General features: G+C 46.9%; 54 protein-coding genes and 2 other annotated features (2 of these 56 cut by a window edge). Of the genes, 13 read left to right on the top strand and 41 right to left on the bottom strand.

The window, feature by feature from the left end:
- Positions 1–640, bottom strand: the 5' portion of a protein-coding gene (trpD, locus tag GT1_RS06105; protein WP_188397994.1) for an anthranilate phosphoribosyltransferase. 398 nt of this gene lie to the left of the window's left edge; 640 of the gene's 1,038 nt are visible here — the first part of the coding sequence; the start codon lies at positions 638–640; the stop codon falls past the left edge of the window.
- 43 nt (positions 641–683) lie between these two features.
- Positions 684–1,019, bottom strand: a binding site (T-box leader).
- 115 nt (positions 1,020–1,134) lie between these two features.
- Entirely contained in the window at positions 1,135–1,866 is a 732-nt protein-coding gene (locus tag GT1_RS06100; protein WP_188397993.1) for an HAD family hydrolase, read from the bottom strand.
- A 174-nt stretch (positions 1,867–2,040) separates the two neighbouring features.
- Between GT1_RS06100 and GT1_RS06095 the strand changes: the two genes are divergently transcribed.
- On the top strand, positions 2,041–2,946 hold the full coding sequence (locus tag GT1_RS06095; RefSeq protein ID WP_188397992.1) for a DMT family transporter: 906 nt from the start codon (positions 2,041–2,043) through the stop codon (positions 2,944–2,946).
- Between the two features lie 86 nt (positions 2,947–3,032).
- Here the strand turns inward: GT1_RS06095 and GT1_RS06090 are convergent, their stop codons facing one another.
- From GT1_RS06090 to GT1_RS06080, 3 genes are all read right to left on the bottom strand, one after another.
- Complete coding sequence (locus GT1_RS06090; RefSeq protein ID WP_188397991.1) at positions 3,033–4,232, bottom strand: electron transfer flavoprotein subunit alpha; 1,200 nt, start codon at positions 4,230–4,232, stop codon at positions 3,033–3,035.
- A gap of 17 nt (positions 4,233–4,249) precedes the next feature.
- On the bottom strand, positions 4,250–5,035 hold the full coding sequence (locus GT1_RS06085; RefSeq protein WP_188397990.1) for an electron transfer flavoprotein subunit beta/FixA family protein: 786 nt from the start codon (positions 5,033–5,035) through the stop codon (positions 4,250–4,252).
- A 120-nt stretch (positions 5,036–5,155) separates the two neighbouring features.
- Positions 5,156–8,587, bottom strand: coding sequence for a DNA polymerase III subunit alpha (locus GT1_RS06080; protein WP_188397989.1), 3,432 nt, complete (start codon positions 8,585–8,587; stop codon positions 5,156–5,158).
- A gap of 202 nt (positions 8,588–8,789) precedes the next feature.
- Between GT1_RS06080 and GT1_RS06075 the strand changes: the two genes are divergently transcribed.
- From GT1_RS06075 to GT1_RS06050, 6 genes are all read left to right on the top strand, one after another.
- The gene (locus tag GT1_RS06075) at positions 8,790–9,659 is read left to right on the top strand and encodes an ABC transporter substrate-binding protein (RefSeq protein WP_188397988.1); all 870 of its coding nucleotides are present in this window, start codon (positions 8,790–8,792) and stop codon (positions 9,657–9,659) included.
- 22 nt (positions 9,660–9,681) lie between these two features.
- The gene (locus tag GT1_RS06070) at positions 9,682–11,637 is read left to right on the top strand and encodes a peptidase U32 family protein (RefSeq protein ID WP_188397987.1); all 1,956 of its coding nucleotides are present in this window, start codon (positions 9,682–9,684) and stop codon (positions 11,635–11,637) included.
- A gap of 43 nt (positions 11,638–11,680) precedes the next feature.
- Positions 11,681–12,985: an aspartate aminotransferase family protein gene (locus tag GT1_RS06065; protein ID WP_188397986.1), complete on the top strand. Its 1,305-nt coding sequence runs from the start codon at positions 11,681–11,683 to the stop codon at positions 12,983–12,985.
- Positions 12,986–13,161: 176 nt separating this feature from the next.
- Entirely contained in the window at positions 13,162–13,950 is a 789-nt protein-coding gene (locus GT1_RS06060) for an electron transfer flavoprotein subunit beta/FixA family protein (protein ID WP_188397985.1), read from the top strand.
- A gap of 11 nt (positions 13,951–13,961) precedes the next feature.
- Positions 13,962–15,152: an electron transfer flavoprotein subunit alpha/FixB family protein gene (locus GT1_RS06055; RefSeq protein ID WP_188397984.1), complete on the top strand. Its 1,191-nt coding sequence runs from the start codon at positions 13,962–13,964 to the stop codon at positions 15,150–15,152.
- A gap of 25 nt (positions 15,153–15,177) precedes the next feature.
- Complete coding sequence (locus tag GT1_RS06050; protein ID WP_188397983.1) at positions 15,178–16,569, top strand: FAD-binding oxidoreductase; 1,392 nt, start codon at positions 15,178–15,180, stop codon at positions 16,567–16,569.
- A 7-nt stretch (positions 16,570–16,576) separates the two neighbouring features.
- Here the strand turns inward: GT1_RS06050 and GT1_RS06045 are convergent, their stop codons facing one another.
- The 10 genes from GT1_RS06045 to GT1_RS06000 form a co-directional block, all read right to left on the bottom strand.
- Positions 16,577–16,867: a hypothetical protein gene (locus tag GT1_RS06045; RefSeq protein ID WP_188397982.1), complete on the bottom strand. Its 291-nt coding sequence runs from the start codon at positions 16,865–16,867 to the stop codon at positions 16,577–16,579.
- Between the two features lie 146 nt (positions 16,868–17,013).
- Positions 17,014–17,457, bottom strand: coding sequence for a cell division protein SepF (locus GT1_RS06040; protein WP_188397981.1), 444 nt, complete (start codon positions 17,455–17,457; stop codon positions 17,014–17,016).
- A gap of 234 nt (positions 17,458–17,691) precedes the next feature.
- Positions 17,692–19,410: an adenosylcobalamin-dependent ribonucleoside-diphosphate reductase gene (locus GT1_RS06035; protein ID WP_223226083.1), complete on the bottom strand. Its 1,719-nt coding sequence runs from the start codon at positions 19,408–19,410 to the stop codon at positions 17,692–17,694.
- A gap of 48 nt (positions 19,411–19,458) precedes the next feature.
- Positions 19,459–21,270, bottom strand: a complete 1,812-nt coding sequence (gene typA / locus GT1_RS06030) for a translational GTPase TypA (protein ID WP_075755786.1) — start codon at positions 21,268–21,270, stop codon at positions 19,459–19,461.
- Between the two features lie 119 nt (positions 21,271–21,389).
- Positions 21,390–23,003 carry an MBL fold metallo-hydrolase RNA specificity domain-containing protein gene (locus GT1_RS06025; protein WP_188397980.1) on the bottom strand — a complete coding sequence of 538 codons (1,614 nt, stop codon included), beginning with the start codon at positions 23,001–23,003 and terminating at the stop codon, positions 21,390–21,392.
- A gap of 135 nt (positions 23,004–23,138) precedes the next feature.
- Positions 23,139–24,059, bottom strand: a complete 921-nt coding sequence (gene murB, locus GT1_RS06020; RefSeq protein WP_075756065.1) for a UDP-N-acetylmuramate dehydrogenase — start codon at positions 24,057–24,059, stop codon at positions 23,139–23,141.
- A gap of 4 nt (positions 24,060–24,063) precedes the next feature.
- Positions 24,064–24,414, bottom strand: a complete 351-nt coding sequence (locus tag GT1_RS06015) for a YlbF family regulator (RefSeq protein WP_075755788.1) — start codon at positions 24,412–24,414, stop codon at positions 24,064–24,066.
- Positions 24,415–24,461: 47 nt separating this feature from the next.
- Positions 24,462–25,331 carry a TIM barrel protein gene (locus GT1_RS06010; RefSeq protein WP_188397979.1) on the bottom strand — a complete coding sequence of 290 codons (870 nt, stop codon included), beginning with the start codon at positions 25,329–25,331 and terminating at the stop codon, positions 24,462–24,464.
- A gap of 38 nt (positions 25,332–25,369) precedes the next feature.
- Positions 25,370–25,828, bottom strand: coding sequence for a tRNA (uridine(34)/cytosine(34)/5-carboxymethylaminomethyluridine(34)-2'-O)-methyltransferase TrmL (gene trmL, locus GT1_RS06005; protein ID WP_075755790.1), 459 nt, complete (start codon positions 25,826–25,828; stop codon positions 25,370–25,372).
- Between the two features lie 14 nt (positions 25,829–25,842).
- Positions 25,843–26,754: a DMT family transporter gene (locus tag GT1_RS06000; RefSeq protein WP_075755791.1), complete on the bottom strand. Its 912-nt coding sequence runs from the start codon at positions 26,752–26,754 to the stop codon at positions 25,843–25,845.
- Positions 26,755–26,934: 180 nt separating this feature from the next.
- Here GT1_RS06000 and GT1_RS05995 point away from each other — a divergent pair, with 180 nt between their 5' ends.
- Positions 26,935–28,029 (top strand): PRK06851 family protein, encoded by a 1,095-nt coding sequence (locus tag GT1_RS05995; protein WP_075755792.1) that lies wholly within the window; start codon positions 26,935–26,937, stop codon positions 28,027–28,029.
- A gap of 168 nt (positions 28,030–28,197) precedes the next feature.
- Positions 28,198–29,598, top strand: coding sequence for a GDSL-type esterase/lipase family protein (locus GT1_RS05990; protein ID WP_223226082.1), 1,401 nt, complete (start codon positions 28,198–28,200; stop codon positions 29,596–29,598).
- Here GT1_RS05990 and GT1_RS05985 read toward each other — a convergent pair.
- The 13 genes from GT1_RS05985 to mobB form a co-directional block, all read right to left on the bottom strand.
- On the bottom strand, positions 29,567–30,475 hold the full coding sequence (locus GT1_RS05985) for a prephenate dehydrogenase/arogenate dehydrogenase family protein (RefSeq protein ID WP_188397978.1): 909 nt from the start codon (positions 30,473–30,475) through the stop codon (positions 29,567–29,569). The two genes, GT1_RS05990 and GT1_RS05985, sit on opposite strands and share 32 nt — an antisense overlap.
- Positions 30,472–31,488: a 3-deoxy-7-phosphoheptulonate synthase gene (gene aroF / locus GT1_RS05980; RefSeq protein ID WP_075755795.1), complete on the bottom strand. Its 1,017-nt coding sequence runs from the start codon at positions 31,486–31,488 to the stop codon at positions 30,472–30,474. The genes GT1_RS05985 and aroF (GT1_RS05980) overlap by 4 nt, the downstream gene beginning before the upstream one ends.
- Positions 31,489–31,529: 41 nt before the next feature.
- Positions 31,530–31,776: a binding site (T-box leader), on the bottom strand.
- Positions 31,777–31,837: 61 nt separating this feature from the next.
- Positions 31,838–32,152 (bottom strand): hypothetical protein, encoded by a 315-nt coding sequence (locus GT1_RS05975; RefSeq protein WP_075755796.1) that lies wholly within the window; start codon positions 32,150–32,152, stop codon positions 31,838–31,840.
- 79 nt (positions 32,153–32,231) lie between these two features.
- A complete protein-coding gene (locus GT1_RS05970) occupies positions 32,232–32,477 on the bottom strand; it encodes a TIGR03905 family TSCPD domain-containing protein (RefSeq protein WP_075755797.1) in 246 nt (81 codons plus the stop codon).
- Positions 32,478–32,500: 23 nt separating this feature from the next.
- Positions 32,501–34,141, bottom strand: coding sequence for a putative manganese-dependent inorganic diphosphatase (locus GT1_RS05965; RefSeq protein WP_376742000.1), 1,641 nt, complete (start codon positions 34,139–34,141; stop codon positions 32,501–32,503).
- A gap of 11 nt (positions 34,142–34,152) precedes the next feature.
- Entirely contained in the window at positions 34,153–34,824 is a 672-nt protein-coding gene (phoU, locus tag GT1_RS05960; protein ID WP_075755799.1) for a phosphate signaling complex protein PhoU, read from the bottom strand.
- Between the two features lie 50 nt (positions 34,825–34,874).
- Positions 34,875–35,363: a molybdenum cofactor biosynthesis protein B gene (locus GT1_RS05955; RefSeq protein ID WP_075755800.1), complete on the bottom strand. Its 489-nt coding sequence runs from the start codon at positions 35,361–35,363 to the stop codon at positions 34,875–34,877.
- Positions 35,356–35,796: an MOSC domain-containing protein gene (locus GT1_RS05950; RefSeq protein WP_075755801.1), complete on the bottom strand. Its 441-nt coding sequence runs from the start codon at positions 35,794–35,796 to the stop codon at positions 35,356–35,358. Before GT1_RS05950 ends, GT1_RS05955 begins: the two co-directional genes overlap by 8 nt.
- 1 nt (position 35,797) lies before the next feature.
- Positions 35,798–36,277, bottom strand: a complete 480-nt coding sequence (moaC, locus tag GT1_RS05945; RefSeq protein ID WP_075755802.1) for a cyclic pyranopterin monophosphate synthase MoaC — start codon at positions 36,275–36,277, stop codon at positions 35,798–35,800.
- 313 nt (positions 36,278–36,590) lie between these two features.
- The gene (locus tag GT1_RS05940; protein ID WP_075755803.1) at positions 36,591–37,751 is read right to left on the bottom strand and encodes an iron-containing alcohol dehydrogenase; all 1,161 of its coding nucleotides are present in this window, start codon (positions 37,749–37,751) and stop codon (positions 36,591–36,593) included.
- A 565-nt stretch (positions 37,752–38,316) separates the two neighbouring features.
- Complete coding sequence (locus GT1_RS05935; RefSeq protein ID WP_188397976.1) at positions 38,317–38,682, bottom strand: hypothetical protein; 366 nt, start codon at positions 38,680–38,682, stop codon at positions 38,317–38,319.
- A gap of 180 nt (positions 38,683–38,862) precedes the next feature.
- On the bottom strand, positions 38,863–39,843 hold the full coding sequence (moaA, locus tag GT1_RS05930; RefSeq protein ID WP_188397975.1) for a GTP 3',8-cyclase MoaA: 981 nt from the start codon (positions 39,841–39,843) through the stop codon (positions 38,863–38,865).
- Positions 39,844–39,859: 16 nt separating this feature from the next.
- Positions 39,860–40,354, bottom strand: a complete 495-nt coding sequence (gene mobB / locus GT1_RS05925; RefSeq protein ID WP_075755806.1) for a molybdopterin-guanine dinucleotide biosynthesis protein B — start codon at positions 40,352–40,354, stop codon at positions 39,860–39,862.
- Between the two features lie 191 nt (positions 40,355–40,545).
- Between mobB and GT1_RS05920 the strand changes: the two genes are divergently transcribed.
- Positions 40,546–41,211 (top strand): metal-dependent hydrolase, encoded by a 666-nt coding sequence (locus GT1_RS05920; protein ID WP_188397974.1) that lies wholly within the window; start codon positions 40,546–40,548, stop codon positions 41,209–41,211.
- A 57-nt stretch (positions 41,212–41,268) separates the two neighbouring features.
- Here GT1_RS05920 and GT1_RS05915 read toward each other — a convergent pair whose 3' ends face one another.
- On the bottom strand, positions 41,269–41,721 hold the full coding sequence (locus GT1_RS05915; protein ID WP_188397973.1) for an N-acetyltransferase: 453 nt from the start codon (positions 41,719–41,721) through the stop codon (positions 41,269–41,271).
- A gap of 59 nt (positions 41,722–41,780) precedes the next feature.
- Positions 41,781–42,416: an endonuclease III gene (gene nth, locus GT1_RS05910; RefSeq protein ID WP_188397972.1), complete on the bottom strand. Its 636-nt coding sequence runs from the start codon at positions 42,414–42,416 to the stop codon at positions 41,781–41,783.
- A gap of 510 nt (positions 42,417–42,926) precedes the next feature.
- On the opposite strand from nth, the gene aroF (GT1_RS05905) reads away from it, so the two are divergent.
- A complete protein-coding gene (aroF, locus tag GT1_RS05905; protein ID WP_188397971.1) occupies positions 42,927–43,940 on the top strand; it encodes a 3-deoxy-7-phosphoheptulonate synthase in 1,014 nt (337 codons plus the stop codon).
- Between the two features lie 41 nt (positions 43,941–43,981).
- Here the strand turns inward: aroF (GT1_RS05905) and GT1_RS05900 are convergent, their stop codons facing one another.
- From GT1_RS05900 to GT1_RS05870, 7 genes are all read right to left on the bottom strand, one after another.
- Positions 43,982–44,179 carry a YwbE family protein gene (locus tag GT1_RS05900; RefSeq protein WP_075755811.1) on the bottom strand — a complete coding sequence of 66 codons (198 nt, stop codon included), beginning with the start codon at positions 44,177–44,179 and terminating at the stop codon, positions 43,982–43,984.
- A 17-nt stretch (positions 44,180–44,196) separates the two neighbouring features.
- The gene (locus GT1_RS05895) at positions 44,197–44,448 is read right to left on the bottom strand and encodes a GIY-YIG nuclease family protein (RefSeq protein WP_188397970.1); all 252 of its coding nucleotides are present in this window, start codon (positions 44,446–44,448) and stop codon (positions 44,197–44,199) included.
- Positions 44,449–44,469: 21 nt separating this feature from the next.
- Entirely contained in the window at positions 44,470–45,012 is a 543-nt protein-coding gene (locus GT1_RS05890) for a GDYXXLXY domain-containing protein (protein WP_188397969.1), read from the bottom strand.
- On the bottom strand, positions 45,002–46,312 hold the full coding sequence (locus tag GT1_RS05885) for a DUF2157 domain-containing protein (RefSeq protein ID WP_188397968.1): 1,311 nt from the start codon (positions 46,310–46,312) through the stop codon (positions 45,002–45,004). The genes GT1_RS05890 and GT1_RS05885 overlap by 11 nt, the downstream gene beginning before the upstream one ends.
- 23 nt (positions 46,313–46,335) lie before the next feature.
- Positions 46,336–48,495, bottom strand: coding sequence for a DNA helicase RecQ (gene recQ / locus GT1_RS05880; protein WP_188397967.1), 2,160 nt, complete (start codon positions 48,493–48,495; stop codon positions 46,336–46,338).
- Between the two features lie 23 nt (positions 48,496–48,518).
- Entirely contained in the window at positions 48,519–49,007 is a 489-nt protein-coding gene (locus GT1_RS05875) for a prolyl-tRNA synthetase associated domain-containing protein (RefSeq protein WP_188397966.1), read from the bottom strand.
- 288 nt (positions 49,008–49,295) lie between these two features.
- Positions 49,296–50,375 (bottom strand): hypothetical protein, encoded by a 1,080-nt coding sequence (locus tag GT1_RS05870; RefSeq protein ID WP_188397965.1) that lies wholly within the window; start codon positions 50,373–50,375, stop codon positions 49,296–49,298.
- A 409-nt stretch (positions 50,376–50,784) separates the two neighbouring features.
- On the opposite strand from GT1_RS05870, the gene GT1_RS05865 reads away from it, so the two are divergent.
- Complete coding sequence (locus GT1_RS05865) at positions 50,785–52,398, top strand: thiamine pyrophosphate-binding protein (RefSeq protein ID WP_188397964.1); 1,614 nt, start codon at positions 50,785–50,787, stop codon at positions 52,396–52,398.
- A gap of 117 nt (positions 52,399–52,515) precedes the next feature.
- Here the strand turns inward: GT1_RS05865 and GT1_RS05860 are convergent, their stop codons facing one another.
- Complete coding sequence (locus GT1_RS05860; protein ID WP_188397963.1) at positions 52,516–53,133, bottom strand: LysE/ArgO family amino acid transporter; 618 nt, start codon at positions 53,131–53,133, stop codon at positions 52,516–52,518.
- A gap of 131 nt (positions 53,134–53,264) precedes the next feature.
- Here GT1_RS05860 and GT1_RS05855 point away from each other — a divergent pair, with 131 nt between their 5' ends.
- Complete coding sequence (locus GT1_RS05855; RefSeq protein ID WP_188397962.1) at positions 53,265–54,722, top strand: PLP-dependent aminotransferase family protein; 1,458 nt, start codon at positions 53,265–53,267, stop codon at positions 54,720–54,722.
- A 213-nt stretch (positions 54,723–54,935) separates the two neighbouring features.
- Here the strand turns inward: GT1_RS05855 and GT1_RS05850 are convergent, their stop codons facing one another.
- The 3 genes from GT1_RS05850 to GT1_RS05840 all read right to left on the bottom strand — a co-directional run.
- A complete protein-coding gene (locus GT1_RS05850; RefSeq protein WP_188397961.1) occupies positions 54,936–55,838 on the bottom strand; it encodes an LPP20 family lipoprotein in 903 nt (300 codons plus the stop codon).
- A gap of 148 nt (positions 55,839–55,986) precedes the next feature.
- Complete coding sequence (locus GT1_RS05845) at positions 55,987–56,892, bottom strand: CsgG/HfaB family protein (RefSeq protein WP_188397960.1); 906 nt, start codon at positions 56,890–56,892, stop codon at positions 55,987–55,989.
- Between the two features lie 51 nt (positions 56,893–56,943).
- Positions 56,944–57,671: the 3' portion of a hypothetical protein gene (locus GT1_RS05840; protein WP_188397959.1), read on the bottom strand. 355 nt of this gene lie beyond the right edge of the window; only the last 728 of its 1,083 coding nucleotides appear in the window; its start codon lies beyond the right edge, outside the window; its stop codon occupies positions 56,944–56,946.

The following is a 57,671-nucleotide window of genomic DNA, read 5'->3' as shown; positions in this document are numbered from 1 at the left end:
GTGTTATTCCCAGTTCGGCAAGTGCCTGTGCGGTTTTAGTCGTTAATGCCGGATCATACACTCCGATCAGCTGACAATGAGCGCCTGCCGGATTAGTCAGCGGGCCAAGCAAATTGAACACCGTTCTAAACCCCAGCTCCTGCCGCGAATTGACGGCATATTTCATTGCCTGGTGAAAGCGAGGGGCAAAGATAAAGCCGACGCCAATGGTATCAATAGCCTCTGCCACTCCCTGCGGCGGCAGCTCCAGTTCTATTCCCAGAGCTTTTAGCACATCGGCACTGCCGCAAGGGCTGGACACACCGCGATTGCCGTGTTTAGCCACATTCAGCCCGGCTCCTGCCAATACAAAGGCAACCGCTGTCGATATATTAAAAGTTCCGCGTTGATCGCCCCCGGTGCCGCAGGTATCAATTATTCTGGGAGATTTGCATTCTACCCTGAGTGCCTGACTGCGCATGGTCTCAGCAAAACCGGCCACCTCCATACTTGTTTCACCCTTCATGCGCATAGCTGTCAGAAAGGCGGCAATTTGGGCTTCGCTGCTCTTGCCTGACATGATTACCTGCATGGCATTTTTTGCTTCCTCGCGGGAAAAATGCCGACCGGCTATTACCTGAGAGAGATAGTCCTTTAACATAATGTCCAGCCTCCTTTGCTAAAAAAAAACAGACCATTTCACCGAAAGGGGCGAAATGGTCCGCGGTACCACCCTATTTTGGCAAGTACAGTCAATTGGGTAAATAAAAAGACCATTTCACCCCAGGGGCGAAATGGTCGCGATACCACCCTATTTGAAAAGTCTGCACTTTCCCTTATTCAGGTACGGGACAAAAAATCCGATACCCTAGCCTGTTAACGGCGGCATCCGGCCCAGCCTACTTGCAATTGCTTTCGGTGGACAGCTCACAGGTCCATTCCATATGTTCTCCAGGCCGGTCATCACACCTCCGGAAATCCGGTCACCGGCTCGCTGAACTGAAGTGTACAAATGTACTCGTCCTGCTCACAGCTTTTTACACAAATTAACTTTAGCGTTATTCTATCCCATGTTTTTTGTTTTGTCAAGATTATTTTTTCCGGCAATAACGCAAGTTATACCGGAAAATTCGGCGTAAACTACCGCCAGGTACATTAGCTGACGCCACCATTCTCTGCTTTGATGATGTCTGCAATACTGTCAGCCAATTCCTGCAATGTTCCTTGGTAATCGGTTGTAAAATCCAGTTTTTTAGAATTTAACAGGCAATCTGTTACCAAATAAGTCTTCATGCCAATGTTAGCTGCCGCTAAATCTTCTTCAACATCATTTCCCACCATCAGGCACTCTTGTGGCTGCCGGTCAATCCGGTCGATGATTTCCCGATAATAATCGGGATTGGGCTTGCAAAAATGACAGTGTTCATAACTGGTAACATGTTTAAAGCTTATATCCCCTAAGCCAGCCCAGTCAATACGCTGCCTGACAGCATGCAGCGGGAATATCGGGTTAGTAGCCACAATTACCTCCAAGCCAAGTTCAAGTACCGCCATAACGGCCTGCCGGGCAGCCTTACTGGCTCTGGTTGTTGGCTTTACCAGGACAAAATCCGTCTCATAGAAAGTATCCATAACCGGCACAAGCACATTCTCGGCGATACCAACATTAGCTAAAAAATCCTCCCAAAACACCTGCTGATTAGTTTTGGTTTTATCCTTGCTGTTAATCATAGTCCCGGTCGAGGCTAACAGCTGGTTAATGAACTGTTTGGGTTCGGCGATGCTGGCTGCCCGCCGCCCCATATGCTTTAAGTATTCACGGAAAAACGCATCCTGATCAAGGGGCAATAAGGTTCCATCAAGGTCAAAAAGTACACTCTTTATCATGTAGGCAAAAACTCCCTCAACGTAATCTGTTTGCTGCTATACCATAAGTTTACTAAAAAAACTCCTTACAGCCAAGCACGGAATTAAATCTTCGCTTTTTGCCTGCACAGCAAGCAGGAATCCAGTGATTTTCATGGTATATGTATAGGATACATTTACTTAGAGGTGTTAACAATGCAGGTACATCTCGTCCTGGCGCTTGTCGCCTTACTCTGGGGATTGAACCCGCCGGTAATGAAAATCGGCCTGCTCCATATACCGCCTATGCCTTATAACGCAGTCCGCCTCTTCGCGGCACTAGCCGTTGCCTGGCTGATTTTACGCCGTTTGTGTATCTGGATACCTTTACGGCAGGAAGATAAAAAATCTGTCCTTATTTCCAGCCTGGGGTTCTTCTTTTTTCAGCTTTTTTTCACTTTCGGCCTGCAGCTCACCACTGCCGGCAACTCATCGCTAATTCTGGGCTGTCTGCCTGTCAGTGTAGCTTTAATCAGTCACTTTCACCGGTTGGAAGCTATCAAGCCGGATATCATCAAAGGCATTGCCATCTCCCTGTTTGGAGTAGTTTTGATGGTAGCAGGAACAGGCAGGGAAGTCAGTCTTGCCGGTAATCATATCCAGGGAGCGCTGTTGCTTTTGGCCGCACAAATGTGTTATGGCTATTATACCGTTTTCTCCCGCCCATTGTCGGCAACCTATTCGGTTTATCAGATTACAACCTATATCCTGCTCATTTCCAGCGGCCTCTTCGCCCTGGTATCCCTGCCCTCCATGCTTGCTGTTGATTGGCAGGCAGTCCCGTGGCCGGGCTGGGCCAGCTTGTTATATTCCGGCATATTCCCGCTCTGCCTGGCCAATTGTCTCTGGATTTGGGGAACAGCCAAGGCAGGCAGTGCCACCGCATCGCTGTATAATAATGTGGCTCCGGTTTTTGCGGTTGGCGCCGGGTATCTGTTTCTGGGTGAAACCTTCGGCTGGCTGCAATTCTTTGGCGCTATGATAATTTTAACCGGTTTGTATGTTGCTAAAAGACAGAGCGCAAAATCGACACCGGCGAGTGGCACTGATCTGCGTAAGTGAAAATAAAGGAAAGGTATACTTTCTATCAGGATAAAATAAGTCCCGCATTCCCTAGTCTGGAGTGCGGGACTTATTATGTATACTAATCAGCAAGCCTGCTTAAGCTTTTTAATCTCCTCAATCAGCACAGGCAGCACGTCCAAAGCATCACCCACAATGCCAAAATCAGCAAATTTAAAAATAGGCGCATCGGCATCTTTGTTAATAGCGATAATGATGTCCGAGGTCGACATACCGGCTAAGTGCTGGATGGCACCACTGATGCCGCAGGCAATATAGACTTTGGGAGCTACGGTTTTGCCGGTTTGTCCGACTTGATGGATAGCCGGCTTCCAGCCGGCGTCAACAGCCGCGCGGGAAGCACCGACAGCGCCGCCGAGTACATTGGCCAATTCTTCAATAAGCGCAAAGTTTTCGGGTTTACCCATTCCCCTGCCGCCGGAGACAATGAACTGAGCTTCGTCAAGGTTACAGGAGGCAGTTTCGCTGAGTGTCAGCAATTCAATAAATTTTGTCCGGATATCTTCGGCCTTGACTTTGCTTGCTACCCGCACCAGTTCGCCGCTGCGAGAGGTATCAGGCACAGGACGTTTGAATACATTGGGCCTGACAGTGCCCATCTGCGGCCGATGATTAGGACACAGAATGGTAGCCATAATATTGCCGCCAAAGGCCGGCCGCGTCCAGGCAACAAGCCCGGTTTCCTCATCAATGCCTAAGCTGGTGCAATCAGCCGTCAGACCTGTACCTACCCGACAGGCCACCCGCGGGCCAAGGTCGCGCCCGTCATTGGTCGCCCCCATCAGAATAACAGAAGGTTTATAGGCAGTGATTAAATCGGTTAAAGCAATGGTATAAGCATCGGTGCTGTAGTGCTTATATTCTGCGCCTTCCAGCAAATACACTTTGTCGGCACCGCTGGCAAACAGCTCCCGGGCTAAGGGTTCCACCCCTTCACCGATAACTACGGCAGCCAGTTCCTGTCCCATCGCATCCGCAAGCTTACGGCCTTCCCCCAGCAGTTCCAGTCCGACATTACGAGCCTTGCCCTGGAATTGTTCAATATATACCCATACACCCTGATAATCACCGGTATCTGCTGCCGGTTCTGCCGCAGCCGGACGAGTGATGGCCGTTACGGGACATACATCAATACATGCACCACATACTGTGCAAGCATCGGTAATTACTGCTTTATCGCCTTCCATGACAATCGCGCCGAATGGACAGGCACCGACACAGGCACTGCAGCCTATGCACTGTTCTTTATCTACAATTACAGCCATTTATAATTCCCCCTGCATCAGATAATTTTAGCCTGATTTAGTTTAGTCAGCAACCGGGTTACAGCGGCACGGGCAGTATCTTCCTGAATAATCTCACCCTGTACCCGCTGCTGGGGGGTAAAGATGCGGCGAACCTGGGTAGGTGAACCTTTAAGGCCAATCTCGTCCAAATTTACATCAACATCGGCAGCCGTCCAGACAGGTACCTCTTTGCGATTGGCTTTCATTCTGCCTTTAATACTGGCGTAACGCGGTTCATTGATGGATTTTACCACACTAACTAACACAGGCAATGTAGTTTCAATAACTTCATAACCTTCTTCGTGCTCACGTTCCACTCTGACTACCCCAGCGGTAATGTCAAGTTTGGAAACATAAGTAAGCTGACTGATAGCCAAATGCTCCGCAAGCTCCGGTCCTACCTGGGCGGTATCCCCATCAATGGCTTGCTTGCCGCAAAGAATAACATCAAAATTACCAAATTTCTTAATACCTGCAGCCAGGGTCCGGCTGGTAGCCAGTGTATCGGCACCGCCAAAAGCGCGGTCACTCAGTAAAACAGCCTCATCGGCCCCCATGGCAATACACTCTTTCAGCGCTTCGGCAGCCTGAGGCGGTCCCATAGAAATTACCGTTACCCGTCCTCCGTGCTTTTCTTTGAGTTTCAGCGCTTCTTCCAAAGCATTTTTATCAAAAGGATTTACAATACTTGGCACACCCTGACGAATCAGCGTATTGGTCTGCGGGTCAATTTTAACCTCAGTAGTGTCAGGCACCTGCTTGACACAGACAATGATTTCCATGCGATATCCTCCTGTTGTACAATATCCGATTAATAGCAACAAATGTAATATCTCTTATTCTAATATTATTTACGGGACAACTGCAACATTTTTCGCAAATCAATTGAAAATTCGTTGCGATTAAGCAGTCGTTACAGTTCCTTTGCCCAAAAGCCCTTCAATGGCAGCAACAGCTGCCGGTGTCGGCTCAATCCAATATTTTTTCTCTGTCTTTATCACCCGTGTCCGGCTGCTGCCGGTCAGATGCAAATAAACGGCTGCCTGGCCATTGTATTTGGTGAGCAATTCCTGCAGCTTGGCTAAAATGACCGGTGTTTCCTGCTCCTGGCCCAAAGTAATTCTAACCTCGGCGCCGGCGTTTTCCAGCAAACTGATATTGTCAGCCATAACCTTGGCGCCTTCTTCGTGAATATTCAGCCGTCCGGAAACCAGGACAGGTAAATCCGGCGCCAACAGGCGGCCAGTTTTTTCAAAAACCTTGGGAAATACGATGACTTCCACTTGTCCGGAAAAATCTTCAAGGCTGATAAAACACATCATACTGCCGTTTTTGGTATTAATGCGCTTGGCACTGGCAATGAGCCCGCCCACCCGGATGGGCTGCCCGTCGGTATATTGACCTTCGGCCAAAGTGCCCAGTGCCGGCAGCGTCTCCAATTTAGCACGATATTTATCCAACGGATGACCGGTTACATAAAATCCGGTTATTTCTTTTTCCAAGGCTAGTATCTGTTCCTGCGGCATTTCGGGTATATCCGGCAGGCTGACATCATTTACGCATTCCAGCGTATCGTCCCCAAACAGTCCCAATTGTCCGCTGGCCGCGTCCTTCTGGCGGCAGGCAGCCACTTCGACAGCTTGCTCCAGTACGTGCAGCAGCTGGGAACGGCGGGCATTAAGCGAATCAAAAGCCCCGCATTTGATCAAACTTTCAATAACCCGTTTATTCACCAGCCGCATGTCAACACGGGAGCAAAAATCAACAAGCGACGTAAATTTACCGCCCTTTTGCCGGGCCTTAATAATGCTTTCCAAAGCATTGCCGCCGGCATTTTTTACCCCGGCCAAGCCAAAGCGAATGGCCTCGCCGTCAACCGAAAACGAACTGCCGCTGGCATTAATATCCGGCGGTAAAACGGCAATACCCCGGCGGCGGCATTCTTCAATATAGTACCCCACTTTGTCATTGGTTCCCATGACGCTGGTAAGCAGTGCTGCGTAAAACTCCTGCGGATAGTGCGCTTTTAAGTACGCTGTCTGATAGGCAACCAGGGCATAGGCGGCACTGTGGGATTTGTTAAAACCGTAGTCGGCAAAATGGGTCATAAGTTCGAAAACATCATGAGCCAGTTTCGCGTCTATCCCCCGTTCGGCGGCCCCTTGGAGAAAGTTTTCCCGCTGCGCGTCCAGCACATCATGTTTCTTTTTCCCCATAGCCCGGCGCAGCAGGTCGGCTTGTCCCAGGGTAAACCCGGCCAGGGTGGACGCAATCTGCATAACCTGCTCCTGGTACAGGATAACACCAAAGGTATCTTCAAGGATGGGCTCTAAGAGCGGGTGCAGATAGGTAACTACCTTCTTACCGTGGCGGCCATCAATAAAATCAGATACCATACCGCTTCCCAAAGGACCCGGGCGGTAGAGCGCCACCAGGGGAATGAGATCGTCAAACCGTTCCGGCCTCAAGTCTTTCACCAGATTGGTCATGCCGCTTGATTCCATTTGAAACACGCCGGAGGTATCACCGACAGCCAGCATAGCGCAGGTTTTGGCATCTTCCAGCGGAATGGTTTCAATATCCAGTTCCTGGCCCCGGTTTTCCCGGATGAGGGCGATGGCATCACCAATAACCGTCAGGGTTCTCAGTCCCAGCAAATCCATCTTCAGCAGACCGATTTCTTCAATCCGGTCTTTGTCAAACTGAGTGGTAAGAAAACCTTCACTGGAGAGCTGCAGCGGGGCAAAATGTGTCAGCGGTTCTTTCGCAATAACCAGGCCGGCGGCATGGGTGGAAGCATGGCGCGGCAAGCCTTCCACCGCCATGGCAAGATCAACCAGTTTCTTTACTGTTTCTTCGCTGTCATAGAGGTCTTTTAACTCCCGATTGGCTGTTAACGCTTTTTTCAAGGTGATACCCAGTTCGGCAGGCACTAATTTGGCAATACGGTCAACCTCGCCATAGGGCAGATTTAACGCCCGTCCCACATCGCGGATCGCCGCCCGCGCCGCCATAGTTCCAAAAGTGATAATTTGCGCTACCCGGTCACTGCCATAGCGTGCTACAACATATTCGATGATTTTACTGCGGCGTTCATAACAAAAATCTATATCAATATCAGGCATGGATACCCGTTCCGGATTTAAAAACCGTTCAAACAGCAGGCCGTATTTAAGCGGGTCAATATTAGTAATGCCTAATAAATAAGCAACAATACTGCCAGCCGCCGAACCCCTTCCCGGCCCTACAGGAATGGACTGGCTGCGGGAATAGTTGACAAAGTCCCAGACAATGAGGAAGTAGCTGGAATAACCCATTTTTTTTATGACACCCAGTTCATAAACAAGCCTTTCCTCCACTGCCGGCGTTGCCTGCGGATACCGCCGGCAAACCGCCTCCCGGCATAGCCGGGCAAGATAGTCATCATCATTGATGCCATCCGGTGTAGGAAAATCAGGCAGGTAGAGCCGGTCAAAATCAAAGGTGACATTGCAGCGTTCAGCAATCTTCAGGGTATTGCTCAAAGCTGCCGGATACTCGGCAAACAGCTCAGCCATTTCCGCCGGACTTTTCAAGTAAAAATCGTCACTGGGAAACCGCATCCGGCTGGGCTCGTCCACCGTCTTGCCTGTTTGAATACAAAGCAGAACATCATGGCATTCGGCGTCCTCTTTGTTAATATAATGAGCGTCATTGGTGGCAACAAGACCAAGTTCCAGCTTTGCCGCCAGTTTGACCAAGTGCTGGTTTGCCTGTTTTTCTTCAGGCATTCCGTGATCCTGCAGTTCAATAAAGAAATTGTCCTGTCCGAAAATCTCCTTATACTCAGCAGCCAGAGCCTCGGCCCCGGCCAAGTCTCCCCGCAAAATCGCCGCAGGTATCTCACCGGCAATACAGGCACTTAAGCCAATCAGGCCTTCACTATGGCTGCGCAGTATTTCCCGGTCAATCCGGGGTTTGTAATAAAAACCTTCACTGTAGCCGCGCGATACCAATTCGATAAGATTGCGATACCCCTGTTCGCTGGCGGCCAGCAGCACGAGATGATAATATGACTCCCCTTCCACAGCCGCTTTATCGAACCGCGAGCGTGGCGCAACATATACTTCACAGCCGATAATTGCTTTAATGCCATGCTTCTTGGCTTGTTTATAAAAATCGATTGTGCCGTACATCGTACCATGGTCGGTCATGGCTACTGCCGGCATTCCCATTTCCTTGGCCCGGCGCACCATATCTTCAATTCGGGCAGCGCCGTCTAACAGGCTATATTCGGTGTGATTATGCAAATGGACAAAAGATACGCCTGTATTATAAGTTTTATCAGTATTCATAAGGTTTCTCATCATCCCTGTAATCATCATTCAGCAATCTTTGCTGTAGCATGAAACATATATCTTTCTTTGTGTATTATATCATATTCTTGCGAAACAACGTGGTTTAATTTTTGTCCCTTGTTTTGTCAAGCTCATAGCAGGTATTTGTCAATTTCATGTGGAAATTGTACAAAAAAGAAAGGCGAGAGGTGTTATTTACTTGCATAATATAGGGATTTTACAGTTAACGCAGAATCTGGATGATGCCGTACACGGCTTTAAATCCGGGCTGACCGGACAAGATTTGGCTGTTGAGTTTCATTATGTAAATGCCGATGGCGCTTTGCATGATTTACCGCAGCTTGCCGGCAAACTGGCTAAACAAAAGGTTGATCTCATTTTTGCCTGTTCTACCCCGGCTGCGCAGGCGGCTGTTGCTTTAGCAGGCAATATCCCGGTAGTTTTCACACCGGTCTTTGACCCGGTAGGCGCGGGACTGGTAAAAACCATGGACAAGCCGGGGGGCAAAGCCACCGGCATGGCAGGCATGGTTCCGGCTGCCGCCAAAGCGGCGTTTATCAGTGAGCTTTTGCCGGCAGCTAACAACATCGGCATTTTATATCACAGCGGCGACAGCAATGCCCTGCTGGAGATAAGTAATTTTAAACAAGCGGCAGCCGGCCTGTTTACCCTTGTTGAACTGCCTGCAGACAAAGCTGAGGATTTGTCTGTATTGGCAGATAGACTGCCGCCAGACCTGGATGCTCTGTTTCTCCCCATTGGGCGGGTCATCGAAGAAAATTTCGCCAGTGTAGCCTACTATGCCGAAGCGGCAAACCTGCCAATCATTACTTCCCATGCCCCCAATGTGCCGTCAGGAGCATTAGGAGCGCTTGTAGCCAACCACTTCGAACTGGGACGCGCTTGTGGTTCCCAGGCCGCACAAATTCTTGCCGGGGCTGAACCTGGCAATATTCCTGTCGGTATTGTTGAACATCCCGAAATTCAACTGAATACCTTCGTGGCAGCTAATCTGGGAATTGAACTGTCTCCGTCACTGCTGGTCAAAGCGAAAGAAGTGTTTGAGTAATTCTTAATTTGGAGTGAACTACATGCTATTAACCCGGCAATCTGTTGAACTTTTAGCGCCTGTCGGCACTTGGGAAGTATTAGAAGCGGCAATTACAGCCGGCGCCGATGCCGTATATCTTGGCGGCAAACGCTTTAACATGCGCCTGCACCGGACTGATACCAATTTTGATGATAAAAAACTGGCTCAGGCCATTACCTACGCTCACGCCCGTAACGTCCGTCTATATGTCACTGTCAATAACCTTATCAGCGAACGGGAAATCCCCGGTGTGCGCGATTATCTCAAATTTTTAAATGAAATCCAGCCAGATGCCCTGATTGTCCAAGACCTGGCCATCCTGGAACTGGCGCGGGAAATCAACCTTACTGTTCCCCTGCACGCTTCAGTTATGATGAATACTCATAATGAACATACCATAAAAGCGCTTATGGACTATGGCATTACCCGGGTGGTAACCAACCGTGAATTGACCTTGTCCCAACTCTCGCTGCTCAGAGAGCGTACCGGCGTTGAACTGGAATATTTCATTCATGGCGACATGTGCGCAGCTCACAGCGGTCAGTGCTTCCACTCCGGTGTAGTATTCGGGCAAAGCTCCAACCGCGGCCGCTGCCTGAAACCCTGCCGCTGGCCCTACCAGCTTGTCGACACCCTTACCGGTCAGGCTGTGGCCGCGAAGGACCCCGGACCTTATAAATTAGCACTTAAGGATATGTGCATGTACACGGCTTTACCGCAGTTGATTCAATCCGGTGTCTGCTCCTTCAAAATTGAAGGGCGCATGCGTACGGCCGATTTTGTCAGCCGGATCGTAAGGCTATACCGCAAAGCCCTTGACCGCTATATTGCCGACCCCAATGGTTACACCTTTGATGTTACAGACTGGCAAGAACTTTATGAATACCGCTCCCGTGACTTTTCAACCTGTTATGCGCTAGGCAATCCAGGGGCCAGCTCTATTGGCTATACCGGCGAACGCGAGCCCCGCTTTTTCAGTCAGGCAGTCAAAGAAGCCGGCGTCACCGGCAGTGCGGCTGTCCTGGTACCAAATACCGGGTCGGACAATCCGTCCCTGCGGCAGCGTCCTGCTCTTGCCGTGCGGGTGGCTGACCTTGCTTCACTAACCAGCGCCTTTGCCAATGGTGCCGATATTGCCTATATTGGCGGTGAGGCTTTTGCTCCCGGTAAGCCCTGGAGTCTGGAGGATATAAAAACTGCCGTCAAACTGGCTGATGACCAGCAAGCGCAGGTTATTGTCACTACGCCGCGCATTACCATGGAACGGGAAGCCGGCGAGCTTGAGCAATTATTTGCCGGTTTGGAAACCTTAAAGCCACATGGCCTGATGGTTTCCAATAGCGGCATGCTGCGCCTGGCAAAACAGACATCCGGCCTGTCAATCCAGACTGACTTTTCATTTAATCTCTTCAATCACCTTACCGCCGCCTGGCTCAAAGACAATGGCGCCAGCAAAGCAACGATCTCCCTGGAAGCCACTTATGAACAAATTACCGAACTGGCCAAGCACAGCTCATTGCCGCTGGAAATGATTATTCATGGCGCCATTGAGGCCATGGTGCTTGATCACTGTATACCGTCAGCCATTATGGCCGGCACTGCCTCCCATCCCTGCCAGGACCTGTGCTCCAACCGGCACTACTCTCTCTTAGACAGTGCCGGTGAACGGCATGACATTAAGATTGATCAATACTGCCGCAACCATATTCTCTTTGCCAAAGATTTGTGCCTGCTTCCCCACCTGGCTGCACTTATGCAGGCAGGCATCGTTAATTACCGGATTGAAGGCCAGCATTACAGCCCCGAACTTGTCGGCATAATTACAGCTGCCTATCGCGCAGAACTTGACAAACTGGCTTCTGGTGATACCTATGTGTTTGACAAAACAATTATTGACAGAATTGCCGGCCCGCGGCAGTTGGGTATCGGGGCTTTCCGCTATCGCGTATCACGCTAGACTGTTGGCTAAAATTTGCTGCTGAGGCTGAAAGGATGAAAATATGACTGCGATAAACCAGGAGCAATACTTAGGACCTGATGAAATCCTTCGCAAAAAGAAGGAGTACATGATCCCTTGCGTTTACCATTTTTATGCCCAACCGATGCAGTTAGTCAAAGGGGAAATGCAATACCTGTATGACCATACCGGCAAACAATATCTTGACTGCTTTGCCGGAGTATCTGTGGTTAACTGCGGCCACTGCCACCCGGAGATTACCAAAGCCGTCTGTGACCAGGTGATGACCCTGCAGCATACCTGCACCATATATCTTACCGAGAATATTGTTAATTTGGCGCAGCGCCTGTCCCAAATTACCCCCGGACGCCTCCAGAAAACCTTTTTCTGTTCCAGCGGCACCGAGGCCAATGAAGGTGCTGTCCTGCTAGCATCAATCTATACCGGCAAACAGGAATTCATCAGCCTGCGCCAAGGCCTGCACGGCCGTACCAAACTGACCATGAGCCTGACCGGTTTGTCGATGTGGCGTACCGATACCAGCCCGGTTGGCGGCATCAGCTTTGCGCCCAATGCCTACTGCTACCGCTGCCCTTATGGCAAACGCCATCCTGAATGTGACCTGGCTTGCGCCAATGAACTTGAAACAATAATTAAGACCACCACCGCCGGCCAGGTTGCCGCCTTTATCGCCGAACCCATTCAGGGCAATGGCGGTATCATTACCCCACCGCCCGGTTATTTTAAACGGATCAAAGAGATTCTGGACAAATACAACATTCTCCTAATCATTGATGAAATCCAGACCGGCTTTGGCCGTACCGGCAAGATGTTTGGGATTGAACATTACGGTGTGGAACCGGACATTATGACTATGGCCAAGGCCTTAGGCAATGGCACACCTGTCGGCGCCTTTACTGCCCGTCCTGAAATAGCCGACACCTATACCCGCCCCGGCGCTTCAACCCTTGGCGGCAACCCGGTTACTTCGGCCGCTGCTCTGGCAACCCTGGAGGTGCTTACCAAGAACAACCTGACCGCACAGGCGGCCCTGCTTGGCGAATATCTCAAACAAGGTCTGACCGAATTACAAAAAAAGCATCCCCTTATAGGTGATATTCGCGGCCATGGCCTCATGCTCGGAGCGGAAATAGTCAAACCGGACAAGTCGCCGGCAACCGAACAGCTTGACCGCATGTTGGAAGAGATGAAAAACCGCGGTTTCCTTATTGGCAAAAATGGCCCTGACCGCAATGTAATGGCCTTCCAGCCGCCACTGGTTATTACCCGTGATGATCTGGATAACTTATTGAATAATTTGGCTGATGTACTAGCCACAATGGATTAATCCTATTAAAACTAAGGTTATTCTCCACATTGCCCGCACTTCGGAAAGCTTTCCGGGTGCGGGCTCTTTTTTATAGTAAAAAACTGTGTTCCTAAGGTAAATAAGTATAAGCTAAGCAATATCTATTCATGCTATAGCTAACAAAATTGTCTTGTTAAACAGGGAGGGTTCTGTATTTGAATATCGTCGTTTGTATCAAACAAGTTCCCGGCACCACCGAGGTGGAGGTAGACAAAGAAACAGGTGTCCTGAAACGTGAAGGGGTAGATTCCAAGATGAACCCTTACGATTTATATGCTGTCGAAACAGCCCTGCGGCTTAAGGAGCAGCATAACGCCGTGATTAAAGCAGTAAGCATGGGCCCCCCTCAGGCGTCTGTAATTATTCAGGAAGCCTTTATGATGGGCGTTGATGAAGGAATTTTACTGACAGACAGAAAATTTGGCGGTGCCGATGTGTTGGCAACATCGTACACCTTAGCACAGGGTCTTAGAAAAATGGGTGATATTGACCTCATCATTTGCGGCAAACAAACCACCGATGGGGATACCGCCCAGGTCGGTCCGGAGCTGGCTGAATTTTTGGGTATTCCCCATGTGGCTTATGTACGACGGATCGTAGAAGTCAAACAACACTCTATTATCGTAGAAATGGATATGACAAATACCGTGGAAACTGTTGAAGTATTATCCCCCTGCCTGATAACCGTTGAAAAAGAAATTTTTCAACCCCGCCTCCCCTCTTTTAAATTAAAGCTGCAAACTAAAGATAAGGAGATAGCCTTCTACGGGTTGAAAGATTTTACCGACCAGAACGAATTAAAATACGGCCTCAATGGCTCACCGACAAGGGTGCTGCGGATTTTTACACCTGAGTCAAACATTGACAGAGAAATCTGGCGCGGCAACGCTGATGAACTGGCAGGCAAAATGGCAGCAAAATTGCAAGCATGTAAGCTGGTGTAAGGAGGACGGCTATGTCCAAAATTATAATTAGACAAGACTTAGTAACCAATCCCGATGATTTAATTAAAATCTGTCCATTTGGCGCAATTGAGTATGACAACAACTATCTGTCCATTAATGCGGCTTGTAAGATGTGTAATATTTGTGTCAAAACAGGTCCTCAGGGGGTATTTTCCTGCTTTGAGGAAAAAGTTGAGGAAATTGACAAAAGTCTCTGGCGCGGTATTTCCGTCTACGTTGACCATCATCACGGCCACATTCACCCGGTCACCTATGAATTGATTGGCAAAGCCAAAGAACTGGCTGCCAAAATCAAGCACCCGGTGTATTGTTTATTTATTGGCCGCGATATTAGCCAGACTGCTCACAGCCTGCTGGCCTATGGTGTTGATGATGTTTTTGTTTACGATAACCCGGAATTGGAGGATTTCAGAATTGAACCCTATACTGCTGTCTTTGAGGATTTCATCAACAGGCAGAAACCCAGCATTATCTTAGTTGGCAGTACTAATCTCGGCCGCTCCCTGGCTCCCAGGGTGGCAGCACGTTTTGGCACAGGCTTAACAGCCGATTGCACCATCCTGGATGTGGATGAGGATACGAATTTAGCCCAAATCCGTCCGGCCTTTGGCGGCAATATTATGGCTCACATTTATACTCCTAACCATCGCCCGCAATTTGCGACAGTGCGTTATAAGGTTTTTTCCGCACCGCAAAAAATCTCTCAGCCAACCGGCAAAGTTACGTCCTGCGACATAGCAAACCAGGCATTGCAATCACGCATCCGGGTTCTGAGCACAAAAGATAAAGAAAAAGTCCGCAGTGTGGAAGATGCCGAAATTATTGTTGTTGCCGGCAGAGCCGTAAAAAACCAGAAAGACCTGGATATTATTAACAAGCTGGCAGAACAATTAGGGGGAATGGTTGCCGTAACCAGACCACTTATTGAGGCTGGGCTGGCTGATGCCAGACTACAAATCGGGTTAAGCGGCAGAACCGTAAAGCCCAAGCTGCTTATCGCCTGCGGCGTATCCGGTGCTATCCAGTTTGTTGCCGGAATGGACAAGGCGGATATGATTTTTGCCATAAATAATGATGATAATGCTCCGATTTTTAACATTGCCCACTACGGGATTGTAGGTGATGTTTTTGAAATCGTACCAAGATTAATGGAACTGCTTGACCAATCCCGCCAAATGTAAAATCTCATAATTAGGAGCTGGTGGTGTGTCCTACAAAAAAATTGACCAACAAGACATTGACTTTTTGGTATCACTGTGCGGCACGCGCGTGCTTGCCGGACAAGATGTGCCGGAAACTTACAGCCGCGACGAATTAAGTATGATAAGAAACTATCCTGAAGTAGTTGTCGAAGTATTAACTACTGAGGAAGTAGCAAAAATAATGAAATATGCTTACGACAATACTATTCCGGTTACTCCCCGCGGCCAGGGAACCGGCCTGGTCGGCGGCTCGGTTGCCTTACATGGGGGAATCATGATCAGCACCGTGCGAATGAATAAAATTCTCGAGCTTGATGATGAAAACCTGACAATAACGGTACAACCGGGTGTCCTGCTCATGGAACTGGCAGCCTATGTCGAAAAACACGATTTCTTTTATCCGCCTGATCCTGGTGAAAAAAGCGCAACCATCGGCGGCAATATCAGCACCAATGCCGGTGGTATGCGTGCTGTCAAATACGGTGTCACCAGGGATTATGTGCGTGGGCTGGAGGTTGTACTGCCCCATGGCGAAGTCATTAATCTCGGCGGCAAGAATGTAAAAAACAGTTCCGGTTATAGCCTGAAAGATCTTATTGTTGGTTCTGAAGGAACGCTGGGCTTTGTAACTAAAGCTATTTTACGTCTGCTGCCGCTGCCCAAAAAAGCCTTGAGTCTGTTAATCCCTTTCCCTGATCTTGGTCAAGCTATCGAAACCGTGCCGAAAATAATCAAGGCAAAATCTATCCCAACCGCTGTCGAATTCATGGAACGCGAGGTCATTCTCGCAGCAGAAGAATTTTTGGGCAAAAAATTTCCTGATACTTCAGCTGACGCTTATTTACTCCTTACCTTTGACGGCAATAGTACCGAAGAACTGGAAAAGGCGTATGAGCGGATTGCTCATATTTGTTTGGATTCAGGCGCCTTTGATGTCTTGATTTCCAATACACCTGAAAGGCAGCAATCTATCTGGTCGGCCAGAGGCGCTTTCCTCGAAGCCATCAAGGCCTCTACCACCGAAATGGATGAATGCGACGTAGTTGTACCCCGCAACAAAATTGCAGAGTTCGTAAAATTCGCCCGCAGTCTGCAAGACAAGCTGGGAGTCCGGATTCAAAGCTTTGGTCATGCCGGTGACGGCAACCTGCATATCTATGTATTGCGGGACAAGCTGGCGCAAGAAACCTGGGAAACCAAACTGGAGGAAAGCATGCAGGCAATGTATGCCAAAGCAACAGAGCTAGGCGGGCAAGTATCGGGTGAACATGGCATCGGCCATGCGAAACAATCCTACTTAGCCTGCTCGTTAGAGGCTGAACATGTTGGCTTGTTTCGGAGTATAAAACAAACCTTTGATCCTAAAAACATATTAAATCCGGGTAAAGTTTGCTAATGCTGTATTAGCCGCGCATAACCCGCAGCTTGCCGACGCTTTTCCGGGTGCGGGCATCTTTCGGCCCTGCTGCCGGCGGCATTACCGTTATATGACGCCGCCGTTCACCGGTTAAACGCACAACATGTGCCGTACACATAGTAAGGGCAAACAACGCCCAGAAACCGGCAAAAAATTGTCCGGCAGCGGATTCCATAAATACCGGCAGTTGAGTGGCAAACAGCATTAGCATGGCACTAAGAGCAATCAGGCATAATGATGAGCCGAATTTGCCGGTTTTAGCCTTTAATCTTTTCATACCGCTGACTCCTCCCATCAGATTGACTACAAAATGAATGTCAGTATACTATTGAAATATATGAAAGTGATTGAGTGAGTATGTGCAATAATAAAACAGCCGGCTTGACTTCACCAGTCTGCCGGCTGTTTATTATTGCACATACTTTATTCGTTTTTTACCCGTACATAGGTAGGTACTGAATAGGCAAAAATCTTTTTATCCACTTCAATGTTGGCGTAAGCATAAAGTATTACCCTGTCTGAAACCCGCTGTACACAGCCGCCCAGAACATAGCATACTCCATTTAAAAAATCGCTCATACGCTGTTGGGTAGCGGCATCTACCTGCTGGTAGTTGACCACAACAGCGATATTCGTTTTGAGATAATCGGCATATGCCTGCACATCGTCAAAGCTTGTTGGCAAATCCACATATAATTTCAGTTGTCCCGGTTGTTGACTATGTACTTTAAGTTTGGGACGACGTTCGGTTTCCTGTACCGCCATTTCTTTTGTCCCGGCAGACACTTCTGATTTTCCCGGTGCTGCCGTTTCTTCTTCCAGCGGTATCAAAAAGTTAGTCAATTTATCAATTAATCCAAGCGCCACCGTTCAACGCCTCCCTAGATACTTATCTCAAATCTTCAAGATTTTCTAGGAAAGTATTCGACATACTTTATGCTAATTCCTGCCAGACTGCGGCGAAATTTTGTGTTACAGGTAAAATAGGGTGAAATCTCCCAATATGGTAGGACTGTGGCACTAAAACAAAGACAAAGTTCCCGATAATAACCTAAAAAACTGTTACGCTTCTAGTATTGCCATGCTTTTAAATAGGTATATCTAGAATATTTGCCGACATTCTTCGCACCCGACACCATGGCTGAGCACTTGCTCAGCCCGGCTGGCATCCCGGTATACTGTCACGCCTTTACACCCCTGATCATAGGCTGCAAAAAATACCCTGGCAACGTCTTCACAGGTAGCGTCCTTGGGCAGATTTACCGTTTTGGAAACACCATTATCGGTGTATGCCTGAGCTGCAGCCAATTGGGCTACATGCCATGCAGGCTCAATTTCATGGGCGGTAGCCAGCACACGCTTCACTCTGTCAGGCAGTGCCAGGCCGGCCACACTTCCCGCCAGGGCTATTTGCTCATTAACTGCTTGTGTCAGCAGCCCCTGCTGCCTGAGGTAATTAACAGCCACCGGATTTACACTGGTAATCAACCTGCCGTCAAGAACTCTCCGGGTCAAGGCCAGGGCAAACAGTGGTTCTATACCGCTTGAACAGCCTGCAATTATACTGATGGTTCCTGTCGGCGCAATGGTGGTTACTGTAGCATTACGCATATGCTCATAACCCTGCCGGGGGTAAATACTATCAGCAAAAGCGGGAAAACTGCCTCGCTCCCGTCCCAGTTCGGCTGACATGGCTCTCGCCTCAGTTGTAACTGCCTGCATAATATCCTTGGTTAATTGGACTGCTTCCTGACTGGCATAGGGCAAATCAAGCAAAATAAACAGTTCGGCCAATCCCATAATTCCTAACCCAATTTTCCGGGTTTTCCTGGTGGCTTCCGTCACTTCCGGCAGCGGATAACTGTTGATATCGATGACATTATCCAAAAACCGGACTGCCAGTCTAACAGTCCGGGTCAGTTTATGTTTATCAAGGCTAACTCTCTGCCCCTTATTTGCTGTTAGCAGCCGGGTAAGGTTGATTGAACCTAACACACACGATTCATATGGCAGCAGCGGCTGCTCGGAGCAGGGATTAGGAGACTCAAATAAGCCCAAAGCAGGCGTAGGGTTAGCTTTATTGACAATATCTAAAAAAAACAGTCCGGGCTCGCCGTTCTCCCAGGCCATCTGTACCAGCAAGTCAAATATTTCCCGGGCAGGCACAGTCCGGACCGGAGTATGATTTTGGGGATTTATCAACTCGAAATCAGCCTGCTGTTTAACAGCTTCCATGAAAGCGTCGGTTATACCTACCGACAGGTTAAAGTTATTGAGTACATCATGCCGGCGTTTAGCAGTAATAAAGGTAAAAATATCAGGGTGGTCCACCCGCAATACCGCCATATTGGCACCACGCCTGGCAGCCCCCTGTTTAACAACCTGTGTAGCCAAATCATAGATATGCATAAAAGATACCGGGCCGCTTGCGGCTCCACCGGTTGCTCCTACCCGGGCGCCTTCCGGGCGCAGGCGGGAAAAGGAAAAACCGGTGCCGCCACCGCTCTGATGAATGAGGGCAGTATGTTTCAGAGTATCAAAAATACCGGCTAAGGAATCTTCTATTGGTAAAACAAAACAAGCAGCTAACTGGGCCTTGGGCTTTCCCGCATTGATAAGTGCAGGAGAATTGGGGAGAAACGTCCCGGAAGCCAGCAGCTCATAATATGCCTGGGCTGCCTGGGCGGCATTTTGCCCATAGCCGGCTTCAGCACCGGCTATGTAATCAGCCACCCGGCGAAATAAGAGTTCGGGGGTTTCATCTTCGCGCAGGTATCTGGCGCGAAGTACTGTTTCAGCTTCAGGTGATAACAATATCATGGTTACCCCTCCCGCTTGTCATTGTGAATACAGTAAAGTGTACCTTGCTTAAGCCTCTTTTTTCCGCTCGCGTCCGCGGGCATGTCTGTCCAGGGTTGCTTTGCGCAACCGGATGCTTTGTGGAGTGACTTCCACAAGTTCATCATCATTAATATATTCAAGAGCCTGCTCCAGGCTGAAAATGCGCGCCGGAGCCAACCGGACAGCATCATCAGAGCCACTGGCCCGCATGTTGGTAACATGTTTTTTCTTGCAGGGATTAACATCCATATCCATTTCCCGGGCATTTTCCCCAACGATCATGCCCTGGTATACGGCTTGCCCCGGAATAACAAACATAATGCCTCTGTCCTGAATGCTATTGATGCCATAACCACTGGTTTCACCAGCCTCAAACGCCACTAAAGCCCCACGGGTACGGCCGGGAATATCGCCTTTATAGGGTACATAGCCATGAAACACATGGTGCATAATGCCATTGCCCTTAGTATTGGTCAAAAACTCTGACCTAAAACCAATCAGCCCGCGCGCCGGAACAATAAATTCCATCCGCAGGTAACCGGCCAGTTCCACCATATTGACAAGTTCTGCCCGGCGAGTTCCCAGAGATTCCATAACTGCGCCCATAAATTCCTGCGGTACGTCAATTGTCAAAAATTCCATTGGCTCGCAGCGCTGTCCGTTAATCTGCTTATAAATTACCTGGGGTTTGCCGATTTGCAGTTCATAGCCTTCACGGCGCATGGTTTCGATAAGAATGGATAAATGCAATTCGCCCCGGCCGGCAACTTCAAAAGCGTCCGGGCTGTCAGTTTCTATAACCCTCAGGCTAACATTGGTTTGCGCCTCGCGGAACAGACGGTCCCTAATATGGCGGGAGGTAACATACTGACCTTCCCTCCCGGCAAACGGGCTGGTATTAACCGCAAACAGCATCGCCAAAGTCGGTTCATCAATCCTGATGGTCGGTAAGGCTTCCGGATTTTCGGTATCGGCCACAGTATCACCAATATTGACCGTTTCCAAGCCAATCATGGCAATGATATCACCCAAGGCCGCTTCCTTAACCTCGGTACGCTTTAAGCCCTCATATATATATAGTTTACCGATTTTGGCCTTTTCCTGAGTCTCACCGGTCAGAACAGTAACATTTTGTCCGGACACAATACGCCCCCGCACAACCCGGCCAATGGCAATCCGCCCGACATAATCGTCATAATCGAGGGTGGTTATCATGACCTGCAGCGGACCGTCAATTTCGCCCTGCGGTGCAGGTATGGTTCTCTCAATACATTCAAACAAAGGCAGCAGGTTGTCGCTTTCGTCGGCCATTTCCATTTTTGCAATACCTGACCTGGCAGTAGCGTAGACAACCGGGAAATCAAGCTGCTCATCATCGGCCTCAAGCTCAATAAACAGTTCTAAAACCTCATCAACAACATCCTCCACCCTTTGATCCGGGCGGTCGATTTTATTTATAACCACAATGGGTTTCAATTTTTGTTCCAATGCTTTTCTCAACACATATTTAGTCTGAGGCATAGGTCCTTCAAAGGCGTCAACCAAGAGCAGCACACCATCAACCATGTTGAGAACCCGCTCCACTTCGCCGCCAAAATCGGCGTGACCCGGAGTGTCAACAATATTAATTTTGGTATTGTTATACATTACCGCCGTGTTTTTAGACAGGATAGTAATGCCGCGTTCCCGCTCAATGTCGTTAGAGTCCATAACGCGTTCGGCTACATGTTCATTGGCGCGGAAAACGCCGCTTTGTTTAAGCATAGCATCGACCAAAGTGGTTTTACCATGGTCAACATGGGCAATAATTGCAATATTACGTAAGTCGTTTCGTTCCATATATAATGCTTGTCCTCCCTAAATAAACAGAAGGATGCATTTAGCTGCACCCTTCTGTAGTGTAATGCACAATTCACTATATTATACCAACCAGCAAATGTCAAATAAAAATTATCATATCACGACCATAAATCACTGAGTGTCTTTTTAACAAATGTCCGGATTTTCTCAACACGCTTAAGCACTGCCTGAAGATTGGCGGAATTGGCAGCCACCAGGTCTTCGAGTCTGCGCCGGAAGTCGGCGTATTCTTTTTCCATTTCCTCGAGCTGATCTCTAAGCTGCTGAACGGCTGGCTCAACCGTCGTAATCGCCGAAGGCTCAATGTTCCAGGTACGTCCGTCAATCTGGGCAGCATCACCATATTTCGGAATATATGTCGCTATGCCAAACTCTTCATTAATCATTTTGCCAAAAGGTTCTGACCGGTCCTCTTCACCATGCACAATAAAAATATTAGCCGGTTTTGTTGTAAAATTTTTCAGCCAGGAAGTCAGTTGGCTCTGATCGGCGTGAGCCGAAAAACCTTCCATATTATGAATTTCCGCTCTAACACTGATTTCCTCACCCATAATCTTAACTTTTCTGGCACCGTCCAGTATCCGGCGTCCCAAACTGCCCTGCGACTGATAGCCGACAAACAATATAGTGCTTTCCGGCCGCCATAGGTTGTGTTTTAAGTGATGAAGAATACGCCCGGCATCGGCCATACCGCTGGCCGATATAATGATGGCCGGTTTATCCAGACTATTAATGGCCTTGGACTCCTCAGCCGTTTTGGTGTAAACCAGCTGCGGCAGGCGCAGCGGCTGCTCCTGATCGCCATACATCAGATCATAGGCTTCTTTATCATACTCTTGTGAGTTTTTCAGAAATACATTGGTTGCCGCTATCGCCAGCGGACTGTCCACAAAGATGGGAATTTCCGGTATCGAACCTGCCTTAAACAACTTATACAAATGATACAGCAGGGTTTGGGTGCGGCCAACAGCAAAGGACGGAATAACCAGATTGCCGCCTTTGGCTGCGGTATCATTAACATACTTGGCTAACAGCTCAATGGGGTCGCCAGGCTCATGCTGCCGGCCGCCGTAAGTAGATTCAAGAACAATATAATCGGCTGATTCAATGATGGCCGGGTCTTTAATAATCGGCTGATCAGGCTGCCCCATATCACCGGAAAACAAAATTTTGGCGGTTTGACCATTTTCCGTTCCCCATATCTCAATCATGGAAGAACCTAAGATATGGCCGGCATCCCTGAATTGAATGGTAACCTCCTCAGACAGTGTCAGCTTAGTATCATAGGCTGCAGGTGAAAACTGATTGAGGCAAGCATAAGCATCTGCTACCGTATACAAGGGTTCTACCGGTTTGCGTCCGGCACGCTGCCCTTTTCTATTGGCAATTTCCGCATCAAATTCCTGAATATGAGCACTATCAGGCAACATAATGCTGCATAGTTCGGCAGTTGCTTTCGTAGCGTAAATAGGCCCTTTAAAGCCTGAGTTGCACAATTTGGGCAAAAGCCCGCTGTGATCAATGTGCGCATGGGTTAAAAACACAGCGTCAATCTCGGCCGGGTTATATAAAAAATCCCGTCTATTTAGTGCCATAATGGCTTTTGACCCCTGAAACAGGCCGCAGTCAATCAAAAACTTTTTCTGACCGATTTCCAAAAGGTACGAGGAACCTGTTACCATTCCAGCGGCTCCCAAAAAAGTTAAACGCATAGCTTTGTCTCCTTTTCAGCATTTTGTTACTGTGTATAATATTCTAAATTCAATACCCTTGCCTGCTTTCCCTGCAAAAATAATAAAAACCGGGGCATTTTGCTCCCGGTTAAAAACTTCTGCTATACCCTTGTCTTAGCCTTCCCCTAATACCCGTACCTCCGGATGCAGGGAAATACCAAACTGTTGATAGACACGATCCTGAACTTTACTGATAAGTGACAGCACATCCCGGGCTGTCGCACCACCGGCGTTAATAATAAACCCCGCATGTTTGGTTGAAACCTGTGCGCCACCGACACGGGCACCTTTGAGGCCGGCCTGCTCAATCAGGGTACCGGCAAAATACCCCGGCGGCCGCTTAAAGGTGCTGCCGGCACTGGGCATATCAATCGGTTGTTTGCTGTGCCGTTTGTTTGTATAATCCTCAATACGAACCTGAATAGAGCTATCCTCACCGGCAGACAAGGCCAGTTCAACCTCGCAGACAAGGCAGCCGTTTTCCTGAAAAACACTGTGCCGGTAACCAAAAAGCAGCTCTTCCCGGACAAACCGTTGCCGTTTGCCATTGGCGCATACCGCAGTGACAGCCTGCACCACCTGACTCATATCGCCTTCATAGGCTCCGGCATTCATGAATACCGCACCGCCAATACTGCCGGGAATACCAATGGCAAACTCAAAGCCTGTGAGTTTGGATTTGGCGGCATATTGCGATACCTCTGAGAGCAATGCACCGGCTCCGGCAAACACAGTCGTGCCGTTATGCCGGATATACCCCATTTCAGCGCCAAATTTAATAACCAGACCGCGAATGCCCCGGTCCAGCACCAATACATTAGAACCATTCCCCAACACAGTGACAGGTACAGTACAAGCTTCAGCAAGTGCAAGCACCTCCGCCACTTCCACCGGTGAAGCCGGCAACACTAAAAAATCAGCCGGACCGCCAATTTGAAACGTGGTGTGTTTGGACAACGGTTCATTAACCAGCAGCCTTTCCGGGGGAATAGCTTTTTTTAATTCGGCAGCAAAGTCTACCGGCATGGTAACCATGTTCTCATTCTTTGCCAAATATATCCATTCCTTCGGCGACCGCATCGCCAATTATTTTGTATATGTCAGCCGCAATCTGCTGAAACCGCATGTGAGAATGAATGAAGTCTCTGGCTTTGGGATTAAGGACAATCATTTCATACATTTTCTGCAGTTCCTGAGACTTCTCTTTATCTTCAGGATGACCGGCCATTAAGTCATATTCGGCAGCCAGCTTTTTCTTGAAAAAATCCTGTACCATGGTTTTGCTTGCTGCGTCATTGTCAAGATTTTGCTTGGCAAGTAAAAACGCCTTGTACTCGTCAGAGTTTCTCAACGCCCGCCCCAAATCATGGGCTTTGTCATGCACACTCATGAAAATACCTCCAGTACACCATCTATTTTATGCATTATTTGTACTCTTTATACACTGAAATCTTTTTTCAATAATTTTTGGTAAAACACCTGCATCGTTTTGGCATCTTTAGCCTGAGTGCCGGCAGACTCGCAGATAATCCGAGGTGTATACCCTCTGTCAGCAATGACTGCCAGGAGTGGCTCATGCGGCGGACCGAAAGGATCACCAAAACTCCAGTGACGTTTCTCACCGCCTTTGGTGAATTCAATCGGGCTGAAATGAATATGCAGTTGTTTGGCCGCTTCTTCTCCCAGTACTTCGCCGATTTTATCAAATACAGCGGCAAACTCCTGGCTGGTGGTATACTGACCGCCGGTCACGGCATGTAAATGGCCAAAATCGACAGCAGGACGCACCCATTCGGCCATTTTGCATAACTCAAGCACTTCGTCAAGTGAGCCCAGCTGATTTTGTTTGCCCATCGTCTCCGGCAAGAGGTTTGGGCCTGTCAAGCCTGCCTGCTCAGCCTGCTCCAAAACTTTGGCAAATGAGCGTTTGGCGCGTTCTAATGCCTGGCGCCGGTCAATACCTTTGCCGGAGCCACCGATATGAAAAACAATCCTGTCTGCGCCCATCCATTTTGCAACCTCAAGCGAACGGAGAAAATGGCGTTCCGTATTGCTGGCAGTGGCTTCATCCTCGGTAGCTAAACTTATATAGTAAGGCGCATGGATGCTAAGTTTAACCCCATAACGGGCAGCCTCCTGCCCTACCAGTTCGGCAGTCGACTGCTTAATGTTAACACCGCGGCTGCATTGATATTCATAAGCGTTAAGCGTAAGACCTGCCAGCCATTTAGGCATGTCGGCCGAGGACTTGAAGCCGGCTTCATAAAATGCGTCCGGATTACCTGCCGGTCCAAATTGTGCAAACATGGAATCACCGTCCTAGATCTGAAATTTTTGCTGCATGATCATCTGAGCCCGGCAAAATTTTGCTGCCTGAACGCCTCATATACGACAATTGCTACCGCATTCGACAAGTTAAGTGACCTGGCATCATCAACCATCGGGATGCGGACACAGTTATCCGGGTAAGAATGCAGCAGTTCCTGAGGCAGTCCGGCAGTTTCTTTGCCGAAAACCAGCAGGTCTTCGGGCTGGTACGCAATATCGCTATGATGTTTATCGGCTTTTGTGGTATTAAAATAAAAATTATGGCCTTGGTACAATGCGGCTATTTCATTAAAGGTTTCGTGAACATGTACTTTAACCAAATTCCAATAATCAAGCCCTGCCCGCTTTAAATACTTATCCTCAATAGAAAACCCCAGCGGTTTAACCAAATGCAGTTCACAGCCGGTAGCTGCGCACAATCTGGCAATGTTGCCGGTATTGCCGGGAATTTCCGGCTCTACCAGTACAATATGCATCAAAATCACTCCAGTTATACAATATCAGCTTGTTTGTCCTTAGTTGGGGCAGCTTGCGGTTCACTGCTTGTCTGCAGCAAAATAACGGCGCCAATTACCAGCAGCCCGCCGCAGGACTGCAGCCAGCCCATAACCTCACCCAGCGTCAGGTAAGCGACACCAGCGGCAATAACAGGTTCGAGGCAGGCAGTAACTCCCACATTGGTCGGCGATAAAAACCGCATACCGGTAAAATACAGTAAAAAAGGAACTACGGTGGCGAATACGGCAATATACATAAACAGCCACCAATTGCCGGCATGAATGACCCCTGCTGTCCACGCATCAGGCGACACCAGCCACCAAAACAATGCGGCAAAGAAAAATGAGTAGGTGACCACTGTCAGCGGATGGTACTGGCGTACCCCCCGTCTCCCGTATATGGTATTAAACGCCATAACCACCGCAGCCATCAGGCCGCTGGCAAGCCCCAGCAGGCTGATGTTGGTACTGCCTGCGTTAAGCATAATCATGAGTCCGCCCAAAGTGGCCAACCCAACTGCGCTGCCGCGCTGCCAACCAAGTTTTTCCTTTTCAAAAAGCACTGCATATACAGCCATCAGTACCGGTGCCAGATATTGCAGGAAAACGGCGGTGGCAACATTCGTAAGGCTGATGGTGTAAAAATAGAAAAATTGTAACAGCGCCATTCCGGCCGTACCCAGTACGGCAAAATACGCTATTTCCCGGCGCGGAATCACCAGCAGTTGGCGGTTGTAACAGAAGAGCCCGGCTACCATTAATAAAAATGCCAGTGTCAGACGAATTTTCACTAACAGGAACGGCGTAATATCCTGATTCATCAGCGCTTTGGCTGCCGAACCGCCAATTCCCCACATACTGGCAGCTGCAATAACAGCAAGATATCCATATATTTCTTTGCGCATAGCATTCTCCCTGGATAAAAGTCCAAAGTAATTATTATTCTACACAAAAAGTAAAAATCCTACCCATTATCCCCAGGATATGTCAATAAATATAGGATTTTTTGATATACTCACGCCGCCTGAGTCATATACATTATAGAAAAACGGTAATGGCAAACTGCCACAAAAGGGAGGATAACAATGGCTGAAGGAAAAATCAAGCATGTGTTTCCCGGCGGCAACACCCCCCAAGGCTTTTTCTCTTATTATGATTATGTAATTCCAATTGATGCTACCAGGATTTTCCTGTTGAAGGGTGGACCCGGAGTCGGCAAATCCACGTTTATGAAAAAAATTGGGCAGGCGATGGTGGACCAAGGTTTTGACGTCGAACATCACCATTGCTCAAGTGACCCGCATTCCCTGGACGGGCTGGTCATACCGTCGCTCAATACAGCATTAATTGACGGTACTTCTCCTCATATTGTTGATCCCAAGCATCCCGGTTGTGTTGACGAAATCCTCAATCTCGGCGAATTTTGGGACGAAAGCAAGCTGATCAACAATAAAGCTGAAATCGTAAGCTGCACCCGGGAGATCGGCAAACGCTTCCAACGCGCCTACCGCATGCTCAGAGCGGCAAAAGCGGTATATGATGACTGGGAGGCGGCCAACGGCGAAGCAATGGATTACAAAATAGCCAACCAGAAAACAACTGCCATTATTGAGAAAATATTTGGCGGCGTCACCAGCGTAGGCCAGGGGAAAAACAGGAAGCTTTTCGCCTCTGCTATCACGCCAATTGGTCCGGTAAATTATATTGATTCCATTAGTGCCGATATCAAGCACCGCTATATTATTACCGGCTTTCCCGGCACAGGCAAAGCTACCCTGCTGGCTAAAGCCGCCGATACGGCTATCACTAAGGGGCTTGATATCGAAACCTATTACTGTCCGCTTGACCCGCTAAAAATAGAACACATCATCATCCCGGCTCTTGACACGGCTGTGCTGACTTCCACACCGCCGCATAATCTATCCCTTGATAATACAACACCGGTTATTGACATGAATGAATGCCTCAATCCGGTGATTACCAGACAGCTAGACGCGGTCACTGCTTATGACCGGACCGCTTTCTGGGAGTTTTTCGATAAAGCCGGAGCCTATATCAAGGAAGCAAAGAAACTGCATGATGAGCTTGAGACCTATTATGTGCCTAACATTGCTTTCAGCAGCGTAGATGCCCTTAGGAAAATAACTCTGGCAAGGATAGCAGGGTTTGCGACAAAATGATTTTTCGCCCGGTATTGTAAAGTTTAGACAATAATAAAGAAGCTTGGTGGATGGGCTGATTAGCATCCACTAAGCTTCTTTATTATTGTCAGTGTAGTTTTTGTCAATACTATAAGCATGATAAGCTTATAACAGTCGTTCCTACCATACATCCGGCAGGTGCAAACATTGAAGATACTGATTATATTGGCAATATTGCTGGCACTAATGCTATATTTGCCGGAAATACCAAAAAATGCAGATCCGATTCCGCTCAAACCGAAGCCGGCGGAAATTAAGCCCCTGGACCCATCTTCCAATTCCATCAGGCTAACCGATAACATCGGCCAAATACCCGAAAGCGCCGATAATGTCAAACCTGCGCCTACTTCTTTTTATCCTGACAGCGCCCCGTCCTCTGTCCAGCCGATGCTTACCTGGACAGTAGTTCCAGGCGCAGTTTACTATGAACTGGAATTCCTCGCAGAGCTGCCGGAAAATCCCAATACTGTTTTTCCAGCGAAGAACCAGCTTCGTTTAGTACGGAAAATTTTTACCAATGGGTATAATGCTGATTTATCCTGGTATAAAGGCAACTGTATTTACTGGCGCGTTCGCGCTCTTGATCTGCAAGGCAACCCGCTGGGAGTGTTTTCTGACGCGGCCGAAGTCTGGCTTGACCGCAGCCTTGTCCCGGTTACCCGTCCCCTGACTAATAACCGGATGCCGGCAACACAGCCGGCACCGCTTTATCCTGCCTATGCCTGGATTCCGGTGGCAGGTGGTGTAAGTTATGAAGTCGAGCTTACCAGCCGGCCGCCGGAAAACCCTAATGGCGTTGAACCATCCCGCCATCGTATCTGGAGCAAAATTGTTACCGGCGTTAATGATTGCTATGATGACCAGCCCCGCAGGAACTCAGGTAGGTATTACTGGCGGGTTCGCGGGATGGATGCGGCCGGCAATCCGGTGGGCGGCTACTCGGACACAGCCGATTTTACCGTTGCTGCAACCCGGAGACAATATGCGGCAACCTTTGGTGACAGTATCACGCATGGTGGTGGCGCTATCTCCTATTCTCCGGCCGATTCCGACTATAGTTACCAGACATACCTTTATTTTCCCACCGTTAATCTGGGTAAAAGCGGTGATACTGCGGCAACCATGCTGGCGCGGTTTGAGCAGGATGTCCTGCCCTTTAAGCCAAACTATTTAATTATTCTCGGCGGAACTAACAGTCTGCGCGGCGGTATTTCCGCGACACAGGTAATTTCCGAACTTGCCGCTATTCGCGACAAATGCCTGCTGCATGGTATCAGGCCGATATTTTTGACTTTGCCGCCCATTAATCCGGAAACCATTGCCCTCATCTTCCAGGAGGAAACAGTACCCGGCTGGCGGGAAGAGTTTGATGCCGTCAATAGTTTCATCCGTCAACAGCAATACTGTATTGACATTGAACCCTATTTTACCGACAGCAGCCGTAAACTTCCCGAGCATTTGTCCATCGACGGTCTTCATCCTGATATTGACGGCAAACAGCTAATGGCTCAAATTATCAATGCCCATTGGTCAAGGGTTGTCCGTTAGCGGCCTCTTCCAAACGCAATAGTTCATCACGGCGTTTTTTGGCAGTGGCAAAGAAGGTATGGATGCTTGTCCGGTCTCCCTGGCGGACAGCCGCTGCCACCTGGGTTAATAGCTGGCTGAATTTGTCCAGGCTGTCGGCAATCGGCCCGGAATTAGTTATGCAGATATCGGCCCACATATCGGCGTTGGAAGAAGCAATCCGTGTGGTATCCCGAAAACCGCCGCCAGCCAGTTTAATGCTGCTGTCCTGATCGTGAGCATGTTCCAGCAGATTGACCAGAGCCGCCGCCCCAATGTGCGGCACATGACTGATAAGTGCGGTACACCAGTCATGCTGGCAAGCCTCCATCACGGTAATTTTGGCTCCTGTCCAGCCAATAACCCGGCGAACTGTGTCAATGGCCTGCGCATCACTTGCCGCATCAGGGGTAAGGATATACCACTTATCACAAAACAGCATTTCGTCGGCAGCCTCTATACCGCTTTTCTCACGCCCGGCCATTGGGTGTCCCGGCACATAATGCACGCCTTCAGGCAATACTGCCGTTATTTGCCCGATTAAATAGCCTTTCGTACTGCCGGTATCTGTCAGGATAGCGCCTTTTTTTATATAAGGTGCTATTTCATTTACCAGTGAAGCCACTTGCAGCACCGGTGTACATAAAAAGATTATGTCGGCGTTTATCACACCTGCCTTAAAATCGGTAGTAACTATATCGGCAGCACCACTCTGCCGCGCTTTGACAAGTGACAGTTCATTGGTATCCATACCAGTAATCTCTATTTTGTCGCCTCTGGCAGCCTTTAAGGCCAAACCGAGCGAACCACCGATCAGTCCCATGCCGATAATTGCAATCCGCTCAGCAGGCGAAGTCATGCCATTCTCCTGTCTACTGCTCTGGCAACGGCTGCCACTTCACTCATTAAGGCCTGGTAATTGGCAGGAGTCAGTGACTGATTGCCGTCAGATAACGCTTCGGCCGGGTTGGGATGAACTTCAATCATCAGTCCGTCTGCTCCGCCGGCGACGGCCGCTTTAGCCATGGGACGCACTAATTTCCACAAACCGGTTCCATGACTGGGATCAACAATAACCGGTAAATGACTCAAGTTCTTGAGCGCGGCCACAGCACTTAAATCCAGTGTATTACGGGTATATTCTTCGAAGGTCCTGATACCACGCTCACAGAACATAACGTTGAAATTGCCTTCACTCATAATATATTCGGCGGCGTGCAGCCATTCATTGATGGTAGCCGCTATCCCGCGTTTTAACAGTACAGGCATGCCGCTTTTGCCTACCGCCTTTAAGAGTTGGAAGTTTTGCATATTGCGCGCACCGATTTGCAACACATCGGCATAGGCGCCGACTACCGGTACGGATTCAATATCAACAACCTCGGTAACAATTTTCAGCCCGTGCAAGCTTCTGGCCTCAGCCAGCATCTCCAGTCCCTTTTCTTCAAGTCCCTGGAAAGAGTAAGGCGAAGTCCGCGGCTTGTAAGCGCCGCCCCGCAGAAATTGGGCGCCCGCTTCTTTGACAATCCTTGCCGATTCCAGTAATTGTTCCCGGCTTTCAACAGCACAAGGTCCGGCCATGACAACAATATGGGGACCACCCACCAGCACGCCGCCAACATCAATAACTGTGTCTTCATTTTTAAACTCCCGGCTGACCAGTTTGTAGCCGGCGGTAACCGATATTGCCTTTTCCACCCCGGCCATAGCCTCGAGCGGCAACTGAACCATGAGTTTTTTCTCGCCAATTAAACCAATAATGGTACGAAGTTTACCTTCCGACAAATGGACTTTTAAGCCGGCTGCGGTTACCCGGGCAATCACATTGTCAATTTCTGTCTGGGTAGCTGTAGGATTCATTACAATAATCATGTCTATCGCCTCCATAAAAATATAAAAAGTCCCATCCCCTATACAGGGACGAGACTTTACTCGCGGTACCACCCTGCTTGCTTAAATAAATAGCAAGCCACTCTTTCAGGTACAGGAATTCCGATACCCTAGCCTATGATAACGGTGGCCTCCGGCGCAGTCTACTTGTATTCCGTTCGACCTGCTGCTCACGGGTGTATTTCAATATGCACGCCTACCGGGTCGCACCACCCCCCGGCTCTCTGATAATAGCGCAGCTAATTTACTTATCCCGTTCATTGCATTTGAATATGCTGTTGCTGATGAATATAGCAGATAAATTACGTGTTGTCAATAGGATACTGTTAAGTTATTTTTTACGGAATGTTAGATTGTACCATTCTGTTCCCTGCTCAGGCTGCTGTTTCCAGCCTGCCTGCTGCAGTTCCTGCACCAGGTCTTCAAGTGCTTTTCTATGACGTTTGTTTTTTTCATCAGGCGTAAAAGAAGTTGATATTATTTCAAAATTCGCCGATCTCTTAATAATAGTATTGGTATTGCTGTTATTTATTATCCGTTCATCACTAACAAGCCGTGCTTGAAATTCACCAATATCTCGTGGAAATATCCCCCAGCGCTCACCGGTGGTTTGGTAGATAATCTCACAAACAAGCACTCGCTTCACCTACTGCTCTCCTAGTTTTATCCGATGACTAACCTTCAGATGGGGTTAAAATCCCACCTGAAGCTAAGTCTACTTTATTTTACTTGCCATTCAGCGCTTCCAAGGCCTTGGCAAACTGATCCGGGCAGGAGGTTTGCTTGTCGCCGCAAGTTATTCCTTTGAGTTTGCCGATTACCTCCTCGGCCTTCATCCCCACAGCCAGCCGGCTGACTCCGGCCAGATTTCCCGGACAGCCTGACTGAAATTCCACTTTTTTTATAATGCCATCTTCGACCACAAATTCAATCTTTTTTGCACATACACCACTTGTCGTATAAGTAGTCATGTATCCCAATCCCTTCTGCTTATCTAGTTATACATATCCCGGCGGACGGCATCAATCAGCGGCGGTACTACCTGTTTTTTGCGTGACATAACACCAGGCAGAAACCAGGTGCCGTCAGAGCGTCCTTCGCCAAATGCAGCTGCTATGAGACCTGACGGCTGACCATAATGCAAGAGATACGTAGCCTCGCTCAATATACCGGTAACCAATAATATGGCCATACTATACTGCCCTTTTTCGCAGATTTCCTGCAGCGCGGCATCCAGCTGCTTTTGCTGCTTTAACACTGCTTCGGGGTCCATGACAGATATTTGACTAATCACAACATGATATTCACCAATCTGAAATTCTTTCAGATCTGTAGTTACAATATCGCTCGGACTTAGCTTATCTATAACCGAACCGGCTTGCAGCATGCCCATCCCAAATTCCTGAATGTCAAGACCGGTAATTTGTGCAAGTTTTTGGGCCGTATCGCGGTCTTTTGCCGTTGTAGTCGGCGATTTAAACAATACGGTATCTGAGATGATAGCTGCCAGCAGCAGCCCTGCGCTTTGCCGGGATATATCGATATTTCTATGCCAGTGCATATTGGCTACAATGGTAGCGGTAGAGCCTACCGGCTCATGTCTGATAAAAATAGGTTCACTGGTTTCCAGTCCACCTAGCCTGTGATGATCCACAATCTCAACAATTTTAGCTTCTTCAATTCCATCAACGGCTTGCGAACGCTCGTTATGGTCCACCAGAATCACCTGGTCACGCTCAGGCACTATCAGCCGGTCACGGTCAATAAGTCCTACTACTTTACCGTTTTGAACTACCGGATAGTTGCGGTAGCCGGTACGAATAATGACATTTTTCAGGTCGGCTACCATATCGTCCGGTTTAAAGGACGTAACCTTGGTTTTCATAACTTTTCCCACCGGAATGCTCTGGTTGATCAGCCGGGCACAGGTATAGGTATCATAAGGGGTACGGAAGATATATGTCCCGGCTTTTATAGCAGCAGCTTCCACCTCAGGCTCTATTTCATAATCGCCGGTTATGATCAGACAAGCTACTCCCACTTCAATACAGCTTAGCTGAGCATTGGTACGATTGCCGACAATAACAATATCACCCGGTTTAATCACTTTAGCCATAGTTTGAGTATGGGAAGCGGCAATTTTTACATGGCCCTGAATGGACTTGGACAAATCACCGCCACATAATAAAGTACCATTGAGACATCCAAGGATTCCGGCATAGTCGACCCCGGTTTCCCGCAAATCCTGCATCCCGAGCTCACTAACATAGCGTTCAGCTAAATCTCCGACAGTGACAATGCCCACCAAACTACCGTCATCTTCCACAACCGGAATTGATTTTACATTATACTGCGTAATAAGCTGCCCCAGCTTTCGCAGCGTATTCCTGGGATGAATGGTAACCAGCTTTTCATGCATTACATCTTTGGCCCGGGGATACAGATCAAGCAGGAGCTGCGGTGGCTGTATGCCAAAAAAATCTAAAACATATTTGGTTTCGGCATTGATTTTTCCGGCACGTACAGGAACTGCCTGCTCGCCCAATGCATTCTTAAGCTGTGCATAAGCAATGGCCGAGCAAATGGAATCAGTGTCCGGATTACGGTGGCCTATTACATATATTGGCTTTGACAAACCATTCACTCCTATGACTTTTTATCTTTCACGTTAAAGCCGGTAGCAATGTAAAATACCCCTTCGGCAATATTTGTCGCCCGGTCGGCCACCCTTTCAATATAGCGAATGGCTACATTATACTCAAGTACGGCTTCCTGATTTTGCGGATTAGTCATCGCAATGGCTAAAATATCTTTAATCAACGCCTTATTTAGCTTATTTACTTCAGCATCCCGCTCTCTTACCTGGGTAGCTAACTCGGCATCATTCAATGCATAGGCCCTGATGGCGTCAGCAAGCATGGCTGCTGCCAGCTCACCAAGTTTGGTAACTCCGTCTGTTACCGGAGCAAGCGAGGCCAAATCCAGTTTGGGAAATTTTTTTTGGACTATTTTTGCAATATTGTTTGCATAATCGGCTACCCGTTCAACCTCATTGGCAATTTTTATCGTTGATACCAGAAAACGCAAATCGGCAGCAGCCGGCTGCTGGGTGGCAATTGTGGTAATGCATTTGTCATCAATGGCTTTATACATAGCATCAACTTCTTTTTCATACTGCCGTGAAAGTTGCGCTTGCTCAACATTATTCAAGGCAAAGGAGCTGACTGCCGTCATTACCGATAAGACGGTTTTTTCGCCCATCTTCGTTATATCCTCACGAATATCGGCAAGCACTTGTAAATAATTAGCTCTTAACAAACAATCATCTCCTTTGGTATTTTTTGAGCGGGTTGGCTGTTAGGCAGGCATTAGGGTCTGGCACATTCGCCTGCTTCCCCTTTCATGATTGAGAGCCCATGCTCCAGAGCCGGCAGTACGGCTTCCAAACATTCCCGCACGCCTTTGGGGCTGCCGGGCAAATTAATAATCAGTGTCCGCCCGCGCAAGCCGGACACAGCTCGTGAGAGCATAGCCCGTGAGGTTTTTTCCAGCGATTTGGCTCGCATAACTTCCGGAATACCCGGTACCTGCCTGTCAATTACAGCTAAGGTGGCCTCCGGTGTCACATCACGCGGACCAAGGCCGGTGCCGCCGGTGGTAAGGATCAGGTCCAGCTTACGGTCGTCAGCCATTTGAATCATCGCCTCACTGAGGGCTGACTGCTCATCAGGAACAATTAGATAATGTTTAACCTCACCGAGCTCAGCCAGCACCTCGGCAATCGCCTTGCCGCTCAGATCCTCCCGTTCACCACGCGCGCCTTTGTCACTGGCGGTAATAATGCCAATACTAAACATTTTCAATCACCTCAATACTATCACCACTCGCAATCTTACCGCCTGCCACAACAATGGCAAAGATGCCTTCCTTCGGCATAACACAATCACCGGCCTGGTAATAGATATTGCAGCGAGTGTGACATTCCTTGCCAATTTGACTGACCTCGAGCAAAGTATCGCCGATCTTAAGCTTGGTGCCGATCGGCAAAACCGGCAGGTTTAATCCCTGGGTCGTTATATTTTCGGCAAAATCTCCAGGATGAACATCAAGCCCCATTTGCCGCATCTTTTCAATGCTTTCTAATGCCAGCAAACTTACCTGACGGTGCTTAAACCCGGCATGAGCGTCTCCTTCAAGTCCCAGACCGACAAGCAAATTCGCCTGTCTGACATCTTTTTTACGTTCCCCTTTGTTTTTGCTGGTACAAACAGCTACAATTTTACCCTGCATTTTATTTATCCTCCCTGACATAGTCGCCGCTTTTGCCGCCTGATTTAGCCGCCAGGCGGACATATTCAATTGTCATGCCTTTATCAACGGCTTTACACATATCATAAATGGTTAAGGCAGCCACTGAAACCGCTGTAAGTGCCTCCATCTCCACTCCGGTTTTGCCGGTGGTCTTGACAATGGCTTTAATATCAATCACACTTGCCGTATCATCAATAACAAATTCAAGATTAACTCCTGTCAATAGCAGCGGGTGACACATCGGAATTAAATCCCAGGTCCGTTTGGCACCCATGACTCCGGCTACCTGGGCCACTCCTAAGACATCACCTTTACCCATTGCCCCTTGTTTTATCAGTGCAAGCGTGGCAGGCTCCATGCTAATCCGGCCTTCTGCTACGGCCTCCCGCTTTGTTTCCTCTTTCACGGTGACATCAACCATGCGGGCTTTACCGCAATTGTTGAAATGTGTAAGCCCCACTTCTATATCCCCTTCCTCAGCTGCTGATTGAATTGCTCCTGGTCTGCCCAGTACTGTTTTTCATACTTATAAAATTTGCCATTTGTTTAACAATTCCTGCAATATTTTAGTATCATTTTTATGTCACATTTCTATTACTATTTTATAAATAAGAAAAACCGCTAATGCACTGCTTACAACCGTCAACATTTTTGAGGTGCGGGCGGCCGTTATGCATAGGCGGAGGTTAAGCGCCGGCGGCGCAGCGTTGTAAAGTCAAGGAGCCTGGCAAAATCTGCCGGGCTCCCATATGTCTTATACGGCTTTCGTTTATTTAAATGGCAGCTCTGTAGATAGCCTCAATTTCTTCTTGCGTGGCTTGTTTCGGATTACTTAGACCACAGACATCTTTAAGCGCATTAGCGGCAAGGGTCGGAATATCGCTTTCCTTAAACCCCTTGAGGTCTTTCAAGCCTGCTGGAATACCGATGTCGGCAGAAAGTTCCCGAATGGCGGTAAGTGCGGCTGCGGCAGCATCTGCCGAAGATAATCCTGTAACATCCTTACCCATTGCCTTGGCGATATCAACAAATCTTTCAGGAACAACTTTCGCATTATAGTCTTCCACGGCCGGAAGCAAAATAGCATTGCAGACACCATGAGGCAGATCATAGAATCCACCAAGCTGATGGGCCATGGCGTGTACATATCCCAGGCTGGCGTTATTGAAAGCGATGCCGGCAAGATATTCGGCATATGTCATCATTTCTCTGGCTTCCATATCATTGCCGTTAGCAACTGCTCTTCTTAAATAGCCGGAAATCAATTCTATTGCCTTGAGGGCGGCACAATCGGTGACCGGGGTAGCAATTGTGGATACATAAGCTTCTACTGCGTGGGTCAGTGCATCCATACCGGTGGCAGCAGTAAGAGCCGGCGGCATAGCAACCATTAATTCCGCATCATCAACAGCGATAACTGCCGTTGTATGCCAGTCAACAATGGCCATTTTTACATGCCGGCTTTCATCGGTAATGATACAGAAGCGGGTCATCTGGCTGGCGGTACCAGAGGTTGTGTTAACCGCAATCAGCGGCATTTGAGGTTTGGCTGATTTATTAAGACCTTCGTAGTCTTCAATCTTGCCGCCGTTAGCAGCAACAATGGCAATACCTTTTGCACAGTCATGAGGCGAACCACCGCCAAAAGATATAACGAAATCACATTTATTGTCCTGAAGTAATTTCAAGCCATCATTAACATTAGTAACGGTTGGGTTAGGCTGAGCACCGTCAAAAATAACATAGGCTACGCCAATTTTGTCAAGCACATCGGTAAGTTTTTTGGTAAGTTGAATTTGGACAAGAACTTTATCGCTAACAATTAACGCCTTCTTAAAGCCCATCGGCTTAATATAATCAGCGATATCCTCAAGGCAGCCAACCCCCATTAGGGATACCGGAGGCATAAAATAACCATAAGATTTTTTCGTCATTATTCAAACTCCTCTCGTTATTTAAGTTTTTTTCACCAAATAGCTTAACCAAAGCAACTCACCGAACCGGGACATCTTGCAAAATATTGAACTACGCTAACTAATTCACCTCCTGGTGGCAAAATTTCGGAGTCCATATCCCGAACTTTAGTTGGATGTTGGACTAAGGGAGGACGAAGCCACTTTTCCCGGTATCGTAAATCACACTCATATATATCGCAACTTTCATGCCAATGTATGTATTATTGTAAATATATAGTAATTAAAGCTTTTTTTACCATGGTAATAAGTTTATTTTTTCACGATTGTTAAGAAGGTGTGACATTTGTGTCTTGCTGTGTTACATGTATATCACACTTAGATGACACAATACCGTTACTGGAAATCCACATTCATAAAATGTGTACCTTCAACAGGTGGCTTGATCAAAAACATGTCTTTAATTAAACAAAAAAGCAGCAGCCTAATGGCAGTAACAAACCCAGCACGATACATTCCGGTACAACCGGTTTATCCTTTTGCTGGCTGTCCTGCCTTAGGCTGCCTGTATAAAGCATATGTAACTTTATTTATTATGCAACATCACCAGTTTACGGGTCGCTATAATCCATCTGTCAGCAGCCTGTTTGGCTTTAGCATAATTGGAATACCAGATATTAATCTTAATTTCCTCACGTTCACCATCTGGAATTACAGCAAAGCCGGAAATGTGATATCCTGTCTGACCGGCCGTAATCTCAACCATCATGGCATCTAAGGTATCGGGATACACAAGATTGGCATATGGCTCATAATAAATGGCACATTCAAAGCCTTCCCGCATATTTTTATTTGCCTGCTCTACCCAGAGTGAATGATGGGAAAAAGCAACATTACGAATCGAGGGTTCAATGGTATATAACGTAGAGATACCGTGAAAAGGTCTTGTCAAAATCCGCACCTTCTTTGTTAATTGCTGCAACTTTTACTCTAATCCTTTTACATTAGGCCCCGGCTGCCATAAGTTTTTTAAAAAAGTTCCCTGGCTGTTTCCTCAATAATTAGTATCATGGAATCCCCCCTGTAACACTCTTGAGGTTTCCTCAACAGTATAAGCAGTTCTTCGCCTAAATTATCCGCCTATCTGTGACATTTTTCGAAAAAAATTCGTCGGGTTGCCCGAATTTGACAAAGTATGACCTTCCGGCTTGTTGGTAATGATGGCATAAAATAATTTTACAATTTCATCATCACCAGCCCCACTCCGGAGAGCGTCTTTAATATCTACTTCTTGATTTGACAACAGACAGGGCTTAATCTTTCCGTCTGCTGTCAGACGAATTCTATTGCAGGCACCGCAAAAATGTTCCGATATGGGGGTTATAAATCCGAAGGAGCCTTTGGCCTGCGGCAGACAAAAATATTTGGCAGGACCATTGCCGCGAATATCCAAAGTTGGCTTCAAAGTTCCACGACCTGAGGAATTAATCATTTTTTTGATTTCGGCAATACTGGGACCCGGGCCAACCCGCGCATCCCCAATTGGCATATATTCAATAAACCGGATAGATACCGGCTCGCGATGTATCAGATCGACGAAATACGCTACATCGTATTTCGAGATTATGTTAGTCAACACAACATTAAGCTTTACCGGCATCAAGCCTACCGCCAAGGCGGTTTGTATTCCCTTGATGACCGCGGCAACATCGCCACCGCCGGTAATGCATCTGAACCGTTCCGGATCAATGGTGTCAAGACTGATATTCACCCGTTTTAAACCAGCGGCTTTTAACTCGCCAGCCATTCCGGCAAGCAGGCTGCCATTGGTGGTCAAAGATATATCGGTTATCGTATTCAGGTCGGCAATGCTGCGGATAAACCCGGTAATTCCCCGCCGCACCAGCGGCTCACCGCCTGTTAAGCGAATTTTGCTAATACCATGCTGACTGAGAACCCGGATTACCCGGAACATTTCTTCATAACTGAGAATATCATCATGGCTAAGCATGGGAACGCCTTGTTCTGGCATACAATAAGCACAGCGAAAATTACAGCGGTCGGTTACCGAAACCCGTAAATAATTGATTTGGCGATTATGTCCGTCATGCACAGCAATCAGTCCTTTGCTATTTCATTTTCAACACATTTTTTTCTAGGAAGTCAGCCATAGCTGACGGATCATCAAGGGCAAAATGCGACACATCCTGATAAAGAACGGTATCGCTCACTACAGCAAGCAGCTCCGGCTTATTGCCAAGCGGAAGATGGCCTGCTGCCTGACGATACACTTCAATCTTTGACTTAGCCTCTTGTTTATAGCCTTCAGTAAAGATTATATCCACATTATCAATGTAACTAATCACCCGGTCAAGTGACAGTTCCTGGTCACTTTTTCGCATCATGGCAAATTTATTCGGCGAAGCCAGACAAACGATATCTGCCCCTGCCTGAGCGTGCCGCCAAGTGTCTTTTCCGGGATGATCCAGTTCAACATTATCGGTATGGTGATGCTTAATAACCGCCAGCCGGTATCCCCGGCGTTTAAGCTCTGCAATTAGTTTTTCCAAATAGGTTGTCTTACCACTATTTGACCGCCCTACCACAGAAATTACCGGAATCATTTGTTAGCGCTCCTTTATTACCCACTATTATTATAGTTTAAAAATTCTTCATTTTATCCAATTAACCTTCTTTTGTAAACCATATTTTGGAATCTTATTGCCTGGATTGCATAAACTACCTGCACATAGCAGGAATTTATCAGGCTATGGTGTAAAAATACTATAGCGAGTATCCTTGTGGAGGTGTATTTATGATTACCCTAAAATTTTATGGACATGCTTGTTTTACCGTAACTCACAAAAATACAACCCTGCTGTTTGACCCTTTTTTTACCGGTAATCCTGCCAATCCTGCCAGCCCGGATGAGGTTAATTGCAATTACATTCTGGTCAGTCATGGTCATGGCGACCATCTTGGCGATACTATCGCCATTGCCAAGCGCACAGGCGCCACCGTTATTGGTACGGCTGAACTGGCCGCTCTGGCAGAACAGCAAAACTGTGCCAATATAAGCATGCATCTGGGCGGCAAACGCTCCTTTGATTTTGGCTATGTCCGGATAACGCCTGCCTTCCATGGTGCGGGCATCCCTGGTGGACATGCTGCCGGGTTTATTGTCAGTTTCTTTGGCAAAACCCTCTATTTCGCCGGTGACACAGCACTTTTTGGCGACATGGCACTCCTGGGGCGCCTGGAGAAAATCGACTACGCCCTGCTGCCGATTGGCGATAATTATACCATGGGGCCTGATGACGCCGTGGAAGCCGTCAAACTGCTCCAGCCACAGGCAGTAATTCCCATGCACTATAATACCTGGCCGGTTATTGCCCAATCGCCGGAAGCTTTTAAGGAGAAAATTACGGCGATGAACATTCCTGTACATATTATGAACCCAGGTGAAAGCATGGAGTTATAGCCCGGAAAAAGCAAACAAGCCTGCTGTCAAAAGCAACTGACAGCAGGCTTGTTTGTTTTATAATTCCTTAACCATGGCAATCTCATCACAGTTGGGAAATTTAGGACAGTTGATACATTCTTTCCACATTTTTTGCGGCACACTGTCTTTCTCCACTTCTTTAAAGCCCAGCTTCCGGAAAAATCCCGGCTGATAGGTTAAGGCAAATAAGGTTTTAACGCCAAGTTCTTTCGCTTCTTCGGTAAGTTTCTCCACAATCGTGCGACCAATACCACTTTTTACTTTGCTGGGATGGACAGCCAGCGCCCGGATCTCGGCTAACTCGTCCCATACCAGGTGCAAAGCCGCAACTCCGACGACCTCTCCGTCCTCTTCGGCCAGGACAAATTCCCGCAGCCCTTCATACAGGGTATTACGCGAGCGTGCCAGCATAAGCCCCTGCTGAGCATACTCATTAATCAATTTCAGGATGCTTTCCACATCACTAAATGTCGCTTTACGAAAAATCATAGCCCATCCCCCTAACCATTTGTATTATTATACATCATATTTAATTTTTATACAACATCCTACTTAGCATTACTGCTTGGACACAAATGCTGCAAAAAGCAATCCCTACACAACGGTTTTGCTGCCTTGCAGACTTTGCGTCCATGCCAGATGAGCCAGTGGTGGGCATCTCCCCATTTTTCTTTGGGAATAGCGCGCATAAGCCCTTGCTCAACAGCCAGCGGCGTATCACCCATTGCCAGCTTAAGCCGGTTAGCCACCCGGAATACATGGGTATCCACCGCAATGGCAGGCACACCAAATAATTGGCTTATCACAACATTGGCGGTTTTCCGCCCCACTCCGGGCAGTTTGAGTAAGTCCTCAAATTTTTCCGGCACTTGTCCGCCATATTCCCGGCACAATATCTCACAGGTTGCAAGAATATTTTTCGCTTTACTGCGAAATAAGCCACAATCCCTGATTGCTGCTTCAAGCCCGTCCTGCCCCAGCTCAAGAATCTTTTCCGGTGTATTATAACGGGGAAACATCCGCGCTGTGATAATATTCACCCTGGTATCTGTACACTGAGCCGATAACACTACGGCAATCAGAAGTTCAAACGCCGTAGAGTAATTCAGCGCAGTAGTAGTATCGCTATAATATTGCTCCAATAATGCAAGCATCTCTTGTTTAATTGCTTTAGTTATGCGCACAGTCTGTGCCTCCAATCCGGAAGAAATCTTATTTGATGGGATTTATTATAAAGTATATAAGCAACAATTGTCAGTGTCAATTTATTTCCGCTAATGCCCACGTCTTTCCCAGAGGCAGTCTGGATTAGTTTAAGTTTTCGTGTACATTTGTATTGATTTTATACCACATCAATTACACGAAAATTAAATTTATCCTATTTTCCATTCTTGTGTTGACAGTGCCAATTTCTCTGGTATAATGAATACATGATTTAAAATTAGCCATGACAGGTGATCAACATGAAACTAAGCGCTATTAATTTATATGCAAATCAATACTTTTTCTTTTTTGCTTGGGCCAGCTTTTTTGGCGCAGGCTTTTTTGCATACAATAAATTAATACATGTTTTACCGTTGAGGCCTTAATAATAAACATAACCGGTTGCTATGATAGCAAACCTAAGGCTCAATGAGCCTTAGGTTTTTTATTTTTAATTATAATAAATATTAAAATTTCAGGAGGCGTTATCTATGGTTATTGTGTTAAATTCTTTGGCATCCTCTGAACAAATTGAAAAATTGAAACAGGAATTGGAAAACTATGGCTGCAGCGTTTGGCCTACCTATGGTAAGTTTCAAACCATTTTAGGCATTGTCGGCGACACCGGCAAGCTGGACCGCGACTACCTGCTCAGTAAACACTATGTGGAAAAGGTACTCTCCGTACAAGAACCTTACAAAAAGGCCAACCGTACCTTCCATCCGGAAAATACCGTCATTCGTGCCGGCTCAGAAACCATCGGCGGCAATCAACTGGCCATCATCGCCGGACCTTGTTCGGTGGAAAGCCAGGAACAAATTGTCACTATAGCCCAGGATGTTAAGGCCGCCGGTGCCGGATTTCTGCGGGGCGGCGCTTTTAAACCCCGTTCATCACCGTACAGTTTCCAAGGCATGCAGCAAGAAGGCCTTGAGCTTTTGAAGCTGGCGCGTGAAGCCACCGGCCTGCCTATCGTCACAGAAATCATGTCAGTTAAACAACTGGAGGACCATCACGAAGATATTGACGTTATTCAAATCGGCGCCCGCAATATGCAAAATTTTGACCTGTTAAAAGCCGCAGGCCAAATTGAAAAACCCATTCTGCTGAAAAGAGGGCTCAGCGCGACAATCGAAGAACTCCTGATGTCTGCAGAATATATTATGGCAGGCGGTAATGAAAACGTCGTTTTATGCGAACGCGGTATCCGGACATTCGAAACCTACACCCGCAATACCCTTGATCTCAGCGCCGTACTGGCAATCAAGCGCCTCAGCCATTTGCCGGTTATCGTCGATCCCAGTCATGCTGCCGGATTATGGTGGATGGTTGAATCACTCTCAAAAGCTGCCGTTGCGGTAGGAGCCGACGGAGTCATCATCGAAGTTCACCAAGACCCCAGCAATGCCAAATGCGACGGACAGCAATCCATCAAACCCGAACGTTTTGCTGCTTTGATGCAATCCCTGCGCGCAATCGCGCATATCGAAAACCGCACATTGTAAAGAAATGAGCTAAGCCTGTCATATGGGCTTAGCTCATTTTTCTAACCGATAACTTCCTGTACCCTGCCGACAGTTCCGTCTGTCAGCCGGACTTTGATCCCGCGATGATGCACAGGGCTGCTTGTAAGAATATCTTTTACTATCCCTTCAGTCAACTGCCCTGTGCGCTGATGCGGCTTTTGTACTATTTTCACTTTTGCACCGGGGATTATGTGTTTCCGTTGTGTTCCGTCCATCAAATGCTCCTTTATTCTTTTTAGCTCACCGTAAAGCCGGCAATTAGCTGTTCTTTGTCTTTGCGATCAAGCTGCTTTATCGCATATTCACGCTTTCTCGCCTGACTCTCATCAGGCTGGAGCTCATAATAGACCAGCGTGACAGGCAGACGACTACGGGTATAACGGGCACCCCTGCCGCGATTGTGTGCTGTCACTCTGGTTTCAAGATTGGTTGTCCAGCCGGTATACAAGCTACCGTCAGCACACTTAACAATATACGTATATGGCATCAATAACATCCCTTACAGCGGTTACGGCTGCCGCAAAAATTCAACCAGTGTCTTATCACCAATATACAGTTCTTCAATAACACCATAACCGTCTTTAATCCGGACGGCGGCAACCCCTGATTTGCCGGCACTATCCCGATAGGCGGCTTCGGCTGCCGGCGCCAGGTATTCATTCATATAGTAGCGTGTAAACGGCAAAACCACATAAGCCATGCCCTCCCCGCTGCGATAAATCTTAGCGGTTACATAAGCGCCCTGCTCCGGACGTTTGGCAGTAACGGCGCTGATGAATGCCTGGCCTGCGGCATTTTCTTCAATAATGGCATATGCTTTTTTACCGGATCTCACTTCCTCGTCCACAACAGGAGCTGTGGTTTCCTCAAAGCGCAGCGCAACATACCGTCCCTTAAAGGCATCATATGGGTCAACAGGTGCTGTTTGCCAGTAAAACCTTTGGCCTGTCGCCAGAATATTTTCCCACCGCCAGGCCATATACAGAGGCATAGCGGCTTGCAGCACGGCGACGACGATAAATACACCAAACAGCAGTTTCTTATTTTTCATGTTGCCCCCCTGCCTTGCGACGTACTATAACCACATTGGCCACAAGAAAACCGATGCCTGCCAGAACAAACAGCACGCCGCGAACAATAAAGCTTACATCCATATCAAAGAAGCGGGCAATAATCAACGCCGCCATCATGAACATACCCAGATTGAGCTTAGCAAGATTATACTCTCTCACCCCGGCGGCAATCACACTAATACTCAGGCCCAGCATATACGCATTCAAAATGAGGGTTGCACCAATACCGCTGCCGTCAAAATACTGAACAAGATAGCCCGCGCCAATGACACAGGGTATCAGGGCAAATTGCCGGACTCCCGGATTATTTCGCACCCGCAGCATACCGCCAATGACCAGTGCCAACAGCACCGCCGCAAACAGATACAGGACTCCGGAACCCGCGTCCCTGCTTACCTGCAAATGACTCCAGATATCATGAAAAGTCAGCAAAAAAGTTAAAAAGATACTTCCTGCCAAACCTACCGGCCGGAACGGCATCCACCCCTCCCGGCCGCTGAACCATAGTACACCACCAAGATAGGTTAAGGCAAATAAACAACTGTAGATAAGCATGCCCAAATTAGCCAAGTTCTGGGAGAAGGCCGCTGCAAAACAAAAATAAAAGCAGATGGTCAACACCCAGGACAAAATAACGGTGGCATTGGCATAACGGTTGTTTTGGAGCAAATTCCGGTAATAGGGCAGCACTAACCCGAATAACACCCAGATCCATTGGTTGCTTATGTCAGCATAACCACCGGCAGCCCAGACTGTCACCCCGATGGTATATAGTACTGCTACACTCACAGAATTCATGAGATACATAAGCGGCAACGATAAAAGCATCCAGGTACGCAAAAAAGCATCGGCATTTTCTGCCAGATGATAGGTCTGGCCCACCAAAGCTATCGCCGCGCCCACCATGAGCATAAGTAAAGTGGCCGTAGTCTCCCGCCATACCGGGCTGTCTGCCTTAAACCACAACACACTTCCGGCTGCGGTTTGAGCGACTACCAGCAGGCCAACGGAAATCATCAGCCGGTTTAGTTTAGTGAGCTGCTCCCAGTTATGGGCCAAAATTAAAATAATGCCCAGGCCAACCAACAGTGCGCCAATAACACCAAATACCAGCAGAAAGGTTCTTGTTCCGGTAGTAGCCGCCACAGATCCGTAATGCTTTTTTAGCCGTTCCGCGCTTTCCGCCGAAATAATCCCTTTGTCCACAAGTTCCGGCAATTGGTCATACAGCCAGGCTATTGCTTTTTTATCCATACGCAGTTCTCCATTACATTTCATATATATTAAATTTGCCGCTTTGATTAATGGTCTGCTGTACCAAAGTGCTTGCACAAAACAGCCTTAATAGCCGCATAGCTCACAGCATCAGGCAAAGCGTCCTTCAGTGGTTTTAACTGTTTGCCGCCGATTTCTTTTATCCTGGCAATAATTAATTCTTCATACTGCCCGGGAATAAGCCGGTCCCAGTCAACAGCATGACCTTCCTGAGCACAGCGCACCAAATGGTTTTGCACGGTGTTCATTGTCAACTCTCTGGCTTTGGCAATAGCGTCCAAGTCATTACCCTCCCGGTACATCGCCAGAGTTATTACATGACTGGGCTCGGTATCGGCTTTGCTGTTCTTTTTACTTGCTGCCGGTTTAACTGCTTCGGCAGCGGCAACCGCCTCGGTATTGCTTGCGGCAATTGCGTTTTCCGCCATATATTGAGTGATAACCTGCAAGAATTCCCTGCCATATTTGTGCAGCTTCAGTTCGCCAACACCTTTTATCTGGCGCATGGCAGCAAGGTCTGCCGGGCGATGCTGACTCATCTCCCGTAGGGTAGTGTCGGCAAACACGACAAATGGCGGCACACCTTCCTGTTCGGAAATACTTTTACGGCATTTGCGCAACAGTTCAAACAAAGCATCATCAGCTACAGGCTGACGCTCGGTAAATACCTTTTGCCAAACCTGGGCCTGATTTTTCAGCACCGGTACGGCACTGGGCTCAAGCTTTACTACCGGATATTCACTTTCGGTCAAACGCAAATAGCCTGTGGCTACCAGACGCTGAACCAGTGTTTTAATATCCGGGATTGTGCGCTGCGCCATTAGCCCATAGGTCGGCAGCCGGTCCAAACCCAGCTGTTGGACTTTTTTATTTTTCGAGCCTTTCAGCACATCGGCAATAACGGCAATGCCAAAGCGTTCCTTCAGTCGATAAACACAAGAAAACACTTTCTGCGCATCAACGGTAATATCCACCTGCTCGCCGTCAGCCATACAATTGCCGCAATGGCCACAGCCCGGCCCTGCCGCAAATTCACCAAAGTAGTTTAAGATATAGTGCCGCAGGCAATCAGGCGTATGGCAATAATCCACCATTTCCTGCAGCTTTTTCAGCTCGTGCTGCTTGCGTTCCGGCTGCTCGACAGACTTATCAATCAAAAACCGCTGCAATAACGGGTCCTGCGGCCCAAACAGCAGGATGCATTCACCAGGCTCGCCATCCCGTCCGCTGCGTCCGGCTTCCTGATAATAAGACTCCATATTTTTTGGCATATTGTAGTGCACTACATAGCGCACATTGGATTTGTCAATTCCCATACCAAAGGCATTGGTTGCCACCATAACGCGGACGTCATCATAGAGAAACTGCTCCTGCTGACTCATGCGTTCTTCATCGCCTAATCCGGCATGGTACCGTCCGGCTGCATACCCTTTTTTCCTAAGCAATTCATAGAGGCTGTCAACTTCTTTCCGGGTGGCAGCATAAATAATGCCAGACTGATTGGCATTTGCCTTAAGGTATTGCAAAACAAACTGCTGCTTATTTTCACCGCGTAATACGGAAAAAGACAGGTTAGGTCTATCAAAACCGGTTATATACACTTGCGGCCACTTAAGTGCCAGTAGGTTTTCAATATCCTTCTTAACCTCAGGTGTTGCAGTGGCGGTAAATGCGCCAATTACCGGGCGGTTAGTCAGACCGGCAATAAAAGAGCTGACAGCCCGGTAGCTTGGACGGAAATCATGCCCCCATTGTGAAACACAGTGGGCCTCATCCACTGCCAGCATGCTGATATTGAGTTCGCCGACCACTGCCTGAAACCAGTCGGCAGTTAACCGTTCCGGCGCCACATATACCAGCTTGTACCGGCCGGCACGCATATTCTGCAGCCTTCTGCCAGCCTCGGAGCCTGTCAGCGAACTATTAATAAAAGTAGCCGGTATGCCCTGTGCGGTTAATGCGTCCACCTGATCTTTCATTAATGAGATCAGCGGTGAAACTACGACTGTAACCCCAGGCAAGAGCATCGCCGGAACTTGAAAGCATAACGACTTTCCCGCGCCGGTCGGCATAATGGCTACCGTATCTTTGCCACCAAGCAAACTGGCAATGATTTTTTCTTGTCCTGGCCGGAATTCATCATAGCCGTAGTATTTTTTTAATATTTCCCGAGCTTTTGTCAGCATTATTTTTATCTCCAGTTTTAAAATTAATCAAAGTCACACATAATAACGGCATTTCCATGAGCCTGTATCAGTTTTTTAATATCCTCAAAAGCAATAAAAATTGTCGCCGTATTTTCCATGGGATGGATGCCTATTCGTTGATTCTCCAGGCGTTTATCAAATACTACGATAACATTTCTCTGAGCATTATTCAAAACCCCCAGCGGAGTTACATGCCCTCTTTCCTGCAGCAGCAATTCTTTAAGCGATTGCTCGCTGGCCAAACGCAGCTTGCGGCTTGGTATCCTTTCGCTCAGGCTTTTTAGATTGACGGTCTTGGACCCAGGCACGGTAACTAAATAATAGCTTTTCTTCTTATCATCGCACATAAAAAGGTTTTTTACAATCTGCTCTTTATGTGGAATAGTTAGAGCATCCAGTTCCTCAATAGTATAAACAGCAGGATGCTCGTAGGCTTCATATGTAAACTGATATTTATCTAAAAGAGCATATATGCTTTTTTTGTCTAACATTTTGGACCCCATCCTCGTATGCTGTTTAACTGTATTCCCTGTTGCTTTAATTATACAAAATTCCTGCCCAAATGCAAAATTCAGGCAGGAATTCCACTCATTGAATATGTCTTTTTATTTTGTACTTTATATAAAGACAAACTCCTGCTAAATGCATATGGACCGGCAGGAGTTCTTTATGTTTTGCACCACTACCAGTGATGCGGAATCGCACTTTATGTTGTATCCGTCAAACTGGTAAAATGCCTTGATATTTCCCCTCCAGTTTGTTTAATTTGTCGTAACATCTCATTCTGTTTGCTTTAAATTAGGTAAGTTGAACTCAAGTTGTAATTTATTCATTAAAAATTCAATACCTTCTTGCCGTTTCTTTTTGCCCACCGTATCAAAGACGATATTTGAAAGGTACTTATTAGCTTCAGCATCGACTACAAAAATGTCTTCCTTCAATCGGTAATTAGAATTATCTTTCTCTGCGCCGACATTACTTATGATAATTGCCGTTACTGGATTAGCGTTAAGCATTTTTCCATACGCTACAAGGCTTTCTTTTCTTAAAATAAAGGTTCGTTGCTTTGCGCTGTCGGTTTCAACCCTGCTAATTAGATTCAAAAACTCAGGAGTTTTGGGTTTATCATCAATATAGATTGGAACATCACTCACCTGAAATTTTGTTGAAACTGCCTTTCTCACCATTTCTACCAGCTCAGGTTTTTTAAGAATAACATCAGGTAAGAAGACGATCACTGCAGGTTTTTTATCTTCCGATTGATTGGTGACATTATCACTCTGCTTAGTAAAAGGAGGCGACCAATTAAATTCAGCCGCTAATTTTTTTATGAGTAATTTGGCTCCATCTGACGAAAAAGCATTATTACCTTCTTTGTAATAGTTCATATATGTCAAATATTTTAATGTGTTGACATCAATTACTGAAACACTTCCTTTAGTGTCAACCCGAACTCCCGACCAAAAATTCCAGTAGAGATTGCAGGGTGAAACTGTTATGAGCATTACATAGTCGGACTTTATGGCCCGTCCATATTTGGCTAACTCACCAATATTAATTGAAATTATATCTTTTTCGTTTGAGGGGTCTGTCTTAATCTTTTCAACAAACTCTAAAAACTCTGTAGATTTTGATTGATCATCTCCGTAGATAGCAATGCTATTCGCATACTTGAATTTTTCTTTGAGTACCTCCCTCATCTGAGTGACAGCTTTGCCATCCGCAATAATTTTCTTATCCATGAAAACAACTACGGATAGTGAGGGCTGGGCGGATGAGTTACTTGAATCATTAAGGTTGGCCCAAGCTGTTGGAGTAATACCAAGTAACAATAACAATATTGCAAGCAGCTTTTTCATACAAGCATCTCCTTTCCTAATTAAATTAATTAAATTATTATAACTCTTATATTTTCCTTATAAGGTTAATTTTTCCTGCTGTTTTATTTAGTTTTGCCTTGGTTTCTTAGATATTACTCATTCATTCGGAACATAAAGGGGAGAGCAGATTGTGCAAAAACTAATTTTCCTAGAAGGAAGCAAAGGGACGTAAAATCCGCTTCGCACAACATTGATTATGCTTCTTGCTTGGAGACCAGTGCCTGCTAATCACGGCAACAAAATATATACCCATGTGCTTCCCGTTCAAAAAGTTCTGCTTCTGTTCCAAAGGATTCAAAGAGCAAATAGAGAATTGATACTGAGTAAATAGCAAGATATGTGATCTTCATATGAGCAAGCATAGAAAACAACGATTAAGGAGACTTATATGCCAACATTAGCTGAACAATTAATCAAATCATTTCATGCACTGGGAGTAAGGTATGTGTTTGGCATTCCTGGCGGTCCATCAATACCTTACCTGGATGCAATGCGAAGCAATGGTATCGAATTTATTTTAGTGGCAAATGAGCAGAGTGCTGCAATTATGGCGGACGTTTTTGGACGTTTGACAGGTATACCCGGCGTTTGCCATGCTACTTTTGGACCAGGCGCCACAAATTTGTCGACCGGCATCGGTGGCGCCCTGTTAGACCGTTCACCCGTCATTGCCCTCACTACTGAGGTAAAAGATGCTGATGTGGGTAGAAGAGTTCAAATGAATATTGATCATCAAGCGCTCTACCAACCTATAACAAAGCGGACTTTTAGGATGACAAAAGACAACTTTACAGCCACTGTCACAGCCGCCTTTCGGATAGCAACTTCCGGAGTTCCTGGGCCTGTTCATATTGGATTGCCTGCCGATATAGACGGAGAAATGCTAGATTCCGGTACTTTGATTCATAACTACGAAAAACTGCCCTTCTCCACGCCGGATTCTGCCTTATTCAGACAGATGGCCACCCTGCTAATGGAGGCAAAAAAGCCTGTATTGGCAATAGGACTGACAGCTGTACGCTTGGGGCTTCACAAATTACTACAGGAATTTGTTGATAACAATAATATCCCCGTGGTTTTAACACCGATGGCAAAGGGGGTTATCCCAGAGGACCATCCCTGCTACGCCGGAGTTCTTTTCCATGCAAAGAGCGATATGGTCGCATCAATATACAGGAAAGCCGATTTAGTCATTGGCATTGGGTATGACTCAATAGAATTTAACTACGAGTCCTGGATGCCAAATGTACCCTTAGTCCATATTGACGTAGAGCCAGTCGATATTACTCCTGACTACCATAATATCTATGAAATAATCGGCAATATTTCAGACACTTTGTCTTTTTTAAATTCACTAAAACTACCAGAATATCATTGGGATTTTGGTCAAATTCAAGAAAATAAAGCCCAGTTGTTCCAAGCACTAGTTCCTGTCTGCAGTAATTTTAGCCCATCAGATATTATAACAACGCTCCATGAAATAGTGCCTCAGGATACAATCTTGACGAGTGACGTGGGCGCACATCTCCATCTATTAGGGCAATTATGGAAGACTGGCGAACCAAACCGTTTCCTTATAACAAATGGATGGTCGGCCATGGGATTCGGGATACCCGCCGCCATTGGCGCTAAATTATGCAAGCCATCAAGTACCGTTATCTGTGTAACCGGCGATGGTGGGTTTCTTATGAATTGCGGAGAACTCCTGACCGCACGCAGACTTGGATTACATATTGTAGTGGTTGTCCTTTGCGATAGAAGCTTGAGTCTGATTGACGTTAAGCAGAAGCGGCAGAATATGCCTCAATATGGTACAGATTTATACGAGGGTGAGTATTTTGGTTCAGATAGCTTCCTCGGAGTTCCTGTTTTAAAAGCTCAAGATCAGGAGGAAATGCGAACCTCCTTACAAAAAGGATTATCCATGTCCGGGCCAGTAATTATTGAAGCTCTCGTTGACGGGTCAGTGTATGAGCAGTTAGTTGCAAAGGATTATAAATAAAGAACTCTAAAAATAAAGGCCTTAACCCTGACTTCTCATGGGTTAAGGCTTTTTTTCACCGTTACTAATGCTATGGTTCTCCGTATAGGGCTAAACAGCTACTTAGATAAGCATGATTTAAACCAACAATTTACTACTATAAGCCATATATATAGCCGATAGCCACATGAAAACTGCCGAAACCTTATTTATGACTCCAAATATTTGCGTAAATCCGTTTTGCCTCCCTACTCTCCATCCCAGAACTGCTAAAAGTAAGAACCAACACCAAGATATCAGAATACAAGCCATTGTAAACAATACTTTTTCATTTCCACTATAATTAATGGAACTTGTCCCAATCACACCAATGGTATCCAAGACAGCATGAGGATTAAACAGGGAAACAGTGACTGCAAAAAGGATTTGTTGTTTGACGGTAAAAATTTTTTCCTCTTTATCACAACTATTTACTAACGTATTATTCCAGGTAAGCCACCCCATATAGGATAAAAAAACAACTCCTACTCCAAGGAAAAATACCTTAACCCAAGCAAAACTAGCTATAAATAAGGAAACTCCTTGAACTGCCAGTAAAATCAAAATAGTGTCACACATAGCTGCCGTAACAACAACAGGCAACGCTCTCAAGAATGTTGGCTGAGTCACTCCTTGGGTAAAAACAAATATGTTTTGTACTCCCAATGGCAGTATCAGCCCCATTGCTAGAACTATTCCATGAACAAATGCTTGCATCAGATTCTCTCCCTGTTAATGTTTTTCTACAGTATAATAAAACATCCCTGGAATGTCTTCAGCCAATTGGATTGTTATCATACCATCCAATTTGTTATAATGAGAAAAACATTCAAGAAAGGGAGAATAAAGTGTTATCAATTGATTGGGCACCTAATCCCAAAGATTCTCTGCCCCTCTATCAACAAATTTCAGAATATATGAAAAATAAAATAGCCACTGGTGAGTGGCCTATTAATAGTAAATTGCCTCCGCAACGTACTCTTGCCCGTATTTTCCAAGTAAATAGAAGTACATTAGCAATTGCCTTAGATGAATTAATAGCAGACGGGTTACTCGAAAGCAAGCTGGGAAGCGGTACATGGGTGGCCAATAATACTTGGTCCCTACTCGCATCAACCCCGCCTAACAATTGGACTTCTTATCTTGACAGAGGAATACATCTCCCAAACCTTCATACCATCCAGGAAATCAACCATTTAGAATTTAATCCCAAGGTCATTCGCCTAAGCACGGGAGAACTTTCGCCAGAAATCTTCCCGAAAACTATGATGGATTCAATCCTAAGGAAATTACCTGATCGTATTCACGCCCTAGGCTACGAAGAACCAAGAGGATTACTGTTTCTCCGTGAGCAGATCAGTATTTATTTATCCTCCTTCGGTATCAATGCCTCTCCATCATCGATTATGATTGTATCTGGCGCACTGCAAGCTTTGCAACTGATCTGCTCCAGCCTATTACCAAAAGAATCTACAATCTTACTTGAAAGACCCTCCTACCTTTTTTCCCTCAAATTATTTCAATCCATGAATATGGACCTTTGCGGAATTCCCCTTGATGAAGATGGTATGAACATGGAGTCCATCTCTTTTCATAAAAAACATAAAAATGTAAATTTACTATATACTATCCCCTGTTTTCACAATCCAACAGGAATCACAATGACAAAAGAACGCCGTAAAAACATTATTAGCATATGTCAGAAAGAGCAGTTACCTATTATTGAAGATGATGTCTATCGAGAACTCTGGTTCGATACACCACCGCCCATACCACTAAAGGCCCTCGAAAAAGAAGGGCTTGTACTCTACCTGGGCAGTCTATCAAAATCATTAAGTCCTGGCTTACGCATTGGCTGGATCGTAGGACCAGAACCAGTCATAGAAAGACTAGCGGACATTAAAATGCAAACTGACTACGGTTCTAGCTCCTTATCCCAATGGGCTGCCGCAGAATGGTTGACTAGCGGTCTCTACCAAACACATCTAGAAGAAGTTCGAGCACAGCTACGAATTCGCCGCAAAGTAGCTTGCAATGCCTTAGAAGCCCATTTTTCCGATATTGCCACTTGGCAAATTCCTAAAGGAGGCTTTTACATTTGGCTCATATTAAATCAGGCCGTCTCTATGCAAAAACTATTTAAAGAGGCTTTAAATAATGGTCTTTTGATTCATCCTGGAAACATATACGATACGCTATCAAACCGACATCTCCGTCTATCTTATTCTTATGCCTCATTACCTGAAATGGAGAACGGGTTATTCCGTCTTTCCACGCTCATCAAAACCCTAATAAGGCAATCATAGGTGTTAATGTTTTTAGAAGAAGCAAAGAGACGTAAAATTCGCTTCGCAAAAATACTTGATTATACTTCTAGCTGGGAACTAGTGCCTGCTATCATGGAAGCAAAATGTACGTCCCTACGCTTCCGTCCCTACGCTTCGAAGTTCAATGCAGATATTATATCAATTCTTTCAGCGAAAACAACATCCCTGTCCCCGCATTTCTAGTTGAACAATTTATTGTCGCACACAAACCCTCGCTTGCATCAAAAAGTTATCCTGCATATTAGCAGCTAATATTTTATCAGCATCAGCTTGACTGATAATGATATTGACATTGTGGTCGCGCATTTCAAGTGCTTTTACTGTTATTGGCTTAGTACCGGCACGAGATTGCCCAAGTTCGAGCGTTCTTAAATCTTCTGGTGTACACATATAGTCAATCATGCCTTGCGATATTACATATTGGGGGATAATATTTTCATGACCGTAAATTTTGCGGCCAGTATCATCAAAGACCACGGGAGACATCGCCCGCGTCAAAGGCAGTCCGGTTACGTCAATCACTAAACCGGTATAGCCGGAGCTGACAGTCAGGGGAAGTTCTGCCGGTTTGTAGGCAGGAGATGGGCTTAGTAACAGATCCGGGGTAGTTGAATTTACAGGATTGGTAATAGCTTCTGCGACACTGCCATGTCCGAATAGATTAATACGCATAATTATTTGATAGGTGCCGTCAGCAAATTGCTGCTCATGAACAATTTTAGCTCCTTTAACGATACCACTGACTTTAGTTTTAATAGTATCATCAACAATTGCAAAGTTTTGCACAGTAGTTTCAGCGGTAACCTGAACACCATGAATGGCTTCTAAGAGATTGCGCTGTGCATCTACAACGGCTGCCCTTTTAGCCATAGCTCTGGCTTGGGCAGGGTAATCGGCTTCATAGGATGGGACACCTGTGCCGACACCCTCAACCACACCTTGCTTCCAATTCAAAGCGCCATATTCGCCAATTTGATCAATTGCAGTTACCGACACATTTACATTCGTATTTACCAACGCCGCACCTGCCAGTGATGGTACAGCAGTGAACAGTATCGCACTAATGGTGAAAGCGACACAATATTTTTTAAACATGTAAGTTTCCTCCCTTGTATGATTGAGCATCCTCGAAAGCTCCAAACCTGCATGATTACCGGGTTTTATGACGAAATATTCTTAATTCCCCTCGGTGGAGGGGTGCCCGTAGGGCGGGGTGGTGTCGGGTTGGTGGCCTGAATACCTTTTAAAAGTCATGTTTTCCCGACCAGCCCAAGCCTAAAAAGCCGCTGGGTTTTTTTCTTAATTGCCTGGTTACAGTATCACCTACTTTAACATACTGCTGCAGCTGTGGGTCTTTGTCGCTATCCTTATCTTTTCGTTTGGCCACGCAAATAGTATCAAAAACTTCAACAACTTCCAGTTCGGCAATATTTTTTTGGATGACAATTAATTGACCGGTTACCGGATGTTGTATCGCCTCACCTGCACCAGTGACCACCAATTTATCACGCTTAGCCATATTGTGCTTAGTACCTAAGTCAATAGTATATTTGTCTCCTTCCACTTTAATCACATAGCCTTGTATGGGAATAAAGTGGTATATTTCTCTAACTAGGTTGTAAGCAGCCTCTGAGACCGCACCACTGATGCTTTTATCGGAGGAACTGCCTGATGTTTGCCCTGACCAAACAATTTGTCCATTTTTTACATCCACTAATTTTATGGTTAGGTTGGCAGAGGTGTTGTATTTAGTGTCAACCCATCTTTTTTCTTTACGCGTTTGCTTTGTTTTTTTGTCATATTTATCGTAATAGTAATAATGTCCCGGCTCTTCTTTTACAATTCCATCTACCGTACCCATCACTAAGTAATCCAACCCCAGTATACCGCCTAACTTGGTTACTGTTGCCTCATCCAAAAAGCCCTTTGCCCCCATTGCTTGTTCTTCAAATACACGCGATAATTCACTGCGTTCAACAATAGTACATGATTTGAGCTTTATCAAGTCCGCAGTAAGCATATCGGCGGCCATGGCACCAAGGTTATGGAACGAGCTATTATTGTTGAGAGTAAGCACTCCCATCTTTTTGGTGGTATTTGCAACTGCCAACGCTGCATTTGAAGATACAACAATAATAATACAAACCAATACCATGCCCCATATACCCTTGCGCATCATATAAAATCCCCCCCTTTTGGTTTACCTCATACTAACTACAATCACGCTGTGACTAATTTCATTTACCTTTACCGGTAACTCCGGCATTTTTTCTAACCGCTCTGCTAATATAGCCGGATTGCCGTTATAATTGACATCAAACATCGCTGTTCCTTGCTGATAGTCCCGCAAAAATACATTGCTGACTCCAGGCTGCGCTCTTACTAAGCGACCCAGTAGATTAATAACCGCATAATCATTGACCGCGACTACCTTGAGCCGGAGTCCCTTTTCCGGGTTGGCGGCATAAGTCATCAGCTTGTCTGCAAAGAACTTTCCGGCCAGTTTACCGGCATTGTTCAAAGATGCCTTGGCAGCAGCAAGTTCAGTAACATCAATTCCGCCGCTATGAAAGCCTTGTGCAGCAATAATCTCACCGGTATCGGCCTTAATCAATCTTGTCTCGATACGCGCGTAGCAGGATATGATGCTGTGACCGGGGTCATATCCTGCATGCTCACTAAAGGCTTCCCCCACAATCAAATAATCAAGCGGTTCCGTGGCAGCAAGTCGTATAGCTGTGGCGGTATCGCCACGGTTGATAACAGCCTTGATCGCATCAGAACGGCGAATATGAGCCAGCCTGTTAGGATCTGTCAAGCGCTTAAAGCCTGCCTCAATTAGTTGGTTAAGGATGGCTGATTCAGCTGCCGGCTCAGGGAGCGGACGGTTGTAATGCTCGGTGACGATAACGGCAATACGGGGGTCAC

Source organism: Sporomusa sp. GT1 (genome assembly GCF_014634905.1).
Lineage (GTDB): Bacteria > Bacillota > Negativicutes > Sporomusales > Sporomusaceae > Sporomusa > Sporomusa sphaeroides.
The sequence above is the reverse complement of the archived record's forward strand: the minus strand, read 5'-3'. Positions and strand labels throughout refer to the sequence as shown.

Bases quoted from the DNA above. Each gene is read 5' to 3' on its own strand.
- GT1_RS06100 (WP_188397993.1), bottom strand. From the start codon at position 1,866: ATGATAAAGAGTGTACTTTTTGACCTTGATGGAACCTTATTGCCCCTT.
- GT1_RS06095 (WP_188397992.1), top strand. From the start codon at position 2,041: ATGCAGGTACATCTCGTCCTGGCGCTTGTCGCCTTACTCTGGGGATTG.
- GT1_RS06090 (WP_188397991.1), bottom strand. From the start codon at position 4,232: ATGGCTGTAATTGTAGATAAAGAACAGTGCATAGGCTGCAGTGCCTGT.
- GT1_RS06085 (WP_188397990.1), bottom strand. From the start codon at position 5,035: ATGGAAATCATTGTCTGTGTCAAGCAGGTGCCTGACACTACTGAGGTT.
- GT1_RS06080 (WP_188397989.1), bottom strand. From the start codon at position 8,587: ATGAATACTGATAAAACTTATAATACAGGCGTATCTTTTGTCCATTTG.
- GT1_RS06070 (WP_188397987.1), top strand. From the start codon at position 9,682: ATGCTATTAACCCGGCAATCTGTTGAACTTTTAGCGCCTGTCGGCACT.
- GT1_RS06065 (WP_188397986.1), top strand. From the start codon at position 11,681: ATGACTGCGATAAACCAGGAGCAATACTTAGGACCTGATGAAATCCTT.
- GT1_RS06055 (WP_188397984.1), top strand. From the start codon at position 13,962: ATGTCCAAAATTATAATTAGACAAGACTTAGTAACCAATCCCGATGAT.
- GT1_RS06045 (WP_188397982.1), bottom strand. From the start codon at position 16,867: ATGAAAAGATTAAAGGCTAAAACCGGCAAATTCGGCTCATCATTATGC.
- GT1_RS06035 (WP_223226083.1), bottom strand. From the start codon at position 19,410: ATGATATTGTTATCACCTGAAGCTGAAACAGTACTTCGCGCCAGATAC.
- typA (WP_075755786.1), bottom strand. From the start codon at position 21,270: ATGGAACGAAACGACTTACGTAATATTGCAATTATTGCCCATGTTGAC.
- GT1_RS06025 (WP_188397980.1), bottom strand. From the start codon at position 23,003: ATGCGTTTAACTTTTTTGGGAGCCGCTGGAATGGTAACAGGTTCCTCG.
- murB (WP_075756065.1), bottom strand. From the start codon at position 24,059: ATGGTTACCATGCCGGTAGACTTTGCTGCCGAATTAAAAAAAGCTATT.
- GT1_RS06015 (WP_075755788.1), bottom strand. From the start codon at position 24,414: ATGAGTGTGCATGACAAAGCCCATGATTTGGGGCGGGCGTTGAGAAAC.
- GT1_RS06010 (WP_188397979.1), bottom strand. From the start codon at position 25,331: ATGTTTGCACAATTTGGACCGGCAGGTAATCCGGACGCATTTTATGAA.
- trmL (WP_075755790.1), bottom strand. From the start codon at position 25,828: ATGCATATTGTACTGGTAGAGCCGGAAATTCCCGGCAATACCGGCAAC.
- GT1_RS06000 (WP_075755791.1), bottom strand. From the start codon at position 26,754: ATGCGCAAAGAAATATATGGATATCTTGCTGTTATTGCAGCTGCCAGT.
- GT1_RS05995 (WP_075755792.1), top strand. From the start codon at position 26,935: ATGGCTGAAGGAAAAATCAAGCATGTGTTTCCCGGCGGCAACACCCCC.
- GT1_RS05985 (WP_188397978.1), bottom strand. From the start codon at position 30,475: ATGACTTCGCCTGCTGAGCGGATTGCAATTATCGGCATGGGACTGATC.
- aroF (WP_075755795.1), bottom strand. From the start codon at position 31,488: ATGATTATTGTAATGAATCCTACAGCTACCCAGACAGAAATTGACAAT.
- GT1_RS05970 (WP_075755797.1), bottom strand. From the start codon at position 32,477: ATGACTACTTATACGACAAGTGGTGTATGTGCAAAAAAGATTGAATTT.
- GT1_RS05955 (WP_075755800.1), bottom strand. From the start codon at position 35,363: ATGTTTAGTATTGGCATTATTACCGCCAGTGACAAAGGCGCGCGTGGT.
- GT1_RS05950 (WP_075755801.1), bottom strand. From the start codon at position 35,796: ATGCAGGGTAAAATTGTAGCTGTTTGTACCAGCAAAAACAAAGGGGAA.
- GT1_RS05940 (WP_075755803.1), bottom strand. From the start codon at position 37,751: ATGACGAAAAAATCTTATGGTTATTTTATGCCTCCGGTATCCCTAATG.
- mobB (WP_075755806.1), bottom strand. From the start codon at position 40,354: ATGATTCCGGTAATTTCTGTGGTAGGGCGGTCAAATAGTGGTAAGACA.
- GT1_RS05920 (WP_188397974.1), top strand. From the start codon at position 40,546: ATGATTACCCTAAAATTTTATGGACATGCTTGTTTTACCGTAACTCAC.
- GT1_RS05915 (WP_188397973.1), bottom strand. From the start codon at position 41,721: ATGATTTTTCGTAAAGCGACATTTAGTGATGTGGAAAGCATCCTGAAA.
- aroF (WP_188397971.1), top strand. From the start codon at position 42,927: ATGGTTATTGTGTTAAATTCTTTGGCATCCTCTGAACAAATTGAAAAA.
- GT1_RS05895 (WP_188397970.1), bottom strand. From the start codon at position 44,448: ATGCCATATACGTATATTGTTAAGTGTGCTGACGGTAGCTTGTATACC.
- GT1_RS05890 (WP_188397969.1), bottom strand. From the start codon at position 45,012: ATGAAAAATAAGAAACTGCTGTTTGGTGTATTTATCGTCGTCGCCGTG.
- GT1_RS05885 (WP_188397968.1), bottom strand. From the start codon at position 46,312: ATGAAATGTAATGGAGAACTGCGTATGGATAAAAAAGCAATAGCCTGG.
- recQ (WP_188397967.1), bottom strand. From the start codon at position 48,495: ATGCTGACAAAAGCTCGGGAAATATTAAAAAAATACTACGGCTATGAT.
- GT1_RS05875 (WP_188397966.1), bottom strand. From the start codon at position 49,007: ATGTTAGACAAAAAAAGCATATATGCTCTTTTAGATAAATATCAGTTT.
- GT1_RS05870 (WP_188397965.1), bottom strand. From the start codon at position 50,375: ATGAAAAAGCTGCTTGCAATATTGTTATTGTTACTTGGTATTACTCCA.
- GT1_RS05865 (WP_188397964.1), top strand. From the start codon at position 50,785: ATGCCAACATTAGCTGAACAATTAATCAAATCATTTCATGCACTGGGA.
- GT1_RS05860 (WP_188397963.1), bottom strand. From the start codon at position 53,133: ATGCAAGCATTTGTTCATGGAATAGTTCTAGCAATGGGGCTGATACTG.
- GT1_RS05850 (WP_188397961.1), bottom strand. From the start codon at position 55,838: ATGTTTAAAAAATATTGTGTCGCTTTCACCATTAGTGCGATACTGTTC.